Below are 56,424 nucleotides of genomic sequence, written 5' to 3' on the forward strand. Positions count from 1 at the left end.
AGGTGCCCGATGACCAGGACGACCAGGACGACGCCGGACAGGCGCATGAACAGCCAGGCGGCCATCTCGAAGTTGCCCCGGGTGGTCTTCGGGGTCTTCTTGGTCCGCTTGCGCGGGGGCTCGATGACCGGCGCCGGGTTGTCGACCGAGTAGAGCGACGCGCCCTCGACGGGGCCGACGCCCGAAGCGGTGGATTCAGTCGTGGACATTGGCGTCAGCTCCCGAACAGTTCACGAGTGGCGTGGCCGAGGACGGGGTAGAGCGCCCCGATCATCAGCACGACCCACACGGCGACGACGGTCCAGAGCATCTGCTTCTGGTACCGGGCGCCCTGGAGCCAGAAGTCGACGGCGATGACACGCAGGCCGTTGAGCGCGTGGAAGAGGACGGCGGCGACGAGGCCGTACTCCAGCAGCGCGACGATCGGCGTCTTGTACGTGGCCACGACGGTGTCGTAGGCCTCCGGGGACACGCGCACGAGGGCGGTGTCCAGCACGTGAACGAACAGGAAGAAGAAGATGAGGACGCCGGTGACTCGATGAGCCACCCAGGACCACATTCCTTCCCGGCCGCGGTACAGCGTTCCAGCCGGCACGGAATTTTCCTCCGGGAGCGGGGGTTGGGGCCGCGCCGGCTTTCTCCATGTCGGTCGGGCCCGGCCGGGTACGGTCCACCGGCCCCCAGCATCGTAGCCACGTATGGCGGCGCGGCGGACAGGGGCCCTGCCGCTGTGATCGAACTGGCACGCTTACGGGCTAGAGGGGCGGGCCGCGGGACGGGCGGCAGGGGCGGGGCCGGGACGGGTTCCGAGGCGCCCCTGAGGGGGTTTTCGGGTGGCTTGACACGGCTTGGTGCGGGTTTGGCGCCGCCTTCGGGCAGGTGACGCGGGCCGTCAGCGGGCCGCCGGTGATCCGCCCTCCGTGAGGAGAGCGGTCAGGCGGCCCCGGGCCAGACGCCGGAGCTCCTCCGCCGCCACCAGGCGCTCCTCCTCGGGATCGTTGGCCAATCGTGACCGGATGCCTTCGAGTACGTGGTCCAGGACCTCATCCGGCTTCAGACCATCGACGCAGATGACGAACGGATGCCCGAAACGGCTCTCGTAGACCGCGTCGGCCGCGTTCAGGGCCGTATGGGCGGCGGAGTAGGCGTCAGCCGGGAGACCGGGGAGGGCTTCCGAGGCCAGCGCGTCGGCGCGGTCCGCGCGGGGCAGGTCGTAGGCCGCCTCGTCCGCCGCCGCCAGGAGGGCTTCCAGGTCCGGGTACGGACGGTGGGCCGCGACGCGCACGGCCCAGCGGGGGCTGTGCAGGCAGGCCAGCAGGGTGCGCTCGGCGTCCTCGGTGGTCGCGGCGTTGAAGTGGTCCAGTTCGGACGGGGCGCCGGGCGTGTCGGGTGCTCCGGGCGCCCCAGGGATGCCGGATGCTCCGAGGGTGCCGCGCGGTTGTTCGGGCACGGCGACCCGGTCGGAGAGGTGGGGGAGACGGTGCGCAGGCAGCGTGGGTCCTCGGGGCGTCACATGTGTGTCGGTGCGGGGGAAGGGATGGGGGAAGAGGTGTGGGTCGAGTGGCAGATGGTGTGAGAGTTGTGCCGACACGTTATCGAGTGAGTCCATGACGTGTCCGATCGATAGTCGAGATTCACCCGGACGGGAGGGTTTCGGAACAGCTCGTCGACGTCCGTCACCCGGATGGGCCGTAGGTTGAGTGTGTGAGTCAGCACAGGCAGCACAGGCGTCGGCCGTCCGCGCACCAGGTGAGACAGCGGCGGACGCTGGTCGTGGCCCTCGCGGCGGGCGCGGTGGTCGCGGCGTCCGGCGTGGGCGTCGGCCTCTGGGCGACGTCGGACGACGACGGCGGTCCGGCCGGTTCCGCGGCCTCCCGCTCCGGGGACACGGCGGATTCGCCGCCGTCCGGGGAGCCCGAGCCGAGCCCCACCCGTTCCTACCCCTTGTCCCGGGCGCCCCGGACCATCCCCGCGGTCCGTGACCACAGTGCCGAGCGCGGCCCCGGCTGGCGGCCCGAGCGCGGTCACCGGGTGGTCGTCGGCGATCCGGCCCTGGCGGACGAGGGCCGCCTCATAGCCGGTGAACTGGGCCTGACGTATGCGGGGAAGAAGGACGACGAGCGCGCCGGGGACCTGCGCCTGGAACTGAACAAGGGCAAGGGCGCGAACCCCGAGTCGTACACGATGACCGTGCGGGGCGGGCGGGTGACCGTCAGCGCCCCCGCCGAGGCGGGCGTCTTCTACGGCACCCGCACCCTCAAGCAGCAGATCCGCGGCGCCGAGACCGCCCCCGAGGGGGTCGTGCGCGACGAGCCCGCCAAGCAGCGGCGCGGGATGATGCTGGACATCGCGCGCAAGCACTTCACCGCCGGCTGGATCGAGGACCGGGTCCGTGAGCTCGGTGACCTGAAGTTCAACGAACTGGGTCTGCACTTCTCCGACGACCAGAGCTTCCGCATCGAGTCCGACTCGCACCCGGAGATCGTGGCCGACCAGCATCTGACCAAGGCGCAGGTCAAGCGGATCGTCGACCTCGCCGCGAGCCGGCACATCACCGTCGTGCCCGAGATCGACTCGCCCGGACACCTCGGCGCCGTCATCGCCGCCCACCCCGGCCTCCAGCTGCGCGACACGGGCGGCGGGGCCGTGCGCGGGGCGATCGACATCTCCGATCCCGAATCCGCCGAGATCGTCGACGACCTGCTGAACGAGTACGCGGAGCTGTTCCCCGGCTCGCAGTGGCACCTCGGCGCCGACGAGTACCAGGCGCTGGTGGTGTCCGACCCCGAGGCCTCGTTCCCGGGACTCGCCGCCGCCGCGCGGAAGAAGCACGGCTCCGGGGCCACCGTCGAGGACCTGGCCACGAGCTGGCTCAACGACCGCGCCGACACCGTCCGCGCCCACGGCCGCACACTCCGCGCCTGGAACGACGGCTTCTTCGAGGGTGGTTCGGTGCGGGCCGCGAAGGACATCCAGGTCGCCTACTGGACCGGCAAGGAGATCGGCGCCCGGCAGCCGGCGGACTATCTGGGCGAGGGCCGCGAGGTGCTCAACTACAACGACGAGTTCCTCTACTACGTGCTGGGTGAGCCGAACGACTTCGTCTACCCGACGGGGGAGCGGATCTACGAGCAGTGGACGCCGCGCGTGCTGCGCGGCACCACCGCCGTTCCCTCCCGGTACGACGGCCAGATCCTCGGCGGGTCCTTCGCCGTCTGGTGCGACCTGTCCGGTGCGCAGAGCGAGGACCAGGTCGCGGCCGGGATCAGGATGCCGCTGCGGGCGACCGTGCAGAAGCTCTGGGATCCGGCCGGACCGGCGCTGTCCTGGGCGGAGTTCCGGAGCCTGGCGGACGAGGTGGACTGAGCCGGACCGGGTGCGGCGGTTTCGGTGACTTTCGGTGGGTTCCCGAAGGTTCCGGAGGGGCAGAGAACTGCTGGGGCTCGGGTTTCGCGGGATGGATCACGGCGTATTCCTGCGAACCTCCGTACGGCTGTGGTGGTTTTCTGGCGAGCCGAAACCGATACACCGGGGGGATGCCGGCACATGGGCTACTGGGGGTATTTCGTCGTGGGCCGTGACGAGCGGCCGCTTGCCGAACGGGACGCGCTGGCCGGTGCCCGGGGGATGACCCTGCGCACGTCGGCCCCGGGCGGATGGCAGGTCTGGGAGTACCCGAGCGGCGACGGCGGCATAGGGAACATGAACGACCTCGCCGGGGAGACCGGCGCACCCGCGCTGTTCGGCTACGTGATGGACAGTGACTGCGTGGTGGTGGAGGCGGCGGCACCTCGGAGCGGCGCCTGGACGACCTGCCTGGCGCGGTCCGCGATGGCCGGCTACCTCGGCGCCCCGGCGGCGGACGGCACCGGCGGGGTGGACGCCGGCGGGGGCGCGGAGGGCGTGGTGCAGGACGGGCTCACGCTGGAGGACTACTTCCTGGAGCCCCGGGACGCCGCCGACCGGGCCGTCGAGTGGGCCGCCGAGGCCGGACACACGGCGTCCGCGGAGGAACTGCTCGAGGTACTGACCGCCGAACCCGCCCCCGACCCCCTGGCCGAAAACCTGTTCTTCAGACTGCTCGACCGGCTCGGTGTCGTCCCGCTGTGACATTCCCGGCCCGTCGCACGCAGTAAGGGAAAGTGCGGCCTCCGTACCGGTGAGGTCGGTAAAGGGCCTTTTCGGAGGCCTGTGAAGACCCGCTGAGGAGACGTGGATGAGCTTGGTGGAACTGACCGCGCAGGCTGACGAGCGAGGGCTGGCCGCGAGCGGGGTGGCTTGTTTGGACCGCTGCGTGCCGTTGCTGGGCGGTGACGACGAGACGCTGCGCCCCCTGTGGGGGAGCCTCGCCGGGGACGCCGCCGCCGAGGAGTGGGCCGAGCGGCTGGAGCAGATCCGCGGCAAGCTCGACGCGGCGCACGACGCGGGCGGCACGCGCGGCGCCGAGGCGGCGGCGCTCGCGCACCGGATGCTCGCCACCGCCCCGGCGGAGCGCTCCGCCGACGCGCTGCGCGGGTGGGCCCACGCCTGCTCGGTCACCGCGCTGCGGGTCCACCGCATCCTGGACGGCGGCGATCCCGCCGAGGACGTGACGGACGCGGTCGAGGCGGTCCGGGAGGGCCGTACGGAAGGCCTGCCCCTGTCCCCGCTCTGCACCGCCGAACTACGACGCCAGATCACCGTCCTGGAGATCCTGGCCGGTCACGGCCCGGCCGGGCTGCGACGCGCGCTGGAGGTCTCGACGGAGGGCCGGCGGGTCCTGGTCGCGGCCCTCTCCCGCCGGAACCGCAGGGACGGCTGACCGGGCGGGGACGGGGGACCGGGCGGGGACGGGGGACCGGGCGGGGACGGGGAACCGGGCGGGGACGAAGGGCCGGGGCGGTACGGCTGCCGCCGGTTTCAAGGGGGCAGCCACTTCACCACCGCCTCGCGCTGCTGTGCCGTGCGCGTGTAGAACGCGGTCAGGTCGCGGTGGGCCGCCGTGAGGATGCCGCGTGTCTGCCGCTCCATGTCCGGGTCGCCATGGCACGGGACGATCCGGTCGCGGGCCCGCCGCCACAGCGCGTCGAAGTCGGCGGCCCTCAGGAAGCCGGCGACCCGGCCGGCCTGCGCCGCGGTGAGCAACAGGAGCGGCGGCCGGCCGGGGCCGGGCGCGAAGACCGGCCGGCCACCGAGCACGACGTGCGCGGGTGGTCCGGCCGGCATGTGCGGCGGGAGGGCGCCCGCGTAGAGGAACTCGTGGTCGAGGTAGCCCTTGTCGAGGACCTCCTCGCGGTGCCGGCCGATGCGTTCGCGCACGGTGTCCCAGTCGTCCTCGAACAGCCGCAGCAGCCAGACGGGGCTGTTGCGCAGGGCCGGGGCGGCACGGCGCGGAAGTGGAAGTACGTACTCATCGAAGACATGAGCGCGGCCGGGACCCGATCCGTCACCCCGATACCGATCGCCCTGTCGCCCGCCGGACCAGTCGTCCGCCGGAACGACCGCTCCTGTGGCCGCGCTGCGGTGGATGCGGGGCGGTTCCGCGCCGGTTGCCCGCGACCGGTCGGACGGCACCCACGGGGCAGCTGACGAACTGTGACACTTTCGTGGCGCCGGACGCTGATGACCTTGGGGCCGTGGGCGCGACCCGACATGGCGCGCCGGACGGCCGCGGCACGGACCGGTACGGACGAGGACAGTTCTTGGGCAAGGGAGGGCAACCCCGCCGCGCACAGGCGCACGACGGGGAACTGGGCGCGGCCGTCGCGCGGGCCCAGAACGGTGACGAGGCCGCCTTCGCCGTGGCCTACCGGCTCGTGCAGCCCCGACTTCTCGGCTACGTACGCGGACTGGTCGGCGACGACGCGGAGGACGTGACCTCGGACGCCTGGCTGGAGATAGCCCGCGACCTCGGCCGGTTCAAGGGCGACGGAGCGGGGTTCCGGGGCTGGACGGCGACCATCGCCCGGCACCGGGCACTGGACCACCTGCGCCGGCAACGGGCGCGGCCACGGCCCTCGGCGCTGGAACAGGACGTGCTGGACCTTCCCGGCCCGCAGAGCACGCCCGACCAGGCGCTGGAGGCCCTCTCCACCGAGCGCGCCCTGGAACTGGTCGCCGGGCTGCCCCGGGACCAGGCCGAGGCCGCGGGGTCCGTCCGCCGGCCCCTGCCGCCACCTCCGCCCCGTCCGAGGGCCTGCTCGAGGACCCGTCGGCCGGCCGGCCCCCCGCCGGCCCGGGCACGGACTCCGGCCCCACCGTCCCGGAGCGCGTGCTCCGGGGCAAGAACACCGAGGCCCACTGCGGCGCGTACGAGAAGGCCGAGGGGCGCGGCAAGGCGCTCGAACCGGCCGTCCGGAAGCGGCTCGTCGAGGATGCGGGCGGCGCGGCGCACATCGAGGCCCACTGCGTCGGGCGGTCGCGGTCGGCGGCGGGCGGGGCGGAGCCCGGTGGCACCGGCGCGCCCGGGAACCGGCCCGGCGACGTGGGCGACTCCGGCAATTCCGGCAACGGGATCGGTGGTTCGGGAAACGGGGCGGGCGGCCGTCAGGGTGCGTCCGACCGGCCGGGTGGCGAAAAGAAGCCGTAGCCCACGCCTGCCAAGGCAACGGCCAGGGCCGCCACCCCCCACAGGAGAGGCCCCGGCCGTCGCGCGGCACGGGCCGCGCGACGGCCCGTGATTCCTACAGCGCCACGAGTACCTTTTCTGTCACACCCGCATGGTCACAGGTTCGTCGAATCATGCACGGGATCATGGACGGACATGGACGGGGAGAGTTTGAGGTCGTAACGTGCCTTTCGCGCCGGGCTGCGACGGACACATGACCACGATCCACCCGCGGCCAGAGACCGCAACCATCAGTTGAGGAACCATGACGGCGAGAACCCGGTCCGCGAGAGCGGCGCCGGCTTAGGCGCAAAGAGGGTGCGCGGTGCTGGGGGACGACGCGGAGCTGACGGCTGCGGTGGGGGCGGCGCAGGACGGGGACGAGAGCGCGTTCCGGACGGTGTACCGGGCCGTGCACCCGCGGCTGCTGGGGTACGTACGCACGCTGGTCGGCGAACTCGACGCCGAGGACGTGACGTCCGAGGCGTGGCTGCAGATAGCCCGGGACCTGCAGCGGTTCAGCGGTGACGCGGACCGGTTCCGCGGCTGGGCCGCCCGGATCGCCCGCAACCGCGCCCTCGACCACATCCGCATGCGCGGGCGCCGCCCCGTGATCGGCGGCGACGAGACCGAACTGACCGGGCGGCCCGCCGCGTCCGACACCGCCGACCAGGCCATCGAGGCGATGGCCACCGACGGCGCCTTCGCCCTCATCTCGCGGCTGCCGCAGGACCAGGCGGAGGCCGTCGTCCTGCGGGTGGTCGTGGGCCTCGACGCGAGGACCGCCGCCGCGACGCTGGGCAAGCGGCCGGGTGCCGTACGCACGGCCGCGCACCGGGGCCTGAGGCGGCTGGCTGAGATACTCGACGGTGATCCGGAAGCACATCCGGAATCGGCAGGGGCGCTCGGTGCCCTCCCGCCCCAGAGAGAACCACGCCGCCCTGCGGTGACGTCCGCGAGTGTGACGCATATGCGAGCGCGGACGCAGAAGGACATGTGATGGCCGACGAGCAGTACAGGTGGCTGAGCCGTGAAACGGCGGAGCGACTGCTGAGCGGAGAGTCACCCGAAGCTGTCGACCCGGCCCACCGCGATCGGACCGAACGGCTCTCGAGCACACTCGGCGCGCTGTCCGCCCCACCCCCGCCGGCCGGCGGGGAACTCCCCGGTGAGGCCGCCGCGCTGGCCGCTTTCCGCGAGGTCCGTGAGGAACGGGCAGGACAGGCGGGACGGGCTGGACGGACGGGACAGGCGGGACGGGCTGGACAGGCGGGACGGGCTGGACGGACGGGACAGGCGGGACGGGCTGGACAGGCGGGACGGGCCGCCGAGGCCGGGCCCGCCCAGGGCACTGACGTCGGCCTGGTCAGGATCGGAGCCCCGTCCACGGACCGGCCCGGAGCCGAGCGGGCACCCCGCCGGCCGCGCCCCGTGCGCTTCGGGCTGGCCGCCGCGCTGACCGTGGGCATGGTCGGCGGTGCCGCGGTCCTGGCCGGTACCGGAGTGCTGCCGACACCGTCCGGAGTCTCCGGCCCCGCCGCCACGACCACCGCCACCGCCACCGCCACCGCCACCGGCCCACCCGAACGGTCCCTGCCGCCGCACCCGTCGGAGAAGGGCGCGTCGGGCGGTCCCGCCGCCGGGGGCGAGCCGGGCAAGCCGTCCGGGAACACCGACGGCGACACCGGGCAGCAGGACGGGCCGGGCGCCGACGAGGACGGCGGCGCGGCGGAGCCCGGCGCGAAGAGCGGCGACCTCGCGACCGGCAACGGCCGCGGGAATCAGATCGTCTCGGCCTGCCGTGCCTTACGTGACGGCCGCAAGCTCCCGGGTAACCGCAGGCGCCTGCTGGAGGGTGCGGCGGGTGGTTCCGGCCATGTCGGGCCGTACTGCGAGAACGTCCTGGCCCCCCACGGCACCGGAGCCGACACGGGTACGGGTTCCGGCTCCGGCTCCGGCTCCGGCTCCACGGTGAAGAGGGACGGCGGCAATGACACCGGCGACGGCCGAAGCACCAACGGGAACGGGAACGGCAACGGCGGCAGCGAAGGCGCGGCGAACGGGAACGGCAACAAGGGCAACGGGAAAAAGGGCAACGCCGGGAACGGCAAGGGCAACAACGGCAACGGTGGCAAGGGCAAGGGCAAGGGCAACAACGGTAACGGTGGCAACGGCAACGGCAACGGCAACGGCAACGGCAACGGCAACAGTGGCAACGGCAACGGAGGCAAGAACGGCAAGGACGCCGACGCATCCGGCTGACCTGCGACCTCACGGACGTTCGGTGTCTGCGCGACGCCGGGTGTGACGTTTTCGGCCACCGGGGCGCAGTACTGAGTGAGCCGACTGGTCATCGGCTTTTGCACGGAGCCAGGTCACCCCCCGTACCTGTGGCTCCTGCACTCGGCGCGGGCGGGACACGTTCCCCCGGTCCCGCCCGCGCCCTTCTCACCCTCCGATCCGATGCCGCCGGACGCCCGCGGCGCTCACCGGTGGACGACGACCTTGTCGCCGTCGCGCACCTGCTCGTACAGCCGGGCGATGGCCGCCTCGTCCCGCACATTGACGCAGCCGTGCGAGGAACCGGCGTAGCCCCGCGCGGCGAAGTCGGCCGAGAAGTGCACGGCCTGGCCGCCGCTGAAGAACATGGCGTAGGGCATCGGCGAGTCGTAGAGCGTGGACACGTGGTCGCGGGACTTCCAGTAGACCTCGAAGACGCCGTCGCGCGTCGGTGTGGGGTCGGAGCCGAAGCGGACGGGCAGCGTCGTCAGGGTCCGTCCGTCGATCATCCAGCGCAGGGTGCGGCTGGACTTGCTGATGCACAGCACCCGGCCCGTCCGGCAGCGCGCGTCGGGGGCGGCGGCCGGCTGGCCGCCCATCAGGTACAGCTCCCACCGGCCCGGCTCACGCGTCATGCCGAGCAGCCGCTGCCAGGTGACGGTGTCGGTCCGTCCGGTCCGCGGCAGCCCGCGCTTGCTCTGGAATCCCTCGACGGCCTCCCGCGTGGGACCGTCGTACGTCCCGGTGGGGCCGTCGAACAGCCAGGCGATCTGCCGCAGCCGGGCCTGGAGCTCACGGATGTCACGGCCCGAGTCACCGGGGGACCAGAGCACCCGCGCCGGCACGCTCTCCGCGCGGTCGCCGGCGCCGGAGCCCTCGTCCCTCCCGCCGTCGTCGCCGTCGTCGACCCCGGCCCCGGCCCCGGAATCGGAATCGGAATCGGAGCCCGTATCGGAGGACGGCCGGTACGCCGACGGCGTCCCGCTCGGCAGCTCGATGCGCACCGGAGACCGCCCGTCGCCGTCCGCGTCGACGGGCTGCACCGTGCAGCCCACCGCACCCCCGGCCAGCGCGGCCAGCGTCACTCCCATGGCCACGGCCCTCGTGGCCGTACCCGTACCCCTGCCCGTAGTGCGCATGCGAGCCCCCCTCGCCTCACCGGTCCCTGCGGGCCGTCACCTGAGATGCTCCCCGACGTGACCGCTCCCGAACCAGGGAGCATGGTGGTGAGTGGCAGGCGGACGGCGGCGGAGGTGAGCGCTGTGAGCGGGGTCCCGGCGGTCCTGTGAGGAAGGTCCCAGCGCGCGTCCCTGCACCCGGGGCGTACCCCGCGACTACAGTCCGTCGGAAGAACGGGTTCTTACCGGCGGGTAGGCGGTCCGACCGGTGAGCAACTGACGGTAAACGGGCGAGCAGGCCGACAGCGCCGCTCGGTGGGAGGCAACACACCATGGCACGCGAGTCGGGCAGTGCCCGGTACACCGAGAGCGGACTGCCCATCGAACCGGTCTACGGACCGGAGTCCCTCGAGGGCTGGGACCCGGACGAGCGGCTGGGCGAGCCGGGGACGTACCCGTTCACCCGGGGCGTGTACCCGACGATGTACACCGGTCGCCCCTGGACGATGCGCCAGTACGCCGGTTTCGGCACGGCGACCGAGTCCAACGCCCGGTACAAGCAGCTGATCGCCAACGGCACGATGGGCCTGTCGGTCGCCTTCGACCTGCCCACCCAGATGGGCCACGACTCCGACGCCCCGATCGCCTCGGGCGAGGTCGGCAAGGTGGGCGTCGCCATCGACTCGATCGACGACATGAGGGTGCTGTTCGGCGGGATCCCGCTGGACAAGGTCTCCACGTCGATGACGATCAACGCGCCCGCCTCCCTCCTGCTGCTCCTGTACCAACTCGTCGCCGAGGAGCAGGGCGTCCCGGCCGATAAGCTCACCGGCACGATCCAGAACGACGTACTCAAGGAGTACATCGCCCGGGGCACCTACATCTTCCCGCCCAAGCCCTCCCTGCGGCTGATCGCGGACATCTTCAAGTACTGCCGGGCCGAGATCCCGAAGTGGAACACGATCTCGATCTCCGGCTACCACATGGCCGAGGCGGGGGCCTCCCCGGCGCAGGAGATCGCGTTCACCCTGGCCGACGGCATCGAGTACGTCCGTACCGCGGTCGCGGCCGGCATGGACGTCGACGACTTCGCACCCCGTCTGTCGTTCTTCTTCGTCTCCCGCACGACGATCCTGGAGGAGGTCGCCAAGTTCCGCGCGGCCCGCCGGATCTGGGCCCGGGTCATGAAGGAGGAGTTCGGCGCGAAGAACCCCAAGTCGCTGATGCTGCGCTTCCACACGCAGACCGCCGGTGTCCAGCTGACCGCCCAGCAGCCCGAGGTCAACCTGGTGCGCGTCGCCGTGCAGGGCCTGGCCGCGGTCCTCGGCGGCACGCAGTCGCTGCACACCAACTCCTTCGACGAGGCCATCGCGCTGCCCACCGACAAGAGCGCCCGCCTGGCCCTGCGCACCCAGCAGGTCCTCGCCTACGAGACGGACGTGACGGCGACCGTCGACCCGTTCGCCGGCTCCTACGTCATCGAGCGGATGACCGACGAGGTGGAGGCCGCCGCGCTGGAGCTGATGAAGCGGGTCGAGGACCTCGGCGGCGCGGTCGACGCCATCGAAAACGGCTTCCAGAAGAGCGAGATCGAGCACTCCGCCTACCGCATCGCCCAGGAGACCGACTCCGGCGAGCGGGTCGTGGTCGGCGTCAACCGCTACCAGCTCGATGCCGAGGAGCCCTACGAGCCGCTGCGCGTCGACCCGGCGATCGAGGCCCAGCAGGCCGAACGCCTGGCGAGGCTCCGCGCGGAGCGCGACCAGCAGGCGGTGGACACCGCCCTGGCCGCCCTGAAGAAGGCCGCGGAGGGCGAGGACAACGTCCTGTACCCGATGAAGGACGCCCTGCGCGCGCGGGCCACGGTGGGCGAGGTGTGCAACGCGCTGCGGGAAATCTGGGGGACCTACGTGCCGAGCGACGCGTTCTGACCCGACGGGTCACCCCGTACGGGTGATCATGGGTGGAATGCACCCGGTTCCGGGTTACGGCCGTGGAGGGTGTTCCCGGAAGGGGGTGCCGTGGCTGTGATGCTGGGCAAGTCGCCGCTCGCCGATGCTGCTGAACAACTCTGGGAGGAACTGCCCGCACACCGCGTGGAGATCCTCAACGGGAGCATGAGTGTGACCCAACCGCCGGACGGGCCGCATCAAGAGTCGCTGACCTGGCTGATCGAGAAGTTTTTCAGGGCCGGAGCCAGGCAAGCGGGACTCAGGTATGTGCAGGGCATCGGCTTGTGGCTGCCGACCGGGCCGGACGACTACGCGGTACCGGATTTCTCTGTCGTCCACGCCGACTACAGGGAGGCCTTGGTCGAGAAGAACTGCTACGCACCGCACGTCTTCCGACTGGTGCTGGAGGTGACTTCGTCCTACTGGACGTACGACACGGCCACGAAGGCTGATGTCTACGCTCGGGCGAACATTCCCGTTTACCTCATCGCCGACCGCAGGCACGACCAGGTCCTGCTCTACACCGATCCGAAGGACGGCAAGTACCCCGACCCCCAGCACTTCAAGCGGGGCCAGTCCGTCCCCGTCCCCGAATCCGTCGGGATCACCCTCGACCTCTCCGTCGACACCCTCCTGGACGGCGACGACTGACCGAACTCCGGACAGTCGAATCGGAGTGTCGTAGCCCCGTGCGACACTCCTTCTCATGTTCGGCGTCATCGATCTCCCCACCTACCTGGCCGGCCTGATCCTCATCGTGCTGCTGCCCGGTCCCAACTCGCTGTACGTGCTGTCCGTCGCGGCCCGGCGCGGGGTGCGGACCGGCTACAAGGCGGCGGCCGGAGTCTGGTGCGGGGACGCCGTGCTGATGACGCTGTCCGCGGCGGGCGTCGCCTCGCTGCTCCAGGGGAACGCCGTGCTGTTCGGCATCGTGAAGTACGCGGGCGCCGGCTATCTGACGTGGCTCGCGATCGGCATGCTGCGCGCCGCCTGGGGCATGTGGCGGACCCGGCGCGAGCAGAGCGCCCTCGAGAGCGCCCCCGGGGCGGCCGCGGCCGAGGCGGCCCCGATGGAGCGGCCGTACCGCAGGGCGCTGGTCATCAGTCTGCTCAACCCCAAGGCGATCCTGTTCTTCATCTCCTTCTTCGTGCAGTTCGTCGACCCGGCCTACGCCTACCCGGCGCTGTCCTTCGTCGTCCTCGGCGTCTTCGCGCAGATCGCCAGCGTGCTCTACCTCAGCGCGCTGATATTCGGCGGCACCAAGCTCGCCGCCGCTTTCCGCCGCCGCCGGGTCCTGTCGGCGGGCGCCACCTCGGCGGCCGGCGCCCTGTTCCTGGGCTTCGCGGCGAAGCTGACGCTCGCGAGCGCTTAGAGCCTCTCGTTCGGGTCAGGCCGGCGGCCGGCGAGGGCCGAACCGGGTCAGGTACTCCGGAAGTCCGGCCGCCGCCGTGTCCCCTGCCCAGCCGACGTACCCGTCGGGCCGGACGAGGAACAGCCCCGTTCCGTAGGACTGGTGCGCCGGTCCGCGCACCACCCGCACGGGCACTTCGGTGCCGGGCGCCGGCACCCCCAGTGCCAGCAGGGTCCAGTGCGGCCCCCGGAACGCGTCGAAGAGGCGCACGCCGTCCACCGTGGCGTCGGGGGCGCGGTCGCCCGCCCGCAGCGGGCCGGGAGCCGTACGTGTCTCGCGCGTGAGGGACGACGCCGGGTAGCCCAGGCCCAGTTGGCGCGTGGCCGCTCCGCGCCTGGTCTCGCCCCGGTGGACGCTGGTGGACAGGCTGAGCATCTGCGCGGCGATCGGGCGCCGCTCCTCCTCGTAGGTGTCCAGCAGGGGCGCGCCAGCCCCGTCGCGCAGCACCGCGCCCAGCTTCCAGCCCAGGTTGTGGGCGTCCTGGACGCTGGTGTTGAGGCCCTGCCCGCCGGCCGGGGAGTGCACGTGTGCCGCGTCACCGGCGAGGAACACCCGGCCCGCGCGGAAGCGGTCGGCCAGCGCGGCCCGTGGGCGGAAGTCCGAGGCCCAGCGGACCTCGGTGACGTCGTCGGGGGCGAGGTGGGAGCGGGCGGCGACGACCCGCCGTATGCCGTCGAGGGAAAGGTCCACCTCCGTACCGTGCGCGAACCGGGTGGTCAGCTGGAAGTCCTCCGTCCCGGCCAGCGGACAGATCGCGAGGATGTCGCCGCCCGCCCCGTCTCCGTCGTCGCCGCCGCCGTCGCGGGGCGGGAAGATGTGCCAGTTGTCGCGGTCGAGGCCGGTGATCCGCACGTCCGCCACGAGCATGGGGCCCGGGTCGAGTTGCTCCCCGGTCATGGCGATGCCGACCGCGCGGCGCACCGTCGAGCGGCCGCCGTCCGCGGCGACGGTGTACCGGGCGCGCACCGTGTCGCCGGAGGTGAGGCGCGCCGTCACGCCCTCCTCGTCCTGGGTCAGGCCGGTGACCTTCCGGCCGAAGGCGACCTTGCCGCCGAGTTCCTCCAGTCGCTCCAGCAGGATCCGCTGTGTGCGCCACTGCGGAATCATGCAGGGCTCGGTGTACGGCGAGTTCTCGTCCGCCCCGACCGGGTCGAACATCCGGTGCTCGCCGACCCGCTCGCCGTCCTGCCAGATCATCCCGGCCGGGTAGGTTCCGCCCGCCGCGCGGATCGCGTCGTACACGCCGAGGTCGTCGAAGATCTCCATGGTGCGCGGCTGGAGCCCTTTGCCGCGCGAGCCGGGGAACAGCCCGTCCGCCCGTTCCACGACCTGGGCGGGAACCCCGCGCCGGGCCAGGTCGATACCGAGGGTGAGGCCGGTGGGGCCGGCGCCCACGATCAGGACATCGGTGTCGTTCACGATCCGCTCCTTAACGCTGTTAAGTGACTGTCATTGCCGAGCGTGGCCTTAACGGTGTTAAGTTGTCAAGTGTGAGTACGGAACGACGCGCGCCCCTGGATCGCGAACGGGTCGCCGACACGGCGCTGAGGCTGCTGAACGAGGTGGGCCTGGACGGTCTGACGCTGCGCGCCATCGCCAGGGAACTGGACGTCAAGGCGCCCGCCCTGTACTGGCACTTCAAGGACAAGCAGGCGCTGCTCGACGAGATGGCGACCGAGATGTACCGGCGGATGACGGCCGGTGCCGCACTCGACGCCGGTGACACCTGGCGGGAGCGACTGCTGAAGGCCAACCGGGGACTGCGCGCGGCGCTGCTCGGCTATCGCGACGGCGCGAAGGTGTTCAGCGGCTCACGCTTCACCGGTCTCGTGCACGCGGAGCAGATGGAGGGCAACCTGCGCCTGCTCAAGGCCGCCGGCCTCACCCTGCCCCAGGCGGCCCGCGCGCTGAACACGACGTACCTCTACACGCTCGGGTTCGTCACTGAGGAGCAGGGCGTCGAGCCGCTGCCCGGAGAGCGCCGCGAGGGCTTCGACCTCGCCGAGCGCGCCCGCCTCATGGCCGGTTTCCCGCTGGCGGCCGAGGCGGGCAAGGAGATCTTCGAGGACTACGGCCGGCACTTCGAGGAAGGACTGGCGCTGCTGATCGCGGGGATCGCGGCGCGGTACGGCGTGGACTGAAAAACGCTCAGCGCGCCCTGGACAGCGCCGCCCGGATCTTCGGCGTCAGCGTCTCCTCCACGTACCGGTTCAGCAGCCAGGCCAGGAGCAGCATCGCGGCGACGGTGAGGGCGAAGGTCTCCGCCGAGCCGATGCCGAGGCCGCGGTGCAGGCCGTGGATGACCACCCAGCCCAGGTGCTCGTGGACCAGGTAGAACGGGTAGGTGAGGGCGCCGGCCACGGTCAGCCAGCGCCAGTTCGCCCAGTCCAGCCGGCCCAGCGCGATGGCGGCGACCGCGGCGAAGCCGAGCGTGACGATCAGGATGATGCCGAACGAGGACCGGTTGGAGAAGGCGTCCGCGCTCGGCGCGTGCCACAGGTCCTGGACGGCGTAGTGCTGGCCGATCAGCCAGCTCACCCCGACGATGCCCCAGGCGTACGCGTCCCTGCGGTCGCGGTGGACGAGGTACAGGCCGATGCCGCCGATGAAGAACGGCGCGTACTGGGGCATGAGGACGAGGTCGAGCAGTGGCTCGTTCGCGGCGTCGGCGATCGCGGCGGCCATGGTCCACACCGCGCAGAACAGGATCACCCGTTGCCGGTTCGCCCCGGGCATCACCACGAACAGGGCGAACAGCGCGTAGAAGCGGATCTCCACCCACAGCGTCCAGCACACCCCCAGCACCCGGTCCGCGCCGAGCGGCTGCTGGAGCATCGACAGGTTCACCAGGGCGTCGCTGGGCGAGACCGCCTCGTAGACGACCACCGGCAGGGCGAACACGGCCGTCACCAGGAGGACCGCAGCCCAGTAGGCGGGCAGCAGACGGGAGGCGCGGGAGGCGAAGAACGACCGGATCGGCCGGCCCCAGCCGCTCATGCAGATGACGAATCCGCTGATCACGAAGAAGATCTGGACGCCGAGGCAGCCGTACGCGAAGAACTCATGGAGGGTGGGGAACTGGATCTTCGGGGAGCTTCCCCAGGCGGTGGTGACATCGCCGCCGCGACCGCCGTAGTGATAGGCCGCCACCATCAGCGCGGCGACCAGCCGCAGTCCGTCCAGGGCGCGCAGCCGGGGCCGGACGCGCGGCTTCCCCGTCTCCGCCGGCCGGGTCGCTTCGGGCACCGGACGGGCGAGCGTGCTGGTCAAGGAAAACCCCTGGGTTTCATGATTCCGGCCGGATTCGGCCGCGGATACGCCAGCACGCTAGTCCGATGGACGGTGAACAGCCGAATGTCAGGCCAACGATTCTCCGGCCGGTAGAGGTGAGTTCACCTGGATGTCGTTTTGGCTTTCTAAATTCTCCGAGCATCCCCCTTGCGTGGAAGAAAACGCAACCAATGCTGTCGCGGAGCGCGCGCGCAGCTGGTTCGGCAAAACAGGAGTGCCATGACGACGGTTCAGAACAGACGGGCACGTGTGCGCGGAGGGGAGCTGGACGACTGTTTGCGTGCCTGCGCGGTACACAGCGGAAAGCTCGTCGGCAGTGTGGACCGCCGCCGAATCGAGCTCGCCGAGCAGCTCCGCAAACTGCTCGTCGTGGTCACGACCGGTGACGCCCCCACCGCCGCGCCGGCCGCGCCGAGCGGTGCCGCAGCCCGCCTCAAGCGGGTTGTCAAGGGCGCGTCGACCCCCGCCGCCGGCATCCCCAACGACGTGCTGGACGCCCTGCTCGCCGTCGCCAACAAGGCCCTGGAGTGCGGCTACGACGACGAGCTGGACCTCGCCCTGGTCATCAGCGACACCGTCCTCGCCCAGCGCAAGAACTCCCGCGCCGGCTGGCGGCTGCGCGCCCGGCTGATGGAGGCCCTCGGCGACGAGACCGAGGCCGTACCCGCCTACGAGCGGTACCTGGGACTCACCGACAGCGACGGGTTCGGCGTCTCCGCGAAGATCGCCGGACTGCGTGTCGCCGCGGAGAAGGACCGGGAACTCCTGGCCCTGCTGCGCCGCCAGTGCCCGCGCGCCGAGCGGTTCGCCGCCGGCCCAGCCACCGACGTATGGGCCGAGGGCCTGGCCGCGTACGCCGTGGGGGACTGGTCCGAGGCCGAGCCGCGCATGGTGGGAGCGCTCCTCGCACTGGCCGCCGAGCAGGCGCCGGTCGCCGACCGGCAGGAACTGCTCGGCCAGTACCTGGAGCTGCGCTCCGCGCGCGGCGACGCCGACCTGCCCGCGCTCACCGAGGTCCTCGCCCTCTACGCCGAGCAGCGCCGCAACCGGATGCGCGGTCCCGTCGCCGACCCCACCATCGGCGGCGTGGAGTGGATCAGCCTCGGTGAGTTCCGCAACCAGGTGGCCGGCAAGTCCGTCTGCCTCATCGCCAACTCCGGGCGAGTCGGCAGCAGTTCGATGGGCGCCGAGATCGACGCCTACGACCTGGTGGTCCGTTTCAACTCGTACCGCATCGACGAGAAGCACACCGGCGGGCGCACCGACATCCACGCCACCATCCACAAGCACGGCTTCAACTGGGACCAGCCGGTCACCACCCGGCTCGTGTTCGGCGGCGTCTCCGGCGACTGGAAGTACTCCCTGCGCAACCGCCTGGTGCCCGGCGCCCAGCGCCATCTCGGCGACGAGTCACTGCGCTGGCCCGTGCGCAACATCGGCAAGCTCGGCTCCGACGTCTGGTCGGGCATTCCGACCACCGGCTTCAACATGCTGTTCCTGCTGGACTTCCTGGACGTCAGCCCGACCCTCGACCTGATCGGCTTCGACTTCTACGAGAGCGGCGCCTACCGCGTGCCGGAAGCCATGAAGATGCCGATCACCTCCGTGCACGAGTACACCAGCGAGAAGGATTGGGTCATGCAGCGGGCCCAGCGAGTGACCGACATGAGGATATCCCTGCGATGACCATCACCCCCGGGGCAGCGACCACGGCCCCCTCGACGCCGGCTCTCTCGTCGGACGCGCTCACCGGCAAGCGCCGCGTCGCCTTCGCCGCCTACGTCGACGAGAACTACCTGCCCGGTTTCCTCGCCCTGCTGCGCAGCCTGGCGCTGTCCAACCCGGGCGTGTGCGAGGACTTCGTCGTGCTCCACGACGACCTGCGCCCCGGCTCCATCGCCAGGATCCGCGCCCTGCACCCGCGGATCGTGCTGCGCCGGGTGAACACCGAGCACTACGACACGTACAAGAAGGGCGACCAGGACAACTACCTGGTCCGCAAGGCGTACTTCATCCTCGACGTCTTCCGGCTGCGTGAGTACGACACCGTCATCACGCTCGACACCGACATGGTCGTCCTCGGCGACCTCGGTGAACTGCTGCGGCTGCGCGAGGGCCTGGCGGCCGTCCCGCAGTTCTTCTACGGGCAGCACAAGCTGAACTCCGGGCTGCTGGTCATCCAGCGCGAGTACCTCGGCGACGCGTTCTGCGCCAAGCTGGACGCGACCGGACGCAGCGGCGACTACGAACTCGACAAACACGACCAGGGCATCCTCAACGCCGTCCTGGACGGCGACTTCGTCCGCCTCGACGCCCGCTACAACTTCGTCAAGCGGCGCCTGTCCGGCGACCTGCCGGTCCCCGACGACACCGCGATCCTGCACTTCACCGGCCGCCACAAGCCCTGGCAGGGCGGCGAGGCCGGATACGGCCAGGCGGAGGACCGCTGGCGCGAGTTCGACATGTCCGACGCCGAGTTCCAGGCCGCCTACCTGTCTCAGTCCGGCGGCCTCCATCACGACCTGCTGGTGCACCTCGGTACCCCGCATGTCGCGCGCACCGGAGACACCGAGAGCGCCCGCAAGGTGGCCGCCGCGCACATCGCGTCCGGCGACTACCAGGACGCCGTCGACATCCTGAGCAGCGTGCGCATACCGCTCGACGAGGCCTGGCCGCACGAGGTGCTCGGGCACGCCCTGATGAGCGTCTCCCGCTACGACGAGGCCAAGGCCCAGCTGCTGCTCGCCGCGGCCGCCCCCAACCGCGCCGCCACCGCCTACGCCCGGCTCGCCCAGATGGCCTGGGTGCACGGCGACGACACCGCCTCGCTGCGGCACGCCACCGCCGGTATCTCCATCGACCCCACCCACCGCTCGAGCCGGCTGTGGGCCCAGCGCGCCGCCTCCGTGCCCGCGCGTGAGCTGGGCAGCGCCGAGGACCAGCTGGCGCACGTCGCCTTCTACATGGACCGCCAGGGCAACGCCGGCGACAAGCTGCTCCCGGAGACCGTCCGCCTGGGCTTCGGCCCGGACACCACCTCCCGCCGCTGGCACTCCGTCCACGCCCACCGCCTGTTCGACGAGGCCGCCCTGGAACGGGTCAACGCCCGGCGCGGCCTGGTCATCGGCGGCGGTGGGCTGTTCATCCCGGACACCATGCCCAACGGCAACAGCGCCTGGCAGTGGAACGTGCCCGACGAGCACCTGCGCGCCATCGACGTGCCGATCATGGTGTACGCGGTCGGTTTCAACGCCTTCGACGGCCAGTCCTACCGGGCCGGGCGGTTCCGCGAGAGCCTGCGCCTGCTGGTGGAGAAGTCCGCGTTCTTCGGGCTGCGCAACCACGGCTCCATCGCCAAGGTACGGGCCATGCTCCCGGACCACCTGCACGACAGGGTCCGCTTCCAGCCCTGTCCCACCACGGTCAGCCGCCAGCTGGTGGCCGGCTGGCAGGACCCGGCGAAGCGCGACGACACCGTCCTGCTGAACGCCGCCTACGACCGGGCCGGCCTGCGCTTCGGGCACGACTACGGGCACTTCCTCGCGGAGATCGCGAAGGCCGTGCGGGGCATCGGCGCGCACACCGAGGTCCAGTGCGTGGCGCATTCGCTGGACGACGAGCGGATCGCCTTCGACCTGCGCCGCGAGCACGGAATCTCGCTGCCGGTGATCCCGATGTACGACTTCGACAACGACGCCATCCGGGAGCTGTACGCCAGGACCCGCCTGGTCATCGGCATGCGCGGGCACGCCGGGATGATCCCCTTCGGTGTGGGCACACCGATCATCAGCCTGATCTCGCACCCGAAGATGGCGTACTTCCTGGCCGACATCGAGCGCCCCGAGTGGGGTGTCTCCGTGCACGAGCGGAACCTGGGCGCCGTGCTCACCGAGCGGGCGACCGGCATCCTGGACCGCCATGCGGCGACCGTCGCCGACGTCCACGAGCGACAGCAGTCGCTGTGGAAGGTCACCGAGGCGAACGCCGCCGACCTGCGGGCGATCCTCGGCGAGTGAAACGGGGTGAGCCCCCGCGGCCGGTCCCAGGATGCTCCGGGACGGACCGCGGGGGCTCACGCATGCCGCGCGCCGAGTGCTTCATGCCGGGCCCGCGGCCTCAGCGGCCCAGAGCCCTGCGCACCAGCCGGGACAGCCGCGAACCGTCGCCGCTGCCGCCGCCGTTCTTCGCCCGGTCCTCGTCGTACGCCTTGCGCAGCTGCTCGAAGTGGTCCGCGCGGGTACGACTCAGGTACTCATCCGTGAGTAGCGGCTTGGCCAGCGACCAGGCCCTCCGGTGGTCGCCGGCGTAGTGGGCGACGTAGGCCTTGGACAGTTCCAGCACCGACTTGAAGGGGATGCCGCCGGTGTGGTCGCGGTCGATCCGGTCCTGGACGGCGGATATCAGTGCCAGCTTCTCGTCGGCGGAGGAGGTGTCCTCCGCGATGGACTTCAGCACGTCCGCAGGGATCGGCCGGACCACCTCGAAGGCGAGCGTGGAGCGGATCGGCGGCCCGGCGATCTCGATGTACGGCAGCAGCGCGCCCGTGCTGTGGTGCAGCCACGGCAGCCGGGGGCCGGCGAAGTCCTGGTGCAGGACGACCGAGCCGGGCCGCAGCCGGGTCAGGAACCGCTCGGTCACGCAGCGGAACACCCGGGGGGTCTTGGCGATGTCGATGTGCAGGAACTCGATGGGGCTGGTGTCCTCGGGGTCCGAGGTCTTCCAGAGGTCCCCGGCGTGGATCTCCAGGAACGGCAGGAACGGTTCGAGGCGTCCGCGGAAGTCGTCCAGGAAGGAGTTGTCGTCGGCCGGTTTGCTGCCGGAGGTGAAGAACTTCTCCGTCGCGAACGTGCCCTTGCCGACGCGGAAGAAGTCGTACGCGTGCAGCCGCCCCCGGCGCTCGTCGAAGACGGGGCTCTCGCGCAGCCCGAGCGCGAGGGCATAGGTGGAGCCGCCGCCACCGGAGCCCAGTTCGACCAGCCGGTCCTCGCCCGTGAGGTGATGGCGCCCCAGCAGATAGAGGAACCGCAGTTCCCAGGCGCTGACCTGGGAGTAGGGGATGGCGTCCGGCAGACGGACGTCGTCGAGGAGCGGGTAGAGCCGGCCGATGTTCGTCATGGATGCCTCACGGGTTGAGTGACTCCGGAGAAGGGCGGCAAGCGTGGCGATCCTATGAGTGTGGACGTCGGCTCGCCATGGAATCCATGGAGCTAGCGGGTTTTCGCTCGAACTTTCACCGGTCTTCGCTCGTCGTTCACCAGGGAGGGCCGGTGTGCCCGCTCCGGCTCGTCGGCCGGGGCGGGCGGGCGACGCGTGTGCGCGTGCTCACGTGCGCGTATGCGCGTTCAGCGGCGGGCCATCGCCCGGCGCAGCCTGAGCGCCTTGCGCGCGACCTTCCGGACCGTGGCGTTGCGCGGCAGGAACCCCAGCTGGGGCGGCACCCCGCCGGGCAGTCCGAGGGACGTCAGTCGCTTCTTCCTGAAGTAGCGCCGGGTGCCGTCGTCCAGCCGCGTCGCCAGGTACCGCTCGGCCTCGGGCCGCAGGTCCGGCAGGATCTTCGGCTGCATCGTGAACCCGACGGTCCGTACGAGGTCGCCGAGTGCGTCGGTGTCCATGCGCCCGCGCCCCTCGGCGACCGCGGCCCCGTCCGTCGGCTCCGGCAGCAGCGCGTCGACGATGGTGACCGGGACGCGGTTGCTGTTCTCGAACGGCGTCAGCCGGTCCAGCAGGGTCTCGGTGCCGACCCGGGCGACCGGCAGCCCGTACAGGGCGGACGCGGTCAGCAGGGCGGTGGAGAAGCAGCCGACGACCAGGGCCGGACGCATCCGCTGGTACAGCACCTCGGCCAGCACCGGGGTGTCCACCACCGTGAGATCGACGCCGAGCCGTTCGGCCTCTTCCTCCAGGGTGCGGGTGAAGCGCGCCGGGGCCGTGGGGTGCGGTTTGAACACCACCCGGGTGTGACCGAGGTGCACCGCGCCCTTCAGCATCCGCACATGAAGGTTCTCCTCCTCCTCGGCGGAGAGGATGTTCAGCGCGGACAGGTACTGGCCCAGCAGCAGCGCGGGCTCCGTCACGTCCGGCAGTCCGTCGCCGGTGCCGGCCAGTTCGGCCAGCACCTTGGTGAACGACGGGGTCGCCACCACCTCCGGCGCCACCCCGAACTCGGTGAGCAGCAGCGGTTCGAGCCCCGGCACCAGGTCGAGGTGGAGCAGCCGTTCCACCCGGGTGCCGACCAGCGGGTCGAGCTTGTTGCGGGTGGGGCCGTAGCTCATCAGGCCGTCCGCGTAGACCGTGATGGGTGCGTCGGTGAAGATCTGCGTCATTCCGAGGGCCGGGTTGACCTGGATGGACTCCACGGCGAGGGTCAGGTCGTCGTCGCCCAGGTCCCAGAGCAGCCGCAGATACCGCTCCCACAGGGGAACGTCCTCCAGGCGCGGCGCCCAGCCGCCGGGGTGGAACGGGAAGATGGCCTTGTTCCACGACAGCACGTCGTCGAACCGGGACCGCAGCAGCTCGAACCCGGGCATCTCGTCGACGGCGGGCGTCGTCTCGGGCGTCGTCGCGTTGTTGGAGACCAGCAGGATCCGCCGGTCGACGGGCGCGAAGCAGCCGGAGTCCAGGGCGGCGGCGAGCGTGGCCGTGCCGTACAGGGTCGACGCCATGAAGATCTGCGTGGTCACGCGGCGACCTCCGTGGCCGGCACGGGGCGGCGGCGCAGCCGGCGCAGCCGGCCGGCGCGCTCGGCGTCCATCGAGCCGAGTGCGTCGTCGAGTACGTCCTGCGGCATGCGCCGCAGTGCGGCGGTGCTCATAGCCTTCAGTTGTCGCGCCACGGAGGGCTCGAACCTTTCGATGGTTCCCAGATGGTGGGAAATGATGGCGCAGTACGTGCGTACGGCCTTCGGCAGCAGGGTCGCCGCGTCGGAATCCCGCGCGGTCTCCTCGATCACCTGGTCGAACGCGCGAATGAAGTCGAGCTGCCGGACGTCCCCGATCTGGGTGAGCGACGAGGAGACACCACGCCGGTAGAAGACGCCGAGGAGGCCGGCCACCGCGAAGGACTCCGCCTCCCGGTGCAGCTTCCAGATCCAGGGCCGGTCCTCGGCGGTGCGCAGTCCGTCGGTGAAGTGCAGCACGCCGCGTTCGACGAGCCTGCGGTGGTAGATGCCCGCCCAGGCGTAGGCGTAGTCGACGGAGGTGGTCCGGTGGGCGGGGAGGATCGCGTCGCGCGGGTTCAGCGCCACATTGCGCCGGCCGTGCGGGACGCGGTGGACGGCACGGGCCCGCGCGGTGCACTGCACATGGTCGGTGCGGACGAAGTCGCAGTCCAGCTTCTCGATGGCGGAGACCAGGCGGGCGTAGTAGCCGGGCGCCAGCCAGTCGTCGCCGTCCAGGAAGGTCAGGTACTCGCCGCGGGCCCGGTCGATGCCGGTGTTGCGGGCGGTCGCCAGGCCGCCGTTCTTCTCGTGGCCGACCAGCACCGCCCCCGGCAGTTCACGCTCGGCACGCGCGAGGAGGTCCGCGGTCCCGTCGGTCGAGCAGTCGTCGACGAGAATGAATTCGAAGTCGTCCCGCGCGTTGGCGCGCAGACTTCGCAGGGCATCGGGGACGTAGGGGCGCACGTTGTAGAACGGCACGATGACGGAGAGCTTGAGCACGTCTTCGACGTTAGGCGGCTGCCCGTCATTCGTCTTTACCTGAACCTTGATACGGGGTGAACGACGCGTGGCGAAGCAGTGAAGCAAACATTTTTCCGGGGAGTGGACGGGCTGATTCCCCATTCGGCGATCTCCTGTTCACCATTTGTTGGATTCGGGTTGGGCCACTCCTAGAAATTGCTTCCTAACGTCTTCGTTGTGCCAGCAAGTGCAACGAAGTCCCTGCGAGTCGCCGTTCTCGCGGATTCCGATACCCGGTGGAAATGGGGCGCGCTCACCGCGAACCGCATTGCCCCGGAGAATTCGGACATCCGTCTGGACGGTTATCTCCTGCGGGGCCGTGCGACTCCCACCGCCCGTCAGCTCGACGAGGTCGGCGTCCGGGCGGACGCCCTCCACGAGGTGACCGCGGTCCAGTTCCTGCACGCGATGAAGGAGGAGCCGTACGACCTCCTGGTCCTCGCGCTGGTCGGCGGCGGGGTGCAGGCGATGCTGCACGGGCTCGGGCGGATCTGGGGTGATGCCGCGGCAGACCGGGTGAAGCGGCCCGTCGTCGTCACCGGATACGTCGGAGTCGTCTACGAGAAGCTCGCCGACGGCCTGCTGCTGCGCCACGGAGCCGACCTCGTCCTCGCCAACTCCCGTCAGGACGCGGAACGTTTCCGCGCCGTGTACGAAGGCGTGGGCGCCGGCGCCGGCTCGGTGACGGAGGTCGCGCTGCCGTTCCTCGGCGGGGCCGCCTACACCGGCGGGCACGACCCCTCCGCGCAGCAGGGGCGCGGGCCCTACACGGTCGTCTTCGCCGCCCAGCCCTCCGTGCCGGAGAACCGCCGGGACCGTACCTACCTGCTGAACCGGCTGGTCGGGCACGCCCGTCGGCACCCCGAGCGCGAGGTGCTGCTCAAGCTGCGCTCCAAGCCGGGCGAGCACACCACGCACATCGAGGAACTGCCGTACCAGAAACTGGTCCAGCGGCTCGACCCGCCGGCCAACTTCCGCCTGGTGTACGGGCACATGGGCGAGGTCCTGGACCGCACCGACCTGCTGGTCACGGTGAGCTCCACGGCCGCCCTGGAGTCCCTGCACCGCCGCATCCCCACCGCGGTCCTCACCGACCTCGGCGTACGCGAGGCGCTCGGCAACCACCACTTCGTCGGCTCCGGCTGCCTCGCCTCCTGGGACCAGCTCGACGCCGGCCACCGGCCCGTACCGGACGCGGAGTGGGTGTCCCGGCAGGGTGTGGCCGCCGGGGACGCCTCCTCCGGGGGAGGGTCGTACGAGACGGCCTTCGACACCGCCCGCGCCCGCATCGCCGAGCTGCTCGACCGCCCCGGCGGCCTGCCCCCGTTGGACCCGTACTACACGCCCGTCACCGCGCCCGGCTACCTGCCCGGCCTGCTCGCCCGCCATCACCTCGGCCCGGACGGCACCCCGCTGCCCGGCACCCCCGCCGCCGGCAAGGAGCCCGGACCGGTCCGGCAGATCGTGCGCCGCGCGGCGCGCGGCGCCTACCGCCACGGAGTCCAGCGGGTGGCCCCGGTGATCCGTCGGATGGGCGAACTGTGAGCGCCTCCCTCACGGCCGGCCGTGACCGCAGTCTCTCCAGTCCTCCCAGTCCTCCCAGTCCTTCCAGTCCTGCTCAAGGAGCTGATCCCATGACCGAACCGCAAGGGGGCCGGAGCGGCACCCCGGTTCGCCGGGTGCTCGCCGTGATCCCCGCGCGCGGCGGCTCCAAGGGAGTGCCCGCGAAGAACCTCACGCCGGTCGGCGGCGCGCCCCTGGTGACCCGCGCCGTCCGCGAGTGCCGCGCCGCACGCCAGGTGACGGACGTCGTCGTCTCCACCGACGACCAGGCCATCGCGGCCGCCGCCCGGCAGGCCGGCGCCGAGATCGTGATGCGTCCGGCCGCCATCGCGGGCGACCTCGCCACCTCGGAGGCGGCCGTCCTGCACGCCCTGGACGCCCACGAGGCGCTGCACGGCGCCGCGGTGGACGTCGTCCTGCTGGTCCAGTGCACCAGCCCCTTCCTGACGCGCGAGGACATCGACGGCGTGGCCGGCGCGGTCGCCGCGCAGGGCGCCGACACGGCCGTGACCGTCGCCCCGTTCCACGGCTTCGTCTGGCGGGACGCGACCGGCGAGGAGCCGGCCGGCCCTCAGGGAGACGGCGGCAGCGGCGGCTTCGGAGTCAACCACGACAAGTCCTTCCGCCCCCGCCGCCAGGACCGCCCCCAGGACCTCCTGGAGACCGGCGCCGCCTACGCGATGGACGCGGCCGGCTTCCGCGAGCACCAGCACCGCTTCTTCGGCCGCACCGAACTCGTGCGCACCGACCCCGCCCGCGTGCTGGAGATCGACGACCCGCACGACCTCGCCCGGGCCCGCGCCCTCGCCCCGCTCTTCGACGCGAGCCTCCCCCAAGCTTTCGACTTCGCTCGAGCAGGGGGGACCCCCATCGGCGCCCTCCCGACCGCCGACGACATCGACGCGGTCGTCCTCGACTTCGACGGCACCCAGACCGACGACAGGGTGCTGATCGACGCCACCGGACAGGAATTCGTCTCCGTGCACCGCGGCGACGGACTCGGCATCGCCGCCCTGCGCAGGAGCGGCCTCAAGATGCTCGTCCTGTCCACGGAACAGAACCCGGTCGTCGCCGCCCGCGCACGCAAGCTCAAGATCCCCGTGCTGCACGGCATCGACCGCAAGGACCTCGCCCTGAAGCAGTGGTGCGAGGAACAGGGCATCGCGCCCGAGCGCGTGCTCTACGTCGGCAACGACGTCAATGACCTCCCGTGCTTCGCCCTCGTGGGCTGGCCCGTGGCGGTCGCGAGCGCCCACGACGTCGTACGCGGCGCCGCACGCGCGGTCACCACCGCCCCCGGTGGCGACGGCGCCGTCCGGGAGATCGCCGGCTGGATCCTCGGCCCCTCTCTCGATTCCCTCCCCAAGTAAGGAAACACCGTCATGAGCACTGTGAACTCCAGCTCCCGCGTCCGCACCCTCGGTTCCCGCGAGGCCGGCCCCGGCCGCCCGGTGTACGTCACCGGCGAGATCGGCATCAACCACAACGGTGACATCGAGAACGCGTTCAAGCTGATCGACGCCGCCGCCGAAGCCGGCTGCGACGCCGTCAAGTTCCAGAAGCGCACCCCCGAGATCTGCACCCCGCGCGACCAGTGGGACATCGAGCGCGACACCCCCTGGGGCCGGATGACGTACATCGACTACCGCCACCGCGTGGAGTTCGGCGAGGAGGAGTACGGCCAGATCGACGCCTACTGCAAGAAGCGGGGCATCGACTGGTTCGCCTCCCCGTGGGACACCGAGGCCGTCGCCTTCCTGGAGAAGTTCGACGTCCCCGCCCACAAGGTCGCCTCCGCCTCCCTCACGGACGACGAGCTGCTGCGCTCCCTGCGCGCCACCGGCCGCACGATCATCCTCTCCACCGGCATGTCCACCCCGAAGCAGATCCGCCACGCGGTCGAGGTGCTCGGCAGCGAGAACATCCTGCTCTGCCACTCCACCTCCACCTACCCGGCGAAGGCCGGGGAACTGAACCTCCGCATGATCAACACCCTCGAGCAGGAGTTCCCGAACGTCCCGATCGGCTACTCCGGCCACGAGACCGGCCTGCAGACCACGCTCGCCGCCGTCGCCCTCGGTGCCGCCTTCGTCGAGCGCCACATCACCCTGGACCGCGCCATGTGGGGCTCCGACCAGGCCGCGTCCGTCGAGCCGCAGGGCCTCACCCGCCTGGTCCGCGACATCCGCACCATCGAGGAGTCCCTCGGCGACGGCGTCAAGAAGGTCTACGAGTCCGAGCTGGGCCCGATGAAGAAGCTGCGTCGGGTCCCCGGCGTCGTCGCCGAGGCGGAGATCGCCGCGGCCGCCGGCGAGCCGCTGACCGTCTGACCCTCCCTCCCACCCACCCTCCCCTGACGACGGGAACGGTCGTACGTCGATGAGCCCTCGCGCCGGGACCGCCGGCCCCCACACTCTCGCCTTCGTCGAGAGCCCGGTACAGCTGTTGAACGTGCTGGAGTGGGCGCACGCGCATGCGCCCGGCGTGGGGCTCACCCTCGTGGTGCTGTCCCCCCTCGACCCCATGACACGCGGGCAGTTGCGCCGCATGTCCGAACTCGCCCGCGAGGAGGGCCACGAGGTCCGCTGGGAGGAGGCGCGCGGCGGAGCCGGCGCACCCTTCCAGACCGTCGCCGGCCTGGCCGGCCCGCTGCGCCGCGCCTCCCGGGTCGTCCTCGGCGACCCCTTCTCGCGGTATGTGCAGCTCATGCTGACGATCACCCGCGCCCACGACCTCGTCGTCGTCGACGACGGCACGGCGACCATGGAGTTCGTCGGCCAGCTCGCGCGCGGCGAACGTCTGGTCCGCTGGCACCGCAAGGGCGGCCGCCGCGGCCCCCGCGACCTGCTCCTCGCCCCGGTCTCCGGCATCGCCCGGCGCAGGCTCACCCCGGGCGGCCGGCGCCGGGTGGAGGTCTTCTCCTCGATGCCGGTCGACGACATCCCGGCCGGCGTCACCGTCAGCGCCAACTCCTTCGCCTGGACCCGGGAGCGGTTCGGCCCGCCCCGCATCACCAGGACCGCCGACATGGTGGGCACGTCCCTGGTGGAGACCGGAGTGGTGGACGCCGACGCCTACGTCGAGGCCGTCCGCTCCCTCACCAAGGCCCACGGCGCGACCCGCTACTTCGCCCACCGCCGTGAGAGCACCGAGAAACTCCACCGGCTCGCGGTCGAGACGGGTCTGGAGATCGTCCGCCCCGAACTGCCCCTGGAGCTGATAGCCCGCCGGGGCCCCATCGGCCGCACGGTCCTCAGCTTCCCGTCGACCGTCGTCCACACCCTCCCCCTGGCCCTGTCCGGCACGGAGGTCCGCATCGCGGTCTGCGACATCGACCCGGCCTGGCTCACCGAGAACGCCTCCCCGCGAGCCCAGGGCTTCCTCTCCGGCGTGACCGGCACGGCCCGCGACGTCCACCGCCTGTCGGCGGTGGCGCCGGCATGAACGGATACCGGTGACCGCCCACCTGGAAGTGAGCGACGGCGTCACCGCCCGCGGAGCGCCTGGCAACTCTCCGGGAGCCCGGCCGGCCGGCGACGGTCACTGCCCCTCTCGGCCCCCGGCCACCGAACCTTGCGCGTACCCGTTCAGGGCCAGTGCCGCGGCCTCGCCCCGTGAGCCGACTTCGAGTTTCCTCAGTACTCCGGTGACGTGGAACTTGACGGTACTTTCAGTGATTCCGAGTGCGTCCGCGATGGCCTTGTTCCGCTTGCCCTGCGCGAGAAGGTGCAGAACCTCCCGTTCCCGCGCGTTGAGACTCGACAGCCTGGTCTCACCGGTTCGAACGGCCGGCGGGGCGAAAGGAAGGACGATGCCGGCCCGGCTCCCCCAGCCCGCCACGGCGTCGAGGCTGACCGTGGCGCCGAGCGTGCGTGCGCGGCCCTCGAGCTGGCGTGACAGCGCGCGCACGTCCACGCTCCCGGATTCCTGCTCCCGCACGTCGATCCGCAGCGACGTGCCGTCACAGGTCCAAGCGATGCGCAGGCGCGACGGACCCGGTTGCGCGGTGAAGGCCAGCACCGCGGTCCGTGTCATCGCACGGGCGGCGTAGGCGACTTCTCCGGGCAACGGCCGCGCCGCCCTGTCCGGCGGAACGAATTCGACACGCGCTTCGTGATGCTTGAGCAGGTGCCGGATGTCCCTGCGCAGCTTCGTGAACGCGGCCGGGGCCGGTTCCTCGGTCAGGGCCAGATCGGACTTCTGGGCGGAGCGCAACGCCACCAGCGCGACGGAGGCGGACTCGGTCGCGGTCACGCGGGCACGGTGATCGTCGAGTGCGGTGGCGCGCAGCGTGTTCAGGATGGCCACCAGCGCACTCTCGTGCGCCGTCGCCATCTCGGTGATGGTGCGGGCCCGCTCACTGGAGGCCGCGCGCGACTCGGCGAGGTAGTCCGGGCTCGCCTGCGTGACCTGTTGGCTGATCGAGGTCGCGACGATCCCGAAGAGGGCCGACAGGGCGGCGGGCTGCGGGAACAGCTTGCGGGAGGCGCGCGGCACGAGGACGAGCAGCGTGTCCACCGGGTCACGGACGGCCCAGACGGTGCGGGTGGTCCCGCCGATCGCCGCCGTGGTGCTGAGCGGCCGACCGGGCTCGACAAGGGCCTTCAGCTGCTCGAGTTCGTCGATCGTGACCTTGCTGGTCATTTCGGTCGCGCCGGTGACCTTTCGTGGCCGGCCCGTGCACTCCCTGGTGAAGATGATGAGCGCGGTGTGCGGCCACCGGTCCGACAAAAAGCGGGAGAACCGGCGTGCGATCTCGTGCAGCGGACCCTCGATGACCTCTCGCAGTGCGAGGAGATCCGCTTCTGGCGGTGCCTTCATGTCGAGCATTCCACGTACCGTAGCCGGTCCGGCCGGCTGGTCGGAAGTCGAGGTTCTGCTGGTCTGTCGCACAGGTCGTCCGTCCTTGGCGCAGAGCTAATGTCGTAGTCGTAGAGGGCATGCGCCGGTGCGCATGCGTTTCCGGCCGACCGATGAAGGAACCCACTCAGATGCCACAGCAGGTCCGCGGTGTGATCGCCCGTTCCAAGGGAGCTCCGGTCGAGCTCACCGACATCGTGATTCCCGACCCGGGACCAGGTGAGGTCGTTGTCGCGGTCGCCGCGTGCGGCGTGTGCCACACCGATCTGACCTACCGCGAAGGCGGTATCAACGACGACTTCCCGTTCCTCCTCGGACACGAGGCCGCCGGCACCGTGGAGAGCGTCGGCGAAGGCGTCGAGTCGGTGCAGCCCGGCGACTTCGTCGTCCTGAACTGGCGTGCCGTGTGCGGGCAGTGCCGGGCCTGTAGGCGCGGGCGTTCCCAGTACTGCTTCGACACGTTCAACGCGAGCCAGAAGATGACTCTGACCGACGGGACGGAACTCACCCCGGCGCTCGGCATCGGTGCTTTCGCGGACAAGACCCTGGTGCACGCCGGACAGTGCACCAAGGTGGATCCGTCCGCGGACCCCGCCGTCGCGGGTCTGCTCGGCTGCGGTGTCATGGCCGGCCTGGGCGCCGCCGTCAACACCGGCGGGGTGGGCCGCGGGGACTCGGTGGCCGTCATCGGCTGTGGCGGCGTGGGCGACGCGGCCGTCGTCGGGGCGCGGCTGGCGGGCGCATCGAAGATCATCGCGGTGGACCGGGACGAGAAGAAGCTGGCCTGGGCGGTCGACCTGGGCGCCACCCACACGGTCAACGCCGGAAAGGCCGACGTCGTCACCGCGATCGCCGAGCTGACAGGCGGGTTCGGCGCCGATGTCGTCATCGACGCGGTCGGCCGGCCCGAGACGTGGAAGCAGGCGTTCTACGCGCGCGATCTCGCGGGCACCGTCGTGCTGGTGGGCGTGCCCACGCCGGACATGAAGCTGGACATGCCGCTGCTCGACTTCTTCTCCCGCGGCGGTGCGCTGAAGTCGTCCTGGTACGGCGACTGTCTGCCGGAGCGCGACTTCCCGATGCTCGTCGACCTGTACCTGCAAGGCAGGCTGCCGCTGGAGAAGTTCGTCTCCGAACGCATCGCGCTCGAAGAGGTCGAGAAGGCCTTCCACACCATGCGGGCCGGCGAGGTTCTGCGTTCGGTGGTGGTCCTGTGAACGGCCTGCGTATCGAGCGCGTGGTCACCTCCGGTGTCTTCGCCCTCGACGGCGGCACGTGGAACGTCGACAACAACGTCTGGCTCGTCGGCGACGACGACGAGGTGGTGATCATCGACGCGGCGCACGACGAGCAAGCGATCATCAAGGCGGTGGGAGATCGGAACGTGGTGGCCGTCGTGTGCACGCACGGTCACAACGACCACGTCACCGTCGCGCCGCAACTGTCCCATGAGCTCCAGGCGCCGATCCTGCTGCATCCCGGCGACCGGGAGCTGTGGGAGATGACCCACCCCGGCCAGGCCTTCGGGCACGCGAGCGACACGCAGCGCGTCGACGTGGCGGGCACGGCACTCGAAGTGATCCACACTCCGGGCCACTCTCCCGGGTCCGTCTGCCTGCACCTGCCCGAAGCCAAGACGCTGTTCACCGGGGACACGCTGTTCTCGGGCGGCCCCGGAGCCACGGGCCGTTCGTTCTCCGACTTCCCCACCATCATCGGGTCCATCCGCGACAGGCTGTTCACGCTGCCCGAGGAAACCCGTGTCCACACCGGACACGGCGACGGCACCACGATCGGCGCCGAGACGCCGTACCTGGCCGAATGGATCGCACGCGGACACTGAGCCGACCCCGGGCCGGCGAACGACCGGCGACAGCGCTTTCGCCCACTTCCCCGGCCCGTACGGCGGCATCGCCCGGCACACCACCGAGCGGGAGCCGCTCGGCATGGAAAAACAGGTGCGGGGCACCTGCGCGGGCACCACCAACGCTGCCCGCGCTTCTCGTACTTGGTTACTCCCCGCTGAGCCGGAACCTGCACCCGGTGCGGTGGAGGGCGGAGACCCGGAGCAGGCCACGAACCTGGATGCACTCGGCCACGGTCTTGTGATCCTCAACCAGCTCAGCGCTGCTGCTCAGGCCCGGTGGGTGAACTACTTCAGGTGCTCCTCAAGATCTTCGACGGTCCAGTCAGCCTGGCGGAGGATGGAACGAAGGGTGCCGGGCGCAAGGCTGCGGTGGAGAGGGACGATGACCGTCTGCTCGCCGCTGCGGTACTTGGCATGGCTGCCACGGGTGGTGACGTGCTCGAACCCGCCCCGTTCGAGGCCTTCGCGACAGCCGGGCCGGAGAGGCCGGAGGGGACGGCGGGACTCATGCGGCGCGCCGGATTTCGACGGGCGCGGTGATCACCTCGGTGACCTCGGGGGCAGGCGCGTCCTCGAAGTACAGCTCCAGTGCCTCGCGGAGGTTCTCCAGGGACTCCTCGATGGTTTCTCCCTGCGAGGTGACCTCGACCTGGAGGCAGCGTGCCACGTACCAGTCGCCCTCGCGGGTGATCGCGGCGGTCAGGTGCAGTGCTTCAGCGCTCATGTCGTCAGTCTGGCACGCACCCCCGGTGGGCCGGGGACTTTCTCCGCCGTCACCCGCGACCGTCCCCGTGTCGACCGGGTGGAAGCCGTCCTGCGGCTTTACGCAGGCCTGGGCTCGTGCACAACCGCTCCGGTCAGCCGTGCGACGTGCCGGCACAGGTGCGGAGAAGGCGGAGGACGGCGGCCGGGGAACTTCATCGGGTCGGCGTGCACAGCCCCGCACCCTGTCGGCGCAACCCGGGGTGCCGGAGGTGCTTTCACCCGTGCGAGTGGACGGCGGCCGCGCACCGGTGGACAGGGGCGTGCCGTGTCCGGCAGGCGAACCGGTCCGCGTGACGCGGGCGATGCGTGGTACACCGAGGAGAGGTGGAGTGCGGTGCCGGAAGCGGCCGCTGCGAGCGGCGCGCCTTCCGGCGGTCTGTGTGGGCTCGTCCGCGTACGAGGGCGGCGAGTTTACCCATCACAGAGCACGACTAAGCGTGGGACTGCCGGGTTTTCTTCCGCTGACAGGCTGATTTTTCTTGATCAGGGGTCGGTCGGGGGCTCCGGCGTCCTACCCTTCAAAGGGTGAAGCAACTGATGTCACTGGAGTCCGAGGAGTCCGAGGTCGATCTGGCCGGAGGGGCGGTGCTTCCGGGTACGCTCCCCGAGGCCCTGCGCGCCGAGCTCATCGCCTTCCGACGCGACCTGCACATGCACCCCGAGCTGGGCAACCAGGAGTTCCGTACGACCGCCGCGATCAAGGAGCGGCTGGAGCGGGCCGGTCTTACCCCGCGCGTACTCTCCGGCGGGACCGGTGTCATCTGTGACATCGGGGTGATGGACGGCACGCCCGCCGGCACCGGCCCGGACACCGGTACCGGAGCGGCTCCCGGCACCGGCATACTCGCCCTGCGGGCCGACATCGACGGACTGCCCATCCCCGACATGAAGAGCGAGTGCCCGTACCGCTCCACCGTGCCCGACCGGGCGCACGCCTGCGGCCACGACGTGCACACCACCGTCGTGCTGGGCACCGGGCTCGTCCTCGCCGAACTGCACCGTCAGGGCCGGCTGCCCCGGCCGGTGCGGCTGATCTTCCAGCCCGCCGAGGAGGTGCTGCCCGGCGGGGCCGCCGACGCCATCCTGGACGGCGCGCTCGACGGGGTCGGGCGGATCGTCGCCGTGCACTGCGACCCCCGGGTCGACGCCGGGAGGATCGGGCTGCGCGAAGGCCCCATCACCTCCGCCTGCGACCGTCTCGAGATCGCCCTCGACGGCCCCGGCGGCCACACCGCCCGCCCGCATCTGACCACCGACCTGGTCACCGCCGCCGCCCGGGTCGTCACCGACGTGCCCGCCCTGGTGGGCCGGCGGGTCGACAGCCGCAGCGGGCTCGCCATCACCTGGGGCAGGGTCGAATCCGGCCACGCGCCCAACGTCATCCCGCAGCACGCCGAGCTCTCCGGCACCGTGCGCTGCCTGGACCTGGAGACCTGGCGGCTGGCCCCGGACACCGTGGTCGCCGCCATCGACGAGGTGGCCAACCTGCACCGCGCCAAGTCGGAGATCACCTACGTGCGCGGAGTCCCGCCGGTCGTCAACGAGGCCGGCGCCACCGAACTCCTGCGGGACGCCATGATCGCGCGACGCGGCGCGGAGTCCGTGGACAGCACCGAACAGAGCCTCGGCGGCGAGGACTTCTCCTGGTACCTGGAGCACGTCCCCGGCGCCATGGCCCGCCTCGGGGTGCGTCCCCCGGGCGAGCGCACCATCCGCGACCTGCACCAGGGCGACTTCGACGTCGACGAGCACGCCATCACCGTGGGCGTCGAACTCTTCACCGCCGCCGCCCAGCTGGACGCCCTGCGCTGAGCGGGCGGGGCCGGTCAGCCGCCTCATCGGCCCCCTCCGGCCCCCTCCGGCCACCTCTGTCCTCTCTGTCCTCTCTGTCGCCTTCGCCCCCGCCACCCCTCCGTCCCCGCTTCGTCGCTCCACTTGTGTCCCGGGTGGGGGAGGGGAGCGTGGTGCGCGTGACGCCCAGCCGCGCACTGTTCCGGCCACCCCTTCCGTCGCTTTCCACCCCTTCGATCCCCTATGGCCCTCTGTTTCACCAGGGTGTAACCGGCCATCGGCACGAATGGATAACGGCCCCGCTGTACCCCGTTCCCAGGAGTGTCTACGCGCGTTAATGTCGCCGAACCGAGCGCCGCCGCGGGGCTTTGGAGAATGGGGAGCGTCAGATGCGTCGGATATCCAGACTGACTCGCGTCGCTGTGGGGGTCGCGTCGCTCGCACTCGCCGCCACGGCCTGCGGTGGTACCAGCAGCGAGGGCGGGGACAGCTCGGAGAGCTCCACGAAGGGCGACCTCGGTCTCGCCATCGCCTACGACATCGGCGGCAAGGGCGACCAGTCCTTCAACGACGCCGCGTACGCGGGGCTCCAGAAGGCCGAGAAGGAGTTCGGCTACAAGACCGCCGACATCGAGCCCACCGAGGGCGAGACCGACGCGGACAAGGAACAGCGCCTCTCGTCGCTCGCCAAGCAGGGTTACAACCCCGTCATCGGCGTCGGTTTCGCCTACGGCCCGGCGATGACGGCCGTGGCCGAGAAGTACCCGGACACCACCTTCGGCATCGTCGACTCCGTGGTCGAGGGCGATAACGTCGCCTCCCTCGTCTTCGCCGAGGAGCAGGCGTCCTACCTCGCCGGCGTCGCCGCGGCCAAGGCCACCAAGACCGATGTGGTGGGCTTCATCGGCGGTGTGGACATCCCGCTGATCCACAAGTTCCGCGCGGGCTTCGAGCAGGGCGTCAAGGCGACCGACCCGAAGGTCAAGGTCGTCTCGCAGTTCCTGACGCAGACCGCGGAGGAGGGCGGCTTCTCCAGCCCCGACAAGGGCAAGGCCGCCGCCGAGGGCCAGATCGAGAAGAAGGCCGACGTCGTCTACCAGGCGGCCGGCCTCTCCGGGCAGGGCGTGATCGAGGCCGCCGCCAAGGCGAAGGTCTGGGCGATCGGTGTCGACTCCGACCAGTACCAGCAGGAAGCCCTCGCCGGCTACAAGGACTTCATCCTCACCTCCGCCACCAAGGAGGTCGGCGGTTCGGTGTACGCCCTCGCCAAGTCCGTCAAGGATGACAAGCCGCTGACCGGCACTCAGGTCTTCGACCTGAAGGTGGACGGCGTCGGCCTCTCCGACAGCAACCCGAAGATGGGCGAGATCGAGGGCCTGACGGACGCCGTGGCCAAGGCCAAGGAAGGCATCATCGACGGCTCCATCACCGTCAAGACGGAGTAAGGCGGCAGGAGAGCGGCGCAGCTCGTACTACCGCACTACCGCACTACCGCAGCACCGCAGTGACGAAGCCGGGCGGGCACCCCAGTGGGTGTCCGCCCGCTTTTCGTGCCCTTCGGACGCCGTCTTGCCGAACCGGCAACAGGAGTGGCGTGTCCGGTACACGCTGGGCGACGGTGGGCCGATGAACGACGACATCGTGGCAGGACCGCCCGCGTTCGACCCGCCCTTCCCCGCCGACGGATACGTCGGAGACCCCGCGGTGAGGGCGGAGTGGGACAACCGGTACACCGACCGACAGCAACTGTGGAGTGGCCGGCCCAACGGCGCGCTGGTGGCCGAGGCCGCCGGGCTCACACCCGGGCGGGTGCTCGACGTCGGCTGCGGCGAGGGCGCGGACGCCGTCTGGCTCGCGCGCCGCGGCTGGGACGTGACCGCACTCGAGGTCTCGGGCGTGGCACTGGAGCGGGCGGCCGGGCACGCGCGGGACGCCGGCCTCGCCGTTCGCTGGGTTCACGCCTCACTGACGGAGGCGGCCCTCCCGCCGGCCTCCTTCGACCTGGTCTCCGCGCAGTACCCCGCCCTGTTGCGGACCCCCGACGCCGCGGCCGAGCGAGCGCTGCTCGCGGCCGTCGCGCCCGGCGGCGTGCTGCTGCTCGTGCACCACGCGGGGATGGACACCCGGCAGGAGCACGAGAGCGGCTTCGACCCGGCCGACTACGTCTGGCCCTCGATGGTCGCCGCTCTGCTCGACGAGGACTGGGAGGTGGAGGCGGACGAGCAGCGGCCCCGGGTGGCGCCCGACGGCGGCGCCGGCGCGCACCACACCGACGACCTGGTGCTGCGCGCACGCCGACTGTGCTGAGCTCTCTCCGCCGCCGGGTGCGCCGAGCCCTCCCGTCGGCAGCGGACCCGGCGGCCCGCTCCGGCACCGGGAGTACGCCGCGCCGGCCGGCGGGCCGACCGGCGGGCAATGTGTCGGATGTCACGGTGCTTGTCACCTCACGCTGTACATCGCCCGCACATCGCCCGAATGTCACCCAGTGCCACGATCCGTTCGTGATCGGCGATGGCGTACCCGCGGTAGGGGCCGAGTAGGCCACAGCCGCATAACAAGCTGGACAGAAGGGGTTTCCAGGGAGGTCTACGCGCGTTAATCTGCGGCGAAGCCAGCGCCGCCCCCCCGATCTTCCGGCGCTTGTACGAAGGAGCACCACACATGCGCCGGATTTCCCGGATCACGGTCGCAGGCGCAGCGACCGCCTCCCTGGCCCTCGCGCTCGCCGCCTGCGGTGGCACCTCGACCTCTTCCGGCTCGTCGGAGTCGAAGGACGACAAGGGCATCGCCATCGCGTACGACGTCGGCGGCAGGGGCGACCAGTCCTTCAACGACGCGGCGTACGCGGGCCTGCAGCAGGCGGAGAAGGAGTTCGGCTACAAGACCGCCGACGTCGAGCCCACCGACGGTGAGACCGACGCGGACAAGGAGCAGCGCCTGGCCTCGCTGGCGAAGCAGGGCTACGACCCGGTCGTCGGTGTCGGCTACGCCTACGCCGCCGCCGTGAAGGGCGCCGCCGAGAAGTACCCGGACACCACCTTCGGCATCGTCGACGACTCCACGGTCGAGCTGGACAACGTGGCGGACCTGGTCTTCTCCGAGGAGCAGGCCTCCTACCTGGCCGGCGTCGCCGCCGCCGAGACCACCAAGACCGACGTGGTGGGCTTCATCGGCGGTGTGGACATCCCGCTGATCCACAAGTTCCGCGCGGGCTTCGAGCAGGGCGTCAAGGACACGAACCCGGACGTCAAGGTCGTCTCGCAGTTCCTGACGCAGACGGCGGAGGAGGGTGGCTTCTCCAGCCCGGACAAGGGCAAGGCCGCCGCCGAGGGCCAGGTCGAGAAGAAGGCCGACGTCATCTACACGGCGGCCGGTCTGTCCGGTCAGGGTGCCATCGAGGCCGCGGCCGCCAACAAGGTCTGGGCGATCGGTGTGGACTCCGACCAGTACGCGCAGGAAGCCCTGGCGAAGTACAAGGGCTCGATCCTCACCTCCGCGACGAAGGACGTCGCCAAGTCGGTGTACAAGCTGGCGCAGTCGGTCGAGGACAAGGCTCCCCGCACCGGTATCCTCAGGGGCGATCTGGCGTCGGGTGAGGTCGGCCTCGCGCAGTCCAACCCCGTGTTCGCGGACAACGCGAAGCTTCAGGACGTCATCGAGACGGCCAAGAAGAAGATCATCAGCGGCGACATCAAGGTCCAGTCGAGCTGAGTCCGGCAGGACCTGCACAGCGTGTAACCCTTGGGGTCGCGACCGCTCGACGGGGTGCGGGGAGTAGGCTCCCCGCACCCCGTCGAGCGGGGTGCGCGACCCCGTTCGATGCCGTAGGGGCGCTACGCGCGTAGACGACCCCCGTCCCCAGGAGTGCGCCATCAACGCGTCCAGCAGCCCTCCGGCCGGAGCGGCGGTCAACGAATCGGTGACCGCCGTCGAACTCGCCGGGATCACGAAGCGTTTCCCCGGGGTCGTGGCCAACCACGACATCCACCTCACGGTCCGCAAGGGCACCGTGCACGCGCTCGTCGGCGAGAACGGTGCCGGCAAGTCGACGCTGATGAAGATCCTCTACGGCATGCAGAAGCCGGACGAGGGCACCATCGCGATCCACGGGGAGACGGTCTCCTTCTCCTCGCCGGCCGACGCCATCGCCCGCGGCATCGGCATGGTCCACCAGCACTTCATGCTCGCCGACAACCTCACGGTCCTCGAGAACGTGGTGCTCGGCAGCGAGAAGCTGTACGGCATCGGCGCGAAGGCCCGCCGCAAGATCAAGGAACTCTCCGACCGCTACGGCCTCGGCGTACGACCCGACCTGCTGGTCGAGGAACTCGGTGTCGCCGCCCGCCAGCGCGTGGAGATCCTCAAGGTCCTCTACCGCGGCGCCACCACGCTGATCCTCGACGAGCCCACCGCCGTCCTCGTCCCGCAGGAGGTCGACGCGCTCTTCGACAACCTGCGCGAGCTCAAGGCGGAGGGCCTGTCGGTCATCTTCATCTCCCACAAGCTGGGCGAGGTCCTCTCGGTCGCCGACGACATCACCGTCATCCGCCGGGGCACCACCGTCGGTACGGCCGTCCCCGCCGAGACCACCCCGCGCCGGCTCGCCGAGATGATGGTCGGCAGCGAACTGCCCACCCCGGAGACCGCCGAGTCCACGGTCACCGACCGTCCGGTCCTCACCGTCGACACGCTGCGCCTGGCGGCCCCCGGCGGCAAGGCCCTGCTCGACGACATCAGCTTCACCATCCACGCGGGTGAGGTCCTGGGCATCGCCGGCGTCGAGGGCAACGGCCAGACCGAACTGGTCGACGCCCTCATCGGCCTGCGGGCCGCCGACTCCGGCACCATCCGGCTGGCCGACGAGGAGATCACCGGCTGGGCCACCCGCAAGCGCCGCGAGGAGGGCATCGGCTACATCCCCGAGGACCGCCACCGCCACGGCCTGCTCCTGGAAGCGCCCCTCTGGGAGAACCGCATCCTCGGCCACGTCACCGAGAAGCCCAACGCCAAGGGCTTCTGGCTGGACCCGAAGGCGGCTCAGAAGGACACCCGGCGCATCGTCCGGAAGTACGACGTGCGCACCCCCGGCATCGACGTCACCGCCGCCTCCCTGTCCGGAGGCAACCAGCAGAAGCTGATCGTCGGCCGCGAGATGAGCCACCGGCCCCGCTTCCTGATCGCCTCCCACCCCACCCGCGGTGTGGACGTCGGCGCGCAGGCCGCGATCTGGGACCACATCCGTCAGGCGCGCCGCGAGGGCCTCGCCGTCCTGCTGATCTCCGCCGACCTGGACGAGCTGATCGGCCTGTCCGACACCCTCCGGGTGATCTACGACGGCAGGCTCGTCGCGGACGCCGACCCCGCCACCATCACCCCGGAGGAGCTCGGTACCGCCATGACCGGTGCCGCCACCGGCCACCTCGAACACGAAGAGACCCCCGAGACCCCGGCCGACGCCCGGAACACCGGGGCCCGTGCCCCCGGCGCCGCGGCCGACACCCCCGAGTCTCCGGAAGACGAGGCCCGCTGATGAAGAAGTTCGACAAGGAGCGTGTGCTCCTCGCGGTGGCCGGACCGGTCATCGCGCTCGCCGTGGCCTTCGCGCTCAGCGCGATCGTGCTGCTCGCCTCGGGCAAGAACCCCGTCGAGCCGTTCGCCCTGATGTTCGAGCAGGCGACGTTCTCCGACATCCAGGTCCTGATCATCAACCAGGCCTCGATGTACTACATCGCCGCCCTCGCCGTGGCCATCGGCTTCCGGATGAACCTCTTCAACATCGGGGTCGACGGCCAGTACCAGCTCGGTGCCTTCATGGCCGCCGTCGTCGGCACCCACATGAACCTGCCGGCCGTGCTGCAGATCCCGCTGCTGCTCCTCACCGCCGTGTTCACCGGCGCCTTCTGGTCCGGTATCGCCGGTGTCCTCAAGGTCACCCGCGGGGTCAGCGAGGTCGTCGCCACGATCATGCTCAACGCGATCGCCACGTCCCTCATCGTCTACATGTGGAAGCCGGACGTCTTCGGCGTCAAGATCGGCAACAACAGCACCACCGGCGAGATGCACGAGTCCGGCTGGGTCCCCGGCATCGACATGGGCGAGGCCGGCGAGATCTACGGTCTGGTCGTCCTCGCCGCGCTGCTCGGCATCGGCTACTGGGTCGTCCTCAACCGCACCCGCTTCGGCTTCGACCTGCGCGCCTCCGGCGCCTCCACGACCGCCGCCGCGGCCAGCGGCGTCGACCCCAAGCGCATGGTGCTCACCGCCATGCTGATCTCCGGCGGTCTCGCCGGTCTCGCGGGCCTACCGATCCTGCTCGGCGACTCCCACACCTACAACCTGAACTTCCCCACCGGTATCGGCTTCCTCGGCATCGGCATCGCCCTGCTCGGCCGCAACAGCCCCGTCGGCATCGCCTTCGCCGCCCTGCTGTGGGCCTGGCTCGACAAGGCCTCACCCGAGCTGGACTTCCACGGCTACGACAAGGAGATCGCGGTCATCATGCAGGGCCTGATCGTCCTCTCGGTCGTCGTCTCCTACGAGGCCGTCCGCGAGTGGGGCCTGCGCCGTCAGCAGCGCCGGGTCGGCGCGGAACTCGCCGCCGGTCACGTCCTCGGTGCCGACAACAACACCACGAAGGAGGTGGCTGGCCGATGACCGCCCCGACCACAGCGACCGACGTCAACCAGCCCTCGCTGCAGCCTGCGGCGCCCACCGGCCGCCGCATGTCGTGGCCCGTGCTGCTGCTGGTCATCGCCGGCGCCCTGGCCCTGGTCTCGATCGTCCGCATCATCACCGGCGCGGACGGCATCACCAACGTCAGCCAGATGTCCACCGCCCTCCAGCTCGCCGTCCCCATCGGCCTCGCCGGACTCGGCGGCCTGTGGGCCGAGCGCGCGGGCGTCGTCAACATCGGCCTCGAGGGCATGCTGATCCTCGGCACCTGGTTCGGCGCCTGGGCCGGATTCCAGTGGGGCCCGTGGACCGGCGTCCTGGTCGGCATCATCGGCGGCTGCCTCGGCGGTCTGCTGCACGCCGTCGTCACCGTCACCTTCCGCGTCAACCACATCGTCTCCGGTGTGGCCATCAACATCCTCGCCCTCGGCGTCACCCGCTACCTCGCCCCGCTCGCCTTCGAAGGCCACCAGGGCGGCTCCGCCAAGCAGTCCCCGGCGATCGAACCGCTCGGCCACTTCACCGTGCCGGGGCTGTCCGACGCGCTGCGGGACCTCAACGCCAAGGGCTGGTTCTTCGTCTCCGACATCGCGGGCCTGCTCGGCGGCCTGGTCACCAACGTCTCCTGGCTGACCCTCATAGCCGTCGCGCTCATCCCCGCCACCTGGTGGATCCTCTGGCGCACCGCCTTCGGCCTGCGCCTGCGCTCCTGCGGTGAGAACCCCGTCGCCGCGGAGTCCCTCGGCGTCAACGTCTACAAGTACAAGTACCTCGCCGTGATCATCTCCGGCGGTCTGGCCGGCCTCGGCGGCGCCTTCCTCTCCATCGTCGCCAACCCCTTCTACCTGGAGGGCCAGGTCAGCGGGCGCGGCTACATCGGCCTCGCCGCGATGATCTTCGGCAACTGGATGCCGGGCGGCCTCGCCATCGGCGCCGGACTCTTCGGCTACACCGACAGCCTCAACCTGCGCGGCGGCTCCACCAACGTGCACGCCCTGCTGCTGCTCGGCGCGCTGCTCCTGCTCGCCGGCGCGATCTGGCTGGCGATCCGCAAGAAGTACGTGCACGCGGTCGTCACCCTGGTCATCGGCGCGCTCGTCTTCGCCTGGTACGCCGGCACCAACGAGGTCCCCAACCAGGTCGTCGCCGCCACCCCGTACGTCATCACCCTTGTCGTCCTGGCCCTGTCCGCGCAGCGGCTGCGCATGCCGAAGGCGGACGGACTCCCGTACCGGAAGGGACAGGGCGGATGACGCCCGCCCCGGCCGCCGCGGCGGACACCGACTGGGAGGCGCTGCGCGCGGTGGCACGGGAGGCCATGTCCCACGCGTACGCCCCCTACTCGGGCTACCCGGTCGGTGTCGCCGCCCGGGTCGACGACGGGCGCACGGTCTCCGGCTGCAACGTCGAGAACGCCAGCTACGGCCTCGGCCTGTGCGCCGAGTGCGGACTGGTCTCGGAGCTGCAGCGCACCGGAGGCGGCCGGCTCACGCACTTCACCTGCGTGGACGGCACGGGCGCGATCCTCGTCCCGTGCGGCCGCTGCCGCCAGCTGCTGTACGAGTTCGGCGGCCCCGGACTGCTCCTCGAAACCCCGTCGGGCGTCCTGCCGCTGTCGGCGATGCTGCCCCAGGCCTTCGGCCCGGAGCACCTCGCCAAGTAACCCCGTAGGGCCGGGGCCCCGCATCCCGTAGGGCCCCGCACCCCGCAACCCGTAGAACCTCGCACCCCGTAGCTCCACCGCGGCCCCTCCGCACGGCTCACTCCCGACCGGAGAGGCCGCGTCCCGAGGGGCCGCGCCCTTCGCACTCCGGAAGGAATGCCACCCATGGCCATGGACGTCATCTCCGTCATCCGCACCAAGCGGGACCGCGGCGAACTCAGCGACGAGCAGATCGACTGGGTCATCGACGCGTACACCCGCGGGGAGGTCGCCGACGAGCAGATGTCGGCCCTCGCGATGGCGATCCTCCTCAACGGCATGAACCGGAGCGAGATCGCCCGCTGGACCGCCGCGATGATCGCCTCCGGCGAGCGCATGGACTTCTCCTCGCTGTCGCGCCCCACCTCCGACAAGCACTCCACGGGCGGCGTCGGCGACAAGATCACCCTGCCGCTCGCCCCGCTGGTCGCGGCCTGCGGCGCGGCCGTCCCGCAGCTGTCCGGCAGAGGCCTGGGTCACACCGGCGGCACCCTCGACAAGCTGGAGTCGATACCCGGCTGGCGCGCGCTGCTCTCCAACGAGGAGATGCTGTCCGTCCTCGACGGCGTCGGCGCCGTCATCTGCGCGGCCGGCGACGGCCTCGCCCCCGCCGACAAGAAGCTCTACGCCCTGCGCGACGTGACCGGCACCGTCGAGGCGATCCCGCTGATCGCCTCCTCGATCATGTCGAAGAAGATCGCCGAGGGCACCGGCTCACTCGTCCTGGACGTGAAGGCCGGCAGCGGCGCCTTCATGAAGACGATCGAGGACGCCCGCGAACTGGCGTCCACCATGGTCGGCCTCGGCACCGACCACGGCGTGCGGACCGTCGCCCTGCTCACCGACATGTCGACGCCGCTCGGCCTCACCGCCGGCAACGCGCTCGAGGTCCGCGAGTCGGTGGAGGTCCTGGCGGGCGGCGGCCCCGCCGACGTCGTCGAGCTCACCCTCGCCCTGGCCCGCGAGATGCTGGACGCCGCCGGACTGAAGGACGCCGACCCGGCGAAGGCCCTGGCCGACGGCTCCGCGATGGACGTCTGGCGCCGCATGATCGCGGCCCAGGGCGGCGACCCGGACGCCCCCCTGCCCACGGCGCGGGAACAGCACGTGGTGACGGCGACCGCCTCCGGCGTCCTGACCCGCCTGGACGCCTACGACATCGGCGTCGCCGCCTGGCGCCTCGGCGCGGGCCGCGCCCGCAAGGAGGACCCGGTACAGGCGGGCGCGGGCGTCGAACTGCACGCCAAGCCCGGTGACACCGTCACCGAGGGCCAGCCCCTCCTGACCCTGCACACGGACACCCCGGACCGCTTCGCCTACGCCCTCGACGCGGTGTCCGGCTCCCACGACATCGCGGCCCCCGGCACGCCCTTCACGGCGGCGCCGGTGGTGCGGGAACGCATCGCCTGACCCACGCACGCGGGACATGCCTCATTCGGATGAACGGGGTCGGTGGACCACCACCGGCCCCGTTCGGCGTGCTGGGATCGGTGGTGCACAGACGGGGGAGCACCATGACCGTAGTCGCAGTGAGCGAGCACCCCGACCAGAGGTGGGACGACCTCGTCCGCTTCTGGGAGGAGATGGAATGGCCCGAGGGCAGCAAGGTGGAGATCATCGAGGGGATCATCACCGTGTCACCCGCTCCCGGGCTTCACCACAATGTGATCGCGGAACGCATGCAGCGCCCCTTGTACTCCGTGATTCCGCAGAACTGGGCGATCTTCCAGACCCAGGCCATCACCGTGCCCTCACGTTCGGGGATGCTCATTCCGGATCTTCTGGTGTACCCGGACCGGGAGCACCAGGAGTCGGACACCCGTCTGCCCGCCGCCCTCGCCGAACTGGTCGTCGAGGTGACCTCGGCGTACAACGCCCGGCATGACCGCATTTCCAAGCCCGTCGCCTACGCCGCCGCGGGCATCCCGCTCTACCTTCTCGTCGACCGCTGGAACCCCGAAGGCCCGACCGCGACACTCTTCGGCGAACCGAACGGCGATGTCTACCGTCCCTGAGCACCGTCAAGTTCGGCGATCCGATCGAACTGCCGAAGCCCTTCGACCTTGTCATTGACACCGCTGAGTTCCCCCACCCCTGAGTCACCCCAGCACCGTCGCCACCACCACGAGCACCGGTACCGACAGCAGGGTCGACACCAGGATCGCCTCGCGCGCCAGGGTCTCGCCGACGCGGTAGCTGCTCGCGTACGTGAAGAGGTTCTGCGCGGCCGGCAGGGCCGAGGTCACCACCACGTCGAGCAGCTGTGCGCCGCGCAGCCCGAACACCCCCACCGCCAGCGCCCAGGCGACCACCGGCTGGCCCACCGACTTCAGCGCCACGGCCAGCAGGACCGTCCCGCGCTCACCGCCCCGCAGGGGCAGCGAGCTGCCGCGCAGCGAGATGCCGAAGGCGAGGAGGACGGCAGGAACCGCCATGTTGCCGATCAGGGTCACCGGGTCCATGACCGGGCCGGGGACGTCGACGCCACTCGCCGCCACCGCCACCCCCGCCAGTGAGCCCAGCGCGATCGGGTTCCGCAGTGGTGTGAGCAGCCGTCGCCACAGGGGCTGCTTCTCCCCGGCGGTCGCCAGGTCCAGGATCGTCAGCGCGACCGGGGTGACCATCACGAGCTGGAAGAGCAGCACCGGCGCCACCAGCGAGGCGTCGCCGAGGACGTACACGGCGATCGGGATGCCGAGGTTGCCGGAGTTGACGTAACTGGAGCACAGGGCACCGATGGTGGTACGGCCCACGCCCCAGCGGCGTACGGCACCCACCGTCACGAAGACGCCGGCCACCGCAAGCGTGCTCAGCGCCGTGACCAGAAGCCGGCCGGAGAAGACCAGGGACAGGTCGGCCTCGGCGAGGACGGTGAACAGCAGGGCCGGCGAGGCCACGTGGAACGCCAGCTTCGTCAGCACGTCGCGGGCCTGCCCGCCGAGATACCCCCGGCGGCCGATCACATAGCCGGCGCCGATGACGACCGCGATCACCGCGAACCCGCTCAGTACCCCCTGCACGACGGCTCCTCGCCGGGGTGGCGAGCACCGGGGGGCGCGGACGGAGGTGATCTGTGGTGCATGCAGCCAACCCTCGGGGGAGGGCCGTGCCCGGGTCAATGTGATCTCTGTGTCGTCCCTGCGGAAGCGGGCTCCGCCGCCCGTCCCCGAGCAGGCGTCCACGCCCCCGCGATGAGTTGCGCGACCGCGCCCGGTCTACCGGTCGTGGATACCACGACACCCCCCGTACTCGTCCTGCTCGGCCCCGTCACCCCGGACGGGGTGAGCGGGCCGGGCGACGCGCTGCGGGCACTCCTCGACGGCGGCGGAACCGGCGGGGTGGTCGTCTGCGACGTGGGCGGGCTGGGGCCGCCGGGGCTCGCCACCGTGAACCTGCTGGCGCGTCTTCAGCTCCTGGCCCGCCGGACCGGGGGCCGGATACGGCTGCGCGACCCCGACCCCGCCCTATGCTCCCTGCTCGACCTCGTCGGTCTCGGCTTCGAGGTGGAGGGGCAGCCCGCACAGCGGGAACCAGCGCCGGGTGTCGAGGAAGCAGTGGAACCCGGTGATCCGGCCGTCTGAGATCTCCAGCACCTGGACCGCCCACGGGGTGAAACCGCCACCCTCCGGGGCCGGCTTGTAGTGGGCGAAGCCGGGCAGGCCGTTGACCTGGACCGGCAGCAGGCGCGAACCCGCACAGGAGGCGCCCAGCGTCGTCATGAAGCCCGTGATGTCTCCGGGGCCGGTCAGCCACAGGTCGAACGGCGGCATCGTCATGATGGCGTCCTCGTGCAGCAACGCCGTCAGCGCCGACATGTCGTACCCCTCGAACGCCTCCACATAGCGCTCCAGAAGCTTCTGCTGCTCCTCGTCCAGCGGGTCCGAGACGGACGCCTCGGCGCCCGGCTGCCGCCGCTCCGCGAGCGTCGCCCGCGCCCGCTGCAACGCGCTGTTGACGGACGCGACCGAGGTGCCGAGCAGCTCGGCCACCTCGCTCGCCTTCCAGGCCAGCACCTCGCGCAGCAGCAGCACCGCCCGCTGCTTGGGCGGCAGCTGCTGGAGCGCGGCCATGAAGGCGAGCCGCACGGACTCCTTGGCGACCGCCGCCTCCGCGGGATCGGCGGTCTCGGGCAGTATCCGGGAATCCGGCATCGGCTCCAGCCAGGTGTGGTCCGGCCGGGGCGAGAGGGCCGCGCGGGCCAGCGGGGTCGACTCCGTCAGATCCATCGGGCGGGCCCGCTTGTTGCCGGCCGTCAGCATGTCCAGGCAGACGTTGGTCGCGATGCGGTACAGCCAGGAGCGCAGACTGGAACGGCCCTCGAACCTGTCGAAGCCGCGCCAGGCACGGACCATCGTGTCCTGCACCGCGTCCTCCGCCTCGAAGGAGGAGCCGAGCATGCGGTAGCAGTACCCGGTCAGCTCGACGCGGTGCGCCTCGAGCCTGGCGTCGAGACCGGTCGTCGTCGCCGTGCCGTTCGTCATCGTCCACCCACCCCTGTGGCTTGTCTGCGGCGCGCCTTCGCACCCAGCACTTCGGAAGCTACCGCAGCCCACTGACAGCGGCCCCCCGAGTCGACGAACGTGCAGGTCGGGGAAGCGGGTTCAGCGGGTGGAACAAAGGCTTCCGCCCGCTTCCCGGCCGTCGGCCCCGCCGGGCCGCATCAGGCCGGCCTCGTCGGGCCGCCTCACGCCGGGGCGAGCCCGCGCCGCTCCACCCGCTCCACCCGGGCCGCCCGGGTGCCCAGCACCGTGATGGTCACGACGCCGGCCACCGCCACCAGACCGACCCCCACCGTCCCGGACCAGCCGCCCGAGTGGAAGGCGAGCGCACCGACCGTGCTGCCCACGCTGGAGCCGACGTAATAGGCGGACTGGTACAGCGCCGACGCCTGGGCGCGGCCCCGGGTGGCCGTCCGTCCGACCGCCGAGGACGCGACCGCGTGGCCCGTGAAGAAGCCGCCGGTGATCAGCACCAGGCCCAGCAGGATCAGGGGCAGGGAGCCGGCCAGGGACAGCAGCAGGCCCGCCGCGGTGGTGCCGCCCGCCGCGTACAGCGCGCCCCGGCGGCCGAGCCGGCCCACCAGCCGGCCCGACGCCGAAGCCGCCACCGTGCCGACCAGGTACACCAGGAAGATCGAGCCGACGACGCCCTGGGGGAGTGAGAAGGGCGCCTCGGCCAGCCGGTAGCCGATCATGGTGTAGACCCCGCCGAACACCGTCATGAACAGGGCGCCGATGGCGTACAGGCGCCGCAGCAGCGGGTTCGCGAGATGGTCGCGGACCGTGCCGAGCAGCACCCGCGGCCGCAGCGAGCCCGGACGGAAGTGCTTCGGCGCCGGCAGCAGCAGCCGGAACGCGACCGCACACGCCACCGCGAGCACCCCGATCACGCCGACGGCGACCCGCCAGCCCCACTCCTGCGCCACCCAGCCGGTGATGACCCGGCCGCTCATCCCGCCGACGCTGTTGCCCGCGACGAACAGTCCGATCGCGGTCACCAGGGCCCTGGGCCGGACCTCCTCCGCCAGATACGCGGTCGCCGACGCGGGCACCCCGGCCAGGGCCGCCCCCTGGAGCGCCCGCAGCGCCACCAGGGCGCCGAGCGACGGGGCGAAGGGGACCAGCAGCCCGACGGTCACCGCGACGGCCAGGGAGGCCGTCATGACCGTACGGCGTCCGTACCGCTCCGACAGCGCGCTCATCGGCAGCACGAACACCGCCAGACCGCCGGTGGCCGCCGCCACCGTCCAGCTCGCGTCGCCCGCGCTCACCCCGAGGTCGCCGGAGATCAGCGGCAGCAGGGCCTGCGTGGAATACAGCAGCGCGAAGGTCGCCACACCCGCCAGGAAGAGGGCGAGGCTCGTCCGGCGGAAACGGGGGTCGCCCGGGGACATACGGGAGTCGGCGCCGCCCGGCGCGCTCGGGATGTCCGGGGCGTCCGGGGCGCCGGGCGTGCTCGGGGGAGGGGAGGAGGGGGAGGGGGAGATCGGGGACGTGACGGAGGTGCGGGCGTCCACGGTGGTGGACGCCCTGGTACTGGCGGGAGACATGTGCTCGACGTTACGGACGGCTCCGCTCATCCGTCCAATGCATGGAATCGTCATAATCGTTCCCATGCAGCATCAGCAGAGGTCGCAGGGCCGGCTGTCACCGTCCAGTGACACAGAAGACATCGTCGCGCTGCTCGCACCGCGTCTCGTCCACTTCGCCGGCGTCGCCCGTACGGAGCATGTCACCCGGGCCGCCCAGGAGCTGCAGGTCCCGCAGTCCACGCTCTCCCGGTCCGTCGTCCGCCTCGAACAGGACCTGGGCGTCGACCTGTTCGCCCGCCACGGCCGTACGCTCTCCCTCACCCCCGCCGGCCGCGCCTTCCTCGTCTCCGTCGAACGGGCCCTCGCCGAGATCGGGCGAGCCGCCGACGAGGTGCGCGCCGACGCCGACCCGGCCACCGGCAAGGTCGCCTTCGGGTTCCTGCACACCATGGGCGCCGAGACCGTGCCCGGCCTGCTGCACACCTTCCGCGCCGACCACCCGCGCATCCGCTTCAGCCTCGTCCAGAACCACGGTGACGCCATGCTGGAGGGCCTTCGCACGGGCGAGCTCGACCTGTGCCTGACCTCCCCGGTCCCGGACGCCCCCGACCTCGTCGCCCGACGCCTCGACGAGCAGAAACTGCGCCTGGTCGTCCCCGCCGACCACCGGCTCGCCGGCCGCCGCCGGATCCGCCTCGCCGAGGCCGCCGACGAGACCTTCGTGACCCTGGAACCCGGTTACGGTCTGCGCCGCATCACCGACGCCCTCTGCGACCGGGCCGGGTTCCGACCCCGGGTCGCCTTCGAGGGCGAGGAGGCGGAGACCCTGCGGGGCCTGGTCGCGGCCGGACTCGGCGTCGCCCTGCTGCCCCCGCCGGCCGTGCCCCGCCCCGAAGTGGTCGAACTGACTGTCACCTCCCCGCGAGCGGCCCGCGAGATCGGTGTCGCCTGGCTGGCCGGGCAGCCGGACACCCCGCCGGTGACGGCCTTCAAGCAGTTCCTGCTGTCACGCCGCGGCCGCCTGCTCCCGGACTGACCACCACCCCGGGGCGGCACGACTGCCCACCGCCGTGCCGCCGTGCTGCCGTAACACCGTGCTGCTGTGCTGCCGTACTGCCGTAACGCCGTACTGCCGTGCTGCCGGTAGCCGGTCGTGGTTCGGCGGCCGTCGTACGCCGGTCGCCTATCGCCGTGACGACGAACCGAACCCCGAGGCCAGCGGCATCCGCAGCCCCAGCGGCGGAGGCGCCGCCAGGGCGTCCCGCAGCGGACGCGAGAGTGCCCGCCCGAAGAGCGACCCCATCACGAAGTCCTCGCACAGGGCGAGGACTTCGTCCCGGTACTGGCGCAACCCGTGCCCATCGGCGTGCACTTCGAAGCGGCAGACGTCCCGGTTCGCCTTCTTCGCCCGCGCCGCCAGCCGGAAGGACAGCTCGGGGTCGGTCCGCGTGTCGTGTGTGCCGTGCACGATCAGCACTTGCCGTCCGGTCAGCTGCTTCACCGGTTCGGGTGGCGCGGGCGCGTCCTCCCCGGGCAGCCAGGGGGCCAGCGCCAGCACGGAGGCGACGGCCTCGTGACCGCCCGCGCGAAGGGCCGCTCTGCCGCCCATGCCCAGGCCGGCCAGGCACACGGGAACGTCCCCGTAGCGCCGCACGGTCTCGTCGACGGCCCAGGCGGCGTCCCGCGCGAGATGCGCCTCGCCGCCGTTCCAGCCCCGGTAGCGGTAGTGGACGACATGGACGGCGAGTCCCTCGGTCCGGCCCGCGCGGCCGAGACGGCGTCCCAGTGCGCGTACGGAGGCGGTCGCCACCAAGGGGGACGGCCTGCGGCCGGAGACCGGATCGCCGCCGGGCAGCAGCACCACCACGCCGCCCACCGCCCCCGGATCCGGGCCGAGCGCCCTCCCCAGCCGTGCCCCGTGAACCGGCGTCGCTTGCTGTGCCATGGCAGAACAGTGTCAGAAGCAACGGTGTACGCCACCCTGCCGTGCGGTCACCGTTGGATATCGGCGTATGTGTGCGCCGGGTGATCTACGCGCGTAGGAGTTAGAGTGCGCAGATGACGAGCCAGAGCACTGCGAACACCCCGACCGCGGACCAGATCCGCCGGGCACCCAAGGTTCTGCTGCACGACCATCTCGACGGCGGCCTGCGCCCCGGCACCGTCGTCGACCTGGCCCGCGAGGCCGGATACACCCAACTCCCCGAGACCGACCCGGACAAGCTCGGTCTCTGGTTCCGGGAGGCCGCCGACTCCGGTTCCCTGGAACGCTATCTGGAGACGTTCTCGCACACCGTCGGCGTCATGCAGACCCGGGACGCCCTGGTGCGGGTCGCCGCCGAGTGTGCCGAGGACCTGGCCGCGGACGGTGTCGTCTACGCCGAGGTGCGCTACGCGCCCGAGCAGCACCTCGAGGGCGGGCTGACCCTCGAGGAGGTCGTCGAGGCGGTCGACGAGGGCTTCCGCCAAGGGGAGCAGCGGGCCCGGGAGGACGGCCACCGCATCCGCGTCGGCGCGCTGCTCACCGCCATGCGGCACGCGGCCCGCGCGCTGGAGATCGCCGAACTCGCCAACCGCTACCGGGACCTGGGTGTCGTCGGCTTCGACATCGCGGGCGCCGAGGCCGGTTACCCTCCCACCCGGCACCTCGACGCCTTCGAGTACCTCAAGCGCGAGAACAACCACTTCACGATCCACGCCGGTGAGGCCTTCGGGCTGCCGTCCATCTGGCAGGCCCTCCAGTGGTGCGGCGCCGACCGGCTCGGGCACGGGGTGCGCATCATCGACGACATCCAGGTGCGCGACGACGGCACCGTCGAGCTCGGCCGGCTCGCCTCCTACGTCCGGGACAAGCGCATCCCGCTGGAGCTGTGCCCCAGCTCCAACCTCCAGACCGGGGCGGCGGCCTCGTACGCCGAGCACCCCATCGGCCTACTGCGCCGGCTGCACTTCCGGGCCACGGTGAACACCGACAACCGGCTCATGTCGCACACGAGCATGAGCCGGGAATTCGAGCACCTGGTCGAGGCGTTCGGCTACACGCTCGACGACATGCAGTGGTTCTCCGTCAATGCGATGAAATCGGCGTTCATTCCTTTCGATGAAAGACTCGCCATGATCAATGACGTCGTCAAGCCCGGTTATGCCGAGCTGAAATCCGAATGGCTGTTCCGGCAGGCCGCTTCCACCAGCGGTTCTGTCGCCTCGGAGGAATGAACTGGAGAACCTCGGGCATTCGGGAATGCGGGCGGTGTTCACCATTCCCCCGCATTCCGGTGTTTGCGGCCGGTGGTTCCGTCTGATTACGGTCACCGGACCGCTCACATCGCCGCATCCCATTTCGAGGAAACATCTTCATGAAGCAGTCTGCTGCCAAGACCCTCGGTGTCGCCGCGCTCGGCGCCGCCTTCGCCGCCGCCGGTGCGGGTGCCGCCACCGCCGCCCCGGCCGTCCCGGACGCCCTTCCGGCGCTGGACACCGCCACCCAGGCCCTTCCGGCGGAGAACCTCTCCGGCGCGCTGCCGGAGGCGGGGCAGGCACTGGAGACCGGACAGCAGCTCGCCGACGGCCCGGCGCAGCCGGTCGCCGGCCTGCTCGGCGGCATGCCGCTGCAGGGCTCCGTCAACGGCCTCCCCATCGGCTGACGTCCACAGGAGCGTCCCGCCCCGGGCCTGTCCCCGGCGGACCCGCGACCCATGGGGCGCCCCCGGACCGGGGGCGCCCCACAGGCGTGCTCACGGGGAGGGCGCGGGCCTCACCAGGCGCTCGTCCGGACCTTGTGCTCCGACGGGAGCAGGATCCACAGCGCTATGTAGAGCAGGAACTGCGGACCGGGCAGCAGGCACGAGGCCAGGAAGACGACCCGCATCGTGGTCGCGGAGGTGCCGAAACGGCGGGCCAGCGCGGCGCACACGCCGCCGATCACGCGGTTGTCGGTGGGGCGGGCGAGGCGGGACATCGTGAACTCCTTCGTGGTCGTGCTGCCGAGTGGCCCACGGGTGCCGGGGGTCCGGGAACGGCTCCGGGACTGATGCCGGGCCCGGGTTCGGGCCCGGGTCCGGGGCTGTTCCGGCCGGCTTCCGTACGGCTGTTCCTGTGCACTCCACGTTACGGAGACGAAGGGGGCAAAGCGTCACTCCAGGGGGCGATCCCGACCCTGGCAATCGTCGGGGTCCGACCCTGAGCCGGCTCCTCCCGGTGGCTCTCCGCCCCCGTACGGTGCAGGTCCCGCCGGCGCAGCCACGCGCGGCCCGCCGGCACCAGGGCGGCGTGCGCGAGGGCCGCGCCCAGGGTGTTCAGCATCAGCGCGTCGACGTCCACGACCCGGCCCGGCACCCCGGTCTGCAGCATCTCGATGCCCAGCGACAGCAGCGCCGCCGCGGTCATGGTGCGGATCAGCGAACCCACCGGTGAGACGTTCAGCCTGCCCCCCGTCATCGGCAGCAGCACACCGAGCGGTGCGAACAGCGCCAGGCCCTCGGCGACCCGGCGGGCCCCCGTCGCCCAGCCCAGCGCGAAGTCCGCCCGGATGCCGTGAAAAGGGCGCAGATTGGAAGGCATCACCCAGGGGACGCTCAGCGGGCGCAGCGTGCACCAGGCGACGAACACGAGATATGCGGCCAGGAGGAGCCCTCCTGTCACACGGATACGGAACGCGGCGGTGCCGCCGACGGGTCCTTGACGCTGCACGAACCCCTAGACGCGGCCCCCGGCAGGATCGGTTCCGTGTGGGACCCCGCCGGTCGGGTGAGGCATGCGCCACAGTGCCGCGCGCAGGGCGGCCACAGGCCGCGTACGTGCCCGGAGCGCGCCCGACGCGATCCGGGAGGCCTCACCCGCCGGTGACCGCCGTGGACGGGGGCTCCGCGCTGCCCGGACGGGCCCGGACCTCGTCCGTGCACCGGTAGCGGCGCGCCCGCTCGTCGTCCTGGCCGCCCAGGACCACCGAGCCGTCCCCCTCGGCCGCCGCCGAGGCGGAGAACGTGCAGACGATCTGCGCGAGCGCGTAGGACGTCAGGCTTTCCGGTGGAGCGCTCAGACGCAGCGCGTCCTGTGGGTCACCGGGCCGCGGACCGCTCATGGTCATCCCGTCCCGTACGTTCGTGGTGTACCCGGCCTCCTTCTCGGCGGGCGTCGGAGACGCCGAGAGCTGGTCCAGCAGCCCTTGCGCCACCTGGGCACGCCGCTGCCCGGAGTCCACCGCTCCCTTCGGCATCCGTACCGTCCGGTCGACGGCCACCAGGGACGAGCCGCAGCGCAGGAACACCTGGGCCGGCAGGCCCTGCGCGGGCGGCGAGGCCCCGTCCGCCTCGGTCTGCGAGCAGCGCACCCGGGAGGGCGCCGGACCGAAGTCGGTCGGCACCTCGGTGGCCTGGATCCCGCACCCCGCGAGCAGCACACCGAGCGCGGTGAAGCCGAGCAGCCCGGGGAAGCGGCCTACGCGCACCGGTCGTCCGTTCATCGGTCGTCCGTTCACCGGGCGTCCCCCTCGGCGTTCTCACGCAGGGCGCCGCCCTTGCCGCCGCGGGCCTTCCCGGAGGTGCCGCCCGTGCGCTTCCGCGCGTCCTTGGTGCCTTCGGTGCCCTCGGTCTCCTCCTCCATCAGCACGGAGACGTCGCGGGGCAGCCAGAGCGTGAAGACCGCGCCGCCTTCGGGGGCGTTGACCGCGGTGATCTCGCCGCCGTGGGCATGGGCGTTCTCCAGCGCGATGGACAGACCGAGCCCGCTGCCCTCGGAACGCGGCCGGGAGGCACTGGCCTTGTAGAAGCGGTCGAAGACATGCGGCAGGACGTCCTCGGGGATGCCCGGCCCCTGGTCCCGCACCTCGATGATCACCGTGCCTCCGCCTCCGCCTTCGGTGCCGGTCCCGGGATCCGCCCCGGCGTCCGCGGCTTCGTCTGCCGCTGCCTCGGTACCGCTCGCGCCGTCCGCGCCGTCCGAGGGGTTGCCTCCGCTCCCGTCCCCGTCTTCGTTCCCGTCCCCGCTCTCCTCCCGCACCGACACCCGCACCGGCGAGCCGCCGTGCTTGAGCGCGTTGCCGATGAGGTTGGCGAGGATCACGTCCAGCCGGCGCGGGTCGATCCGGGCGTGGATGCCGCGCTCCGCGTCCAGTTCGACCGCGTCCAGCCAGGCACGGGCGTCGATGCAGGCGGTGATCTGGTCGGCGATGTCGACGTCGTCGAGGACGAGACGGGCGGTGCCCGCGTCGAAGCGGGTGACCTCCATCAGGTTCTCGACCAGGTCGTTGAGCCGCCGCGTCTCACTGACCACGATCCGTACGGCGGGCTCGACCATCGGGGCGATGCCGCCGCCCTCGAACTCCAGCTCCTCCTCGAGGACTTCCGTCACGGCCGTGATCGCGGTCAGCGGGGTGCGCAGCTCGTGGCTCATGTCCGCGACGAACCGGCGGGACGCCTCGTCCCGGGCGGCCATGTCGGCCACCCGTTTCTCCAGCGCCTCGGCCGCCTTGTTGAACGTTCGTGACAGATCGGCCAGTTCGTCCGTGCCCGACACCCGCAGCCGGGTGTCCAGCTTGCCCTCGCCGAGCCGCCGGGCGGCTGTCCCGAGCCGCTGCACCGGCTTCAGCACGGTCGTCGCCAGGACCTGCGCCAGCAGCGCGGAGCCGATCAGCGCGAGCCCGGTGGCGATCCCCAGCGACCAGGCGAGCGAGTTGAGGTCCTTGGCCTCCGGCTCCAGCGACTTGAGCATGAAACCGGTCGGCCCGCCGCCGATCGTCCGGGTGCCCGCCATCAGGTAGGGGGTGCCGTCGTCGACGATCCGCTGCCAGTACAGGTGGTACGCGTACTTGTTGGTCGAGGTGATCTTCTGCCGCTCGTTCACCGCCTCGCGCAGCGAGA

Annotated in this window: 51 protein-coding genes and 3 pseudogenes (2 of these 54 only partly in view); 33 read left to right on the forward strand and 21 right to left on the reverse strand. The window is 71.3% G+C overall.

Features of this window, described 5'->3' with window-relative positions; genetic code table 11:
* From V4Y04_RS23025 to V4Y04_RS23035, 3 genes are all read right to left on the reverse strand, one after another.
* Positions 1–209: the start of a succinate dehydrogenase hydrophobic membrane anchor subunit gene (locus tag V4Y04_RS23025; RefSeq protein WP_332430218.1), read on the reverse strand. It extends 274 nt beyond the left edge of the window; the window shows 209 of its 483 coding nt (coding positions 1–209); the start codon lies at positions 207–209; its stop codon lies beyond the left edge, outside the window.
* Between the two features lie 5 nt (positions 210–214).
* Entirely contained in the window at positions 215–595 is a 381-nt protein-coding gene (gene sdhC / locus V4Y04_RS23030) for a succinate dehydrogenase, cytochrome b556 subunit (protein WP_332430219.1), read from the reverse strand.
* A gap of 297 nt (positions 596–892) precedes the next feature.
* Positions 893–1,609 (reverse strand): 2-oxo-4-hydroxy-4-carboxy-5-ureidoimidazoline decarboxylase, encoded by a 717-nt coding sequence (locus V4Y04_RS23035; protein WP_443080064.1) that lies wholly within the window; start codon positions 1,607–1,609, stop codon positions 893–895.
* A 158-nt stretch (positions 1,610–1,767) separates the two neighbouring features.
* Between V4Y04_RS23035 and V4Y04_RS23040 the strand changes: the two genes are divergently transcribed.
* The 3 genes from V4Y04_RS23040 (at position 1,768) to V4Y04_RS23050 (ending at position 4,801) form a co-directional block, all read left to right on the forward strand.
* Positions 1,768–3,366, forward strand: a complete 1,599-nt coding sequence (locus V4Y04_RS23040; RefSeq protein WP_332432965.1) for a beta-N-acetylhexosaminidase — start codon at positions 1,768–1,770, stop codon at positions 3,364–3,366.
* 180 nt (positions 3,367–3,546) lie between these two features.
* Entirely contained in the window at positions 3,547–4,110 is a 564-nt protein-coding gene (locus tag V4Y04_RS23045) for a hypothetical protein (RefSeq protein ID WP_332430221.1), read from the forward strand.
* 106 nt (positions 4,111–4,216) lie between these two features.
* Positions 4,217–4,801, forward strand: coding sequence for a hypothetical protein (locus V4Y04_RS23050; RefSeq protein WP_332430222.1), 585 nt, complete (start codon positions 4,217–4,219; stop codon positions 4,799–4,801).
* Positions 4,802–4,899: 98 nt separating this feature from the next.
* Here V4Y04_RS23050 and V4Y04_RS23055 read toward each other — a convergent pair whose 3' ends face one another.
* Entirely contained in the window at positions 4,900–5,553 is a 654-nt protein-coding gene (locus V4Y04_RS23055) for a DUF1877 family protein (protein ID WP_332430223.1), read from the reverse strand.
* Positions 5,554–5,681: 128 nt separating this feature from the next.
* On the opposite strand from V4Y04_RS23055, the pseudogene V4Y04_RS23060 reads away from it, so the two are divergent.
* The 4 genes and pseudogenes from V4Y04_RS23060 to V4Y04_RS23075 form a co-directional block, all read left to right on the forward strand.
* Positions 5,682–6,125, forward strand: a pseudogene (locus tag V4Y04_RS23060) (RNA polymerase sigma factor); the annotation flags it as partial.
* A 125-nt stretch (positions 6,126–6,250) separates the two neighbouring features.
* A complete protein-coding gene (locus V4Y04_RS23065; RefSeq protein ID WP_332433157.1) occupies positions 6,251–6,568 on the forward strand; it encodes a hypothetical protein in 318 nt (105 codons plus the stop codon).
* Between the two features lie 343 nt (positions 6,569–6,911).
* On the forward strand, positions 6,912–7,586 hold the full coding sequence (locus tag V4Y04_RS23070) for an RNA polymerase sigma factor (RefSeq protein WP_332430224.1): 675 nt from the start codon (positions 6,912–6,914) through the stop codon (positions 7,584–7,586).
* Positions 7,586–8,848, forward strand: a complete 1,263-nt coding sequence (locus tag V4Y04_RS23075) for a hypothetical protein (RefSeq protein ID WP_332430225.1) — start codon at positions 7,586–7,588, stop codon at positions 8,846–8,848. The genes V4Y04_RS23070 and V4Y04_RS23075 overlap by 1 nt, the downstream gene beginning before the upstream one ends.
* A 224-nt stretch (positions 8,849–9,072) precedes the next feature.
* On the opposite strand, the gene V4Y04_RS23080 is transcribed toward V4Y04_RS23075, so the two are convergent.
* Positions 9,073–9,957, reverse strand: a complete 885-nt coding sequence (locus V4Y04_RS23080) for a L,D-transpeptidase family protein (RefSeq protein ID WP_332430226.1) — start codon at positions 9,955–9,957, stop codon at positions 9,073–9,075.
* A gap of 359 nt (positions 9,958–10,316) precedes the next feature.
* Here V4Y04_RS23080 and V4Y04_RS23085 point away from each other — a divergent pair, with 359 nt between their 5' ends.
* From V4Y04_RS23085 to leuE, 3 genes are all read left to right on the forward strand, one after another.
* On the forward strand, positions 10,317–11,915 hold the full coding sequence (locus V4Y04_RS23085; RefSeq protein ID WP_332430227.1) for an acyl-CoA mutase large subunit family protein: 1,599 nt from the start codon (positions 10,317–10,319) through the stop codon (positions 11,913–11,915).
* A 99-nt stretch (positions 11,916–12,014) separates the two neighbouring features.
* Positions 12,015–12,587, forward strand: a complete 573-nt coding sequence (locus tag V4Y04_RS23090) for a Uma2 family endonuclease (protein ID WP_332432966.1) — start codon at positions 12,015–12,017, stop codon at positions 12,585–12,587.
* Between the two features lie 55 nt (positions 12,588–12,642).
* A complete protein-coding gene (gene leuE, locus V4Y04_RS23095; RefSeq protein WP_332430228.1) occupies positions 12,643–13,308 on the forward strand; it encodes a leucine efflux protein LeuE in 666 nt (221 codons plus the stop codon).
* 15 nt (positions 13,309–13,323) lie between these two features.
* On the opposite strand, the gene V4Y04_RS23100 is transcribed toward leuE, so the two are convergent.
* On the reverse strand, positions 13,324–14,766 hold the full coding sequence (locus V4Y04_RS23100) for an FAD-dependent oxidoreductase (RefSeq protein WP_443080065.1): 1,443 nt from the start codon (positions 14,764–14,766) through the stop codon (positions 13,324–13,326).
* A gap of 71 nt (positions 14,767–14,837) precedes the next feature.
* Here V4Y04_RS23100 and V4Y04_RS23105 point away from each other — a divergent pair, with 71 nt between their 5' ends.
* Positions 14,838–15,488 carry a TetR/AcrR family transcriptional regulator gene (locus V4Y04_RS23105; RefSeq protein ID WP_332430229.1) on the forward strand — a complete coding sequence of 217 codons (651 nt, stop codon included), beginning with the start codon at positions 14,838–14,840 and terminating at the stop codon, positions 15,486–15,488.
* Positions 15,489–15,495: 7 nt separating this feature from the next.
* Here V4Y04_RS23105 and V4Y04_RS23110 read toward each other — a convergent pair whose 3' ends face one another.
* Positions 15,496–16,617, reverse strand: a complete 1,122-nt coding sequence (locus V4Y04_RS23110) for an acyltransferase family protein (RefSeq protein ID WP_443080066.1) — start codon at positions 16,615–16,617, stop codon at positions 15,496–15,498.
* A 240-nt stretch (positions 16,618–16,857) separates the two neighbouring features.
* On the opposite strand from V4Y04_RS23110, the gene V4Y04_RS23115 reads away from it, so the two are divergent.
* The gene (locus tag V4Y04_RS23115) at positions 16,858–18,324 is read left to right on the forward strand and encodes a glycosyltransferase family 29 protein (RefSeq protein ID WP_332430230.1); all 1,467 of its coding nucleotides are present in this window, start codon (positions 16,858–16,860) and stop codon (positions 18,322–18,324) included.
* A complete protein-coding gene (locus V4Y04_RS23120) occupies positions 18,321–20,654 on the forward strand; it encodes a glycosyltransferase (protein ID WP_332430231.1) in 2,334 nt (777 codons plus the stop codon). Before V4Y04_RS23115 ends, V4Y04_RS23120 begins: the two co-directional genes overlap by 4 nt.
* 100 nt (positions 20,655–20,754) lie before the next feature.
* On the opposite strand, the gene V4Y04_RS23125 is transcribed toward V4Y04_RS23120, so the two are convergent.
* The 3 genes from V4Y04_RS23125 to V4Y04_RS23135 all read right to left on the reverse strand — a co-directional run bounded on the left by V4Y04_RS23125 (position 20,755) and on the right by V4Y04_RS23135 (position 24,295).
* A complete protein-coding gene (locus V4Y04_RS23125; RefSeq protein WP_332430232.1) occupies positions 20,755–21,753 on the reverse strand; it encodes a hypothetical protein in 999 nt (332 codons plus the stop codon).
* A 227-nt stretch (positions 21,754–21,980) separates the two neighbouring features.
* Complete coding sequence (locus tag V4Y04_RS23130; protein ID WP_332430233.1) at positions 21,981–23,318, reverse strand: polysialyltransferase family glycosyltransferase; 1,338 nt, start codon at positions 23,316–23,318, stop codon at positions 21,981–21,983.
* On the reverse strand, positions 23,315–24,295 hold the full coding sequence (locus V4Y04_RS23135; RefSeq protein WP_332430234.1) for a glycosyltransferase family 2 protein: 981 nt from the start codon (positions 24,293–24,295) through the stop codon (positions 23,315–23,317). The genes V4Y04_RS23130 and V4Y04_RS23135 overlap by 4 nt, the downstream gene beginning before the upstream one ends.
* Before the next feature lie 198 nt (positions 24,296–24,493).
* On the opposite strand from V4Y04_RS23135, the gene V4Y04_RS23140 reads away from it, so the two are divergent.
* The 4 genes from V4Y04_RS23140 to V4Y04_RS23155 all read left to right on the forward strand — a co-directional run bounded on the left by V4Y04_RS23140 (position 24,494) and on the right by V4Y04_RS23155 (position 29,323).
* On the forward strand, positions 24,494–25,861 hold the full coding sequence (locus V4Y04_RS23140) for a DUF6716 putative glycosyltransferase (protein ID WP_332430235.1): 1,368 nt from the start codon (positions 24,494–24,496) through the stop codon (positions 25,859–25,861).
* 89 nt (positions 25,862–25,950) lie between these two features.
* Positions 25,951–27,249, forward strand: coding sequence for an N-acylneuraminate cytidylyltransferase (locus tag V4Y04_RS23145; protein WP_332430236.1), 1,299 nt, complete (start codon positions 25,951–25,953; stop codon positions 27,247–27,249).
* 12 nt (positions 27,250–27,261) lie between these two features.
* Positions 27,262–28,209, forward strand: coding sequence for an N-acetylneuraminate synthase family protein (locus tag V4Y04_RS23150; RefSeq protein WP_443080067.1), 948 nt, complete (start codon positions 27,262–27,264; stop codon positions 28,207–28,209).
* 49 nt (positions 28,210–28,258) lie between these two features.
* Positions 28,259–29,323: a hypothetical protein gene (locus V4Y04_RS23155; protein WP_332430237.1), complete on the forward strand. Its 1,065-nt coding sequence runs from the start codon at positions 28,259–28,261 to the stop codon at positions 29,321–29,323.
* Positions 29,324–29,419: 96 nt separating this feature from the next.
* Here the strand turns inward: V4Y04_RS23155 and V4Y04_RS23160 are convergent, their stop codons facing one another.
* Positions 29,420–30,709: a helix-turn-helix transcriptional regulator gene (locus tag V4Y04_RS23160; RefSeq protein ID WP_332430238.1), complete on the reverse strand. Its 1,290-nt coding sequence runs from the start codon at positions 30,707–30,709 to the stop codon at positions 29,420–29,422.
* Positions 30,710–30,870: 161 nt separating this feature from the next.
* Between V4Y04_RS23160 and V4Y04_RS23165 the strand changes: the two genes are divergently transcribed.
* Together V4Y04_RS23165 and V4Y04_RS23170 are read left to right on the forward strand one after the other, a co-directional pair.
* A complete protein-coding gene (locus tag V4Y04_RS23165) occupies positions 30,871–31,956 on the forward strand; it encodes an S-(hydroxymethyl)mycothiol dehydrogenase (RefSeq protein ID WP_332430239.1) in 1,086 nt (361 codons plus the stop codon).
* On the forward strand, positions 31,953–32,582 hold the full coding sequence (locus V4Y04_RS23170; protein ID WP_332430240.1) for an MBL fold metallo-hydrolase: 630 nt from the start codon (positions 31,953–31,955) through the stop codon (positions 32,580–32,582). Before V4Y04_RS23165 ends, V4Y04_RS23170 begins: the two co-directional genes overlap by 4 nt.
* A 309-nt stretch (positions 32,583–32,891) precedes the next feature.
* Here the strand turns inward: V4Y04_RS23170 and V4Y04_RS37795 are convergent.
* Together V4Y04_RS37795 and V4Y04_RS23175 are read right to left on the reverse strand one after the other, a co-directional pair.
* A pseudogene (locus V4Y04_RS37795) lies at positions 32,892–33,005 on the reverse strand (type II toxin-antitoxin system HicA family toxin); the annotation flags it as partial.
* A 106-nt stretch (positions 33,006–33,111) separates the two neighbouring features.
* Positions 33,112–33,330, reverse strand: coding sequence for a type II toxin-antitoxin system HicB family antitoxin (locus tag V4Y04_RS23175; RefSeq protein ID WP_332430241.1), 219 nt, complete (start codon positions 33,328–33,330; stop codon positions 33,112–33,114).
* A 578-nt stretch (positions 33,331–33,908) separates the two neighbouring features.
* Here V4Y04_RS23175 and V4Y04_RS23180 point away from each other — a divergent pair.
* The 10 genes and pseudogenes from V4Y04_RS23180 (at position 33,909) to V4Y04_RS23225 (ending at position 45,634) form a co-directional block, all read left to right on the forward strand.
* A complete protein-coding gene (locus V4Y04_RS23180) occupies positions 33,909–35,183 on the forward strand; it encodes a M20 family metallopeptidase (RefSeq protein WP_332432970.1) in 1,275 nt (424 codons plus the stop codon).
* A gap of 368 nt (positions 35,184–35,551) precedes the next feature.
* Positions 35,552–36,607 (forward strand): BMP family lipoprotein, encoded by a 1,056-nt coding sequence (locus V4Y04_RS23185; RefSeq protein ID WP_332430242.1) that lies wholly within the window; start codon positions 35,552–35,554, stop codon positions 36,605–36,607.
* Positions 36,608–36,788: 181 nt separating this feature from the next.
* A complete protein-coding gene (locus V4Y04_RS23190; protein ID WP_332430243.1) occupies positions 36,789–37,469 on the forward strand; it encodes a class I SAM-dependent methyltransferase in 681 nt (226 codons plus the stop codon).
* Between the two features lie 354 nt (positions 37,470–37,823).
* The gene (locus V4Y04_RS23195; protein ID WP_332430244.1) at positions 37,824–38,873 is read left to right on the forward strand and encodes a BMP family lipoprotein; all 1,050 of its coding nucleotides are present in this window, start codon (positions 37,824–37,826) and stop codon (positions 38,871–38,873) included.
* 208 nt (positions 38,874–39,081) lie between these two features.
* On the forward strand, positions 39,082–40,692 hold the full coding sequence (locus tag V4Y04_RS23200) for an ABC transporter ATP-binding protein (protein ID WP_332430245.1): 1,611 nt from the start codon (positions 39,082–39,084) through the stop codon (positions 40,690–40,692).
* On the forward strand, positions 40,692–41,816 hold the full coding sequence (locus V4Y04_RS23205; protein ID WP_332430246.1) for an ABC transporter permease: 1,125 nt from the start codon (positions 40,692–40,694) through the stop codon (positions 41,814–41,816). The genes V4Y04_RS23200 and V4Y04_RS23205 overlap by 1 nt, the downstream gene beginning before the upstream one ends.
* Positions 41,813–43,087, forward strand: coding sequence for an ABC transporter permease (locus V4Y04_RS23210; protein WP_332430247.1), 1,275 nt, complete (start codon positions 41,813–41,815; stop codon positions 43,085–43,087). Before V4Y04_RS23205 ends, V4Y04_RS23210 begins: the two co-directional genes overlap by 4 nt.
* Complete coding sequence (locus V4Y04_RS23215) at positions 43,084–43,497, forward strand: cytidine deaminase (RefSeq protein WP_332430248.1); 414 nt, start codon at positions 43,084–43,086, stop codon at positions 43,495–43,497. The genes V4Y04_RS23210 and V4Y04_RS23215 overlap by 4 nt, the downstream gene beginning before the upstream one ends.
* Positions 43,498–43,668: 171 nt before the next feature.
* The gene (locus V4Y04_RS23220) at positions 43,669–44,946 is read left to right on the forward strand and encodes a thymidine phosphorylase (RefSeq protein ID WP_332432971.1); all 1,278 of its coding nucleotides are present in this window, start codon (positions 43,669–43,671) and stop codon (positions 44,944–44,946) included.
* A gap of 104 nt (positions 44,947–45,050) precedes the next feature.
* Positions 45,051–45,634: pseudogene (locus tag V4Y04_RS23225) on the forward strand (Uma2 family endonuclease).
* A gap of 1 nt (position 45,635) precedes the next feature.
* On the opposite strand, the gene V4Y04_RS23230 reads toward V4Y04_RS23225, so the two are convergent.
* Entirely contained in the window at positions 45,636–46,556 is a 921-nt protein-coding gene (locus V4Y04_RS23230) for an AEC family transporter (protein ID WP_332430249.1), read from the reverse strand.
* Positions 46,557–46,727: 171 nt separating this feature from the next.
* On the opposite strand from V4Y04_RS23230, the gene V4Y04_RS23235 reads away from it, so the two are divergent.
* Positions 46,728–47,117: an STAS domain-containing protein gene (locus V4Y04_RS23235; RefSeq protein WP_332430250.1), complete on the forward strand. Its 390-nt coding sequence runs from the start codon at positions 46,728–46,730 to the stop codon at positions 47,115–47,117.
* On the opposite strand, the gene V4Y04_RS23240 is transcribed toward V4Y04_RS23235, so the two are convergent.
* Positions 47,001–48,017, reverse strand: a complete 1,017-nt coding sequence (locus tag V4Y04_RS23240) for a sigma-70 family RNA polymerase sigma factor (RefSeq protein WP_332430251.1) — start codon at positions 48,015–48,017, stop codon at positions 47,001–47,003. The genes V4Y04_RS23235 and V4Y04_RS23240 overlap by 117 nt on opposite strands.
* 203 nt (positions 48,018–48,220) lie before the next feature.
* Complete coding sequence (locus V4Y04_RS23245; protein WP_332430252.1) at positions 48,221–49,585, reverse strand: MFS transporter; 1,365 nt, start codon at positions 49,583–49,585, stop codon at positions 48,221–48,223.
* 64 nt (positions 49,586–49,649) lie between these two features.
* Between V4Y04_RS23245 and V4Y04_RS23250 the strand changes: the two genes are divergently transcribed.
* Complete coding sequence (locus V4Y04_RS23250) at positions 49,650–50,603, forward strand: LysR family transcriptional regulator (protein ID WP_332430253.1); 954 nt, start codon at positions 49,650–49,652, stop codon at positions 50,601–50,603.
* 147 nt (positions 50,604–50,750) lie between these two features.
* On the opposite strand, the gene V4Y04_RS23255 is transcribed toward V4Y04_RS23250, so the two are convergent.
* On the reverse strand, positions 50,751–51,512 hold the full coding sequence (locus V4Y04_RS23255; protein WP_332430254.1) for an alpha/beta hydrolase: 762 nt from the start codon (positions 51,510–51,512) through the stop codon (positions 50,751–50,753).
* A 113-nt stretch (positions 51,513–51,625) separates the two neighbouring features.
* On the opposite strand from V4Y04_RS23255, the gene V4Y04_RS23260 reads away from it, so the two are divergent.
* The gene (locus tag V4Y04_RS23260) at positions 51,626–52,783 is read left to right on the forward strand and encodes an adenosine deaminase (protein WP_332430255.1); all 1,158 of its coding nucleotides are present in this window, start codon (positions 51,626–51,628) and stop codon (positions 52,781–52,783) included.
* A gap of 140 nt (positions 52,784–52,923) precedes the next feature.
* Entirely contained in the window at positions 52,924–53,211 is a 288-nt protein-coding gene (locus tag V4Y04_RS23265; protein WP_055593042.1) for a hypothetical protein, read from the forward strand.
* A 110-nt stretch (positions 53,212–53,321) separates the two neighbouring features.
* Here V4Y04_RS23265 and V4Y04_RS23270 read toward each other — a convergent pair whose 3' ends face one another.
* From V4Y04_RS23270 to V4Y04_RS23285, 4 genes are all read right to left on the reverse strand, one after another.
* Positions 53,322–53,525 (reverse strand): PspC domain-containing protein, encoded by a 204-nt coding sequence (locus V4Y04_RS23270; protein WP_055593043.1) that lies wholly within the window; start codon positions 53,523–53,525, stop codon positions 53,322–53,324.
* Positions 53,526–53,674: 149 nt separating this feature from the next.
* Complete coding sequence (locus V4Y04_RS23275) at positions 53,675–54,256, reverse strand: VanZ family protein (RefSeq protein ID WP_332430256.1); 582 nt, start codon at positions 54,254–54,256, stop codon at positions 53,675–53,677.
* Between the two features lie 142 nt (positions 54,257–54,398).
* Positions 54,399–55,028: a hypothetical protein gene (locus V4Y04_RS23280; RefSeq protein WP_332430257.1), complete on the reverse strand. Its 630-nt coding sequence runs from the start codon at positions 55,026–55,028 to the stop codon at positions 54,399–54,401.
* Positions 55,029–55,039: 11 nt separating this feature from the next.
* On the reverse strand, positions 55,040–56,424 hold the 3' portion of the coding sequence (locus tag V4Y04_RS23285) for an ATP-binding protein (protein WP_332430258.1). Its footprint extends 433 nt past the window's final position; the window shows 1,385 of its 1,818 coding nt (coding positions 434–1,818); its start codon lies off the right edge, out of view; the stop codon is at positions 55,040–55,042.

This window comes from Streptomyces sp. P9-A2 (genome assembly GCF_036634175.1).
Taxonomy (GTDB): Bacteria; Actinomycetota; Actinomycetes; order Streptomycetales; family Streptomycetaceae; genus Streptomyces; species Streptomyces pratens.

What these genes read in the sequence shown, in the direction of transcription:
- V4Y04_RS23035 (WP_443080064.1), bottom strand. Translation starts at nt 1,609, where the DNA reads ATGGACTCACTCGATAACGTGTCGGCACAACTCTCACACCATCTGCCA.
- V4Y04_RS23045 (WP_332430221.1), top strand. Translation starts at nt 3,547, where the DNA reads ATGGGCTACTGGGGGTATTTCGTCGTGGGCCGTGACGAGCGGCCGCTT.
- V4Y04_RS23050 (WP_332430222.1), top strand. Translation starts at nt 4,217, where the DNA reads ATGAGCTTGGTGGAACTGACCGCGCAGGCTGACGAGCGAGGGCTGGCC.
- V4Y04_RS23075 (WP_332430225.1), top strand. Translation starts at nt 7,586, where the DNA reads ATGGCCGACGAGCAGTACAGGTGGCTGAGCCGTGAAACGGCGGAGCGA.
- V4Y04_RS23080 (WP_332430226.1), bottom strand. Translation starts at nt 9,957, where the DNA reads ATGGGAGTGACGCTGGCCGCGCTGGCCGGGGGTGCGGTGGGCTGCACG.
- V4Y04_RS23085 (WP_332430227.1), top strand. Translation starts at nt 10,317, where the DNA reads ATGGCACGCGAGTCGGGCAGTGCCCGGTACACCGAGAGCGGACTGCCC.
- V4Y04_RS23090 (WP_332432966.1), top strand. Translation starts at nt 12,015, where the DNA reads ATGCTGGGCAAGTCGCCGCTCGCCGATGCTGCTGAACAACTCTGGGAG.
- leuE (WP_332430228.1), top strand. Translation starts at nt 12,643, where the DNA reads ATGTTCGGCGTCATCGATCTCCCCACCTACCTGGCCGGCCTGATCCTC.
- V4Y04_RS23115 (WP_332430230.1), top strand. Translation starts at nt 16,858, where the DNA reads ATGACGACGGTTCAGAACAGACGGGCACGTGTGCGCGGAGGGGAGCTG.
- V4Y04_RS23120 (WP_332430231.1), top strand. Translation starts at nt 18,321, where the DNA reads ATGACCATCACCCCCGGGGCAGCGACCACGGCCCCCTCGACGCCGGCT.
- V4Y04_RS23125 (WP_332430232.1), bottom strand. Translation starts at nt 21,753, where the DNA reads ATGACGAACATCGGCCGGCTCTACCCGCTCCTCGACGACGTCCGTCTG.
- V4Y04_RS23145 (WP_332430236.1), top strand. Translation starts at nt 25,951, where the DNA reads ATGACCGAACCGCAAGGGGGCCGGAGCGGCACCCCGGTTCGCCGGGTG.
- V4Y04_RS23150 (WP_443080067.1), top strand. Translation starts at nt 27,262, where the DNA reads ATGAGCACTGTGAACTCCAGCTCCCGCGTCCGCACCCTCGGTTCCCGC.
- V4Y04_RS23155 (WP_332430237.1), top strand. Translation starts at nt 28,259, where the DNA reads ATGAGCCCTCGCGCCGGGACCGCCGGCCCCCACACTCTCGCCTTCGTC.
- V4Y04_RS23160 (WP_332430238.1), bottom strand. Translation starts at nt 30,709, where the DNA reads ATGCTCGACATGAAGGCACCGCCAGAAGCGGATCTCCTCGCACTGCGA.
- V4Y04_RS23165 (WP_332430239.1), top strand. Translation starts at nt 30,871, where the DNA reads ATGCCACAGCAGGTCCGCGGTGTGATCGCCCGTTCCAAGGGAGCTCCG.
- V4Y04_RS23175 (WP_332430241.1), bottom strand. Translation starts at nt 33,330, where the DNA reads ATGAGCGCTGAAGCACTGCACCTGACCGCCGCGATCACCCGCGAGGGC.
- V4Y04_RS23180 (WP_332432970.1), top strand. Translation starts at nt 33,909, where the DNA reads ATGTCACTGGAGTCCGAGGAGTCCGAGGTCGATCTGGCCGGAGGGGCG.
- V4Y04_RS23185 (WP_332430242.1), top strand. Translation starts at nt 35,552, where the DNA reads ATGCGTCGGATATCCAGACTGACTCGCGTCGCTGTGGGGGTCGCGTCG.
- V4Y04_RS23190 (WP_332430243.1), top strand. Translation starts at nt 36,789, where the DNA reads ATGAACGACGACATCGTGGCAGGACCGCCCGCGTTCGACCCGCCCTTC.
- V4Y04_RS23195 (WP_332430244.1), top strand. Translation starts at nt 37,824, where the DNA reads ATGCGCCGGATTTCCCGGATCACGGTCGCAGGCGCAGCGACCGCCTCC.
- V4Y04_RS23205 (WP_332430246.1), top strand. Translation starts at nt 40,692, where the DNA reads ATGAAGAAGTTCGACAAGGAGCGTGTGCTCCTCGCGGTGGCCGGACCG.
- V4Y04_RS23210 (WP_332430247.1), top strand. Translation starts at nt 41,813, where the DNA reads ATGACCGCCCCGACCACAGCGACCGACGTCAACCAGCCCTCGCTGCAG.
- V4Y04_RS23215 (WP_332430248.1), top strand. Translation starts at nt 43,084, where the DNA reads ATGACGCCCGCCCCGGCCGCCGCGGCGGACACCGACTGGGAGGCGCTG.
- V4Y04_RS23220 (WP_332432971.1), top strand. Translation starts at nt 43,669, where the DNA reads ATGGACGTCATCTCCGTCATCCGCACCAAGCGGGACCGCGGCGAACTC.
- V4Y04_RS23235 (WP_332430250.1), top strand. Translation starts at nt 46,728, where the DNA reads ATGAGTTGCGCGACCGCGCCCGGTCTACCGGTCGTGGATACCACGACA.
- V4Y04_RS23240 (WP_332430251.1), bottom strand. Translation starts at nt 48,017, where the DNA reads ATGACGAACGGCACGGCGACGACGACCGGTCTCGACGCCAGGCTCGAG.
- V4Y04_RS23245 (WP_332430252.1), bottom strand. Translation starts at nt 49,585, where the DNA reads ATGTCTCCCGCCAGTACCAGGGCGTCCACCACCGTGGACGCCCGCACC.
- V4Y04_RS23250 (WP_332430253.1), top strand. Translation starts at nt 49,650, where the DNA reads ATGCAGCATCAGCAGAGGTCGCAGGGCCGGCTGTCACCGTCCAGTGAC.
- V4Y04_RS23255 (WP_332430254.1), bottom strand. Translation starts at nt 51,512, where the DNA reads ATGGCACAGCAAGCGACGCCGGTTCACGGGGCACGGCTGGGGAGGGCG.
- V4Y04_RS23260 (WP_332430255.1), top strand. Translation starts at nt 51,626, where the DNA reads ATGACGAGCCAGAGCACTGCGAACACCCCGACCGCGGACCAGATCCGC.
- V4Y04_RS23265 (WP_055593042.1), top strand. Translation starts at nt 52,924, where the DNA reads ATGAAGCAGTCTGCTGCCAAGACCCTCGGTGTCGCCGCGCTCGGCGCC.
- V4Y04_RS23270 (WP_055593043.1), bottom strand. Translation starts at nt 53,525, where the DNA reads ATGTCCCGCCTCGCCCGCCCCACCGACAACCGCGTGATCGGCGGCGTG.
- V4Y04_RS23280 (WP_332430257.1), bottom strand. Translation starts at nt 55,028, where the DNA reads ATGAACGGACGACCGGTGCGCGTAGGCCGCTTCCCCGGGCTGCTCGGC.